At 57.3% G+C, this 57,671-nt stretch carries 46 protein-coding genes (1 of these 46 running past the window's edge); 32 read left to right on the forward strand and 14 right to left on the reverse strand.

Features of this window, described 5'->3' with window-relative positions; all coding sequences use genetic code 11:
* Nucleotides 1-571: 571 nt before the first annotated feature.
* The 14 genes from lrhA (at nucleotide 572) to nuoN (ending at nucleotide 17,081) form a co-directional block, all read left to right on the forward strand.
* Complete coding sequence (gene lrhA, locus IM271_RS05700) at nucleotides 572-1,510, forward strand: transcriptional regulator LrhA (protein ID WP_028013934.1); 939 nt, start codon at nucleotides 572-574, stop codon at nucleotides 1,508-1,510.
* Between the two features lie 630 nt (nucleotides 1,511-2,140).
* Complete coding sequence (gene nuoA / locus IM271_RS05705) at nucleotides 2,141-2,581, forward strand: NADH-quinone oxidoreductase subunit NuoA (protein ID WP_014171000.1); 441 nt, start codon at nucleotides 2,141-2,143, stop codon at nucleotides 2,579-2,581.
* A 15-nt stretch (nucleotides 2,582-2,596) separates the two neighbouring features.
* Nucleotides 2,597-3,271 carry an NADH-quinone oxidoreductase subunit NuoB gene (nuoB, locus tag IM271_RS05710; RefSeq protein WP_003861482.1) on the forward strand — a complete coding sequence of 225 codons (675 nt, stop codon included), beginning with the start codon at nucleotides 2,597-2,599 and terminating at the stop codon, nucleotides 3,269-3,271.
* 89 nt (nucleotides 3,272-3,360) lie between these two features.
* Entirely contained in the window at nucleotides 3,361-5,163 is a 1,803-nt protein-coding gene (nuoC, locus tag IM271_RS05715) for an NADH-quinone oxidoreductase subunit C/D (protein ID WP_028013933.1), read from the forward strand.
* A 2-nt stretch (nucleotides 5,164-5,165) separates the two neighbouring features.
* Nucleotides 5,166-5,666: an NADH-quinone oxidoreductase subunit NuoE gene (gene nuoE / locus IM271_RS05720; protein WP_006176513.1), complete on the forward strand. Its 501-nt coding sequence runs from the start codon at nucleotides 5,166-5,168 to the stop codon at nucleotides 5,664-5,666.
* The gene (gene nuoF, locus IM271_RS05725; RefSeq protein WP_006811381.1) at nucleotides 5,663-7,000 is read left to right on the forward strand and encodes an NADH-quinone oxidoreductase subunit NuoF; all 1,338 of its coding nucleotides are present in this window, start codon (nucleotides 5,663-5,665) and stop codon (nucleotides 6,998-7,000) included. The genes nuoE and nuoF overlap by 4 nt, the downstream gene beginning before the upstream one ends.
* Nucleotides 7,001-7,055: 55 nt before the next feature.
* Nucleotides 7,056-9,779 carry an NADH-quinone oxidoreductase subunit NuoG gene (gene nuoG / locus IM271_RS05730; protein WP_045259693.1) on the forward strand — a complete coding sequence of 908 codons (2,724 nt, stop codon included), beginning with the start codon at nucleotides 7,056-7,058 and terminating at the stop codon, nucleotides 9,777-9,779.
* Nucleotides 9,776-10,753: an NADH-quinone oxidoreductase subunit NuoH gene (gene nuoH, locus IM271_RS05735; protein ID WP_008500211.1), complete on the forward strand. Its 978-nt coding sequence runs from the start codon at nucleotides 9,776-9,778 to the stop codon at nucleotides 10,751-10,753. The genes nuoG and nuoH overlap by 4 nt, the downstream gene beginning before the upstream one ends.
* Nucleotides 10,754-10,766: 13 nt before the next feature.
* Complete coding sequence (gene nuoI, locus IM271_RS05740) at nucleotides 10,767-11,309, forward strand: NADH-quinone oxidoreductase subunit NuoI (protein WP_003861491.1); 543 nt, start codon at nucleotides 10,767-10,769, stop codon at nucleotides 11,307-11,309.
* 10 nt (nucleotides 11,310-11,319) lie between these two features.
* On the forward strand, nucleotides 11,320-11,874 hold the full coding sequence (gene nuoJ, locus IM271_RS05745; protein ID WP_008500212.1) for an NADH-quinone oxidoreductase subunit J: 555 nt from the start codon (nucleotides 11,320-11,322) through the stop codon (nucleotides 11,872-11,874).
* The gene (gene nuoK, locus IM271_RS05750) at nucleotides 11,871-12,173 is read left to right on the forward strand and encodes an NADH-quinone oxidoreductase subunit NuoK (protein WP_003861496.1); all 303 of its coding nucleotides are present in this window, start codon (nucleotides 11,871-11,873) and stop codon (nucleotides 12,171-12,173) included. The genes nuoJ and nuoK overlap by 4 nt, the downstream gene beginning before the upstream one ends.
* Nucleotides 12,170-14,011, forward strand: coding sequence for an NADH-quinone oxidoreductase subunit L (nuoL, locus tag IM271_RS05755; RefSeq protein ID WP_028013930.1), 1,842 nt, complete (start codon nucleotides 12,170-12,172; stop codon nucleotides 14,009-14,011). The genes nuoK and nuoL overlap by 4 nt, the downstream gene beginning before the upstream one ends.
* A gap of 76 nt (nucleotides 14,012-14,087) precedes the next feature.
* Entirely contained in the window at nucleotides 14,088-15,617 is a 1,530-nt protein-coding gene (gene nuoM, locus IM271_RS05760; RefSeq protein ID WP_193052301.1) for an NADH-quinone oxidoreductase subunit M, read from the forward strand.
* A 6-nt stretch (nucleotides 15,618-15,623) separates the two neighbouring features.
* Complete coding sequence (nuoN, locus tag IM271_RS05765; protein WP_028013929.1) at nucleotides 15,624-17,081, forward strand: NADH-quinone oxidoreductase subunit NuoN; 1,458 nt, start codon at nucleotides 15,624-15,626, stop codon at nucleotides 17,079-17,081.
* A 92-nt stretch (nucleotides 17,082-17,173) separates the two neighbouring features.
* Here nuoN and IM271_RS05770 read toward each other — a convergent pair whose 3' ends face one another.
* Both IM271_RS05770 and rbn read right to left on the reverse strand, forming a co-directional pair.
* Nucleotides 17,174-18,178, reverse strand: a complete 1,005-nt coding sequence (locus IM271_RS05770; protein ID WP_008500216.1) for a chemotaxis protein — start codon at nucleotides 18,176-18,178, stop codon at nucleotides 17,174-17,176.
* Nucleotides 18,179-18,242: 64 nt separating this feature from the next.
* A complete protein-coding gene (rbn, locus tag IM271_RS05775; protein WP_193052302.1) occupies nucleotides 18,243-19,160 on the reverse strand; it encodes a ribonuclease BN in 918 nt (305 codons plus the stop codon).
* 71 nt (nucleotides 19,161-19,231) lie between these two features.
* Here rbn and IM271_RS05780 point away from each other — a divergent pair, with 71 nt between their 5' ends.
* From IM271_RS05780 to menE, 8 genes are all read left to right on the forward strand, one after another.
* Nucleotides 19,232-19,693: a GNAT family N-acetyltransferase gene (locus tag IM271_RS05780; RefSeq protein ID WP_193052303.1), complete on the forward strand. Its 462-nt coding sequence runs from the start codon at nucleotides 19,232-19,234 to the stop codon at nucleotides 19,691-19,693.
* Nucleotides 19,694-19,746: 53 nt separating this feature from the next.
* A complete protein-coding gene (gene elaB / locus IM271_RS05785) occupies nucleotides 19,747-20,052 on the forward strand; it encodes a stress response protein ElaB (protein ID WP_028013924.1) in 306 nt (101 codons plus the stop codon).
* Between the two features lie 85 nt (nucleotides 20,053-20,137).
* On the forward strand, nucleotides 20,138-21,433 hold the full coding sequence (gene menF / locus IM271_RS05790; RefSeq protein ID WP_045259697.1) for an isochorismate synthase MenF: 1,296 nt from the start codon (nucleotides 20,138-20,140) through the stop codon (nucleotides 21,431-21,433).
* A gap of 88 nt (nucleotides 21,434-21,521) precedes the next feature.
* Nucleotides 21,522-23,192, forward strand: coding sequence for a 2-succinyl-5-enolpyruvyl-6-hydroxy-3-cyclohexene-1-carboxylic-acid synthase (gene menD, locus IM271_RS05795; protein WP_060571949.1), 1,671 nt, complete (start codon nucleotides 21,522-21,524; stop codon nucleotides 23,190-23,192).
* Entirely contained in the window at nucleotides 23,189-23,965 is a 777-nt protein-coding gene (menH, locus tag IM271_RS05800) for a 2-succinyl-6-hydroxy-2,4-cyclohexadiene-1-carboxylate synthase (RefSeq protein ID WP_063155055.1), read from the forward strand. The genes menD and menH overlap by 4 nt, the downstream gene beginning before the upstream one ends.
* Nucleotides 23,962-24,819 carry a 1,4-dihydroxy-2-naphthoyl-CoA synthase gene (menB, locus tag IM271_RS05805; protein WP_028013920.1) on the forward strand — a complete coding sequence of 286 codons (858 nt, stop codon included), beginning with the start codon at nucleotides 23,962-23,964 and terminating at the stop codon, nucleotides 24,817-24,819. Before menH ends, menB begins: the two co-directional genes overlap by 4 nt.
* Nucleotides 24,819-25,784, forward strand: coding sequence for an o-succinylbenzoate synthase (gene menC / locus IM271_RS05810; protein ID WP_063155054.1), 966 nt, complete (start codon nucleotides 24,819-24,821; stop codon nucleotides 25,782-25,784). The genes menB and menC overlap by 1 nt, the downstream gene beginning before the upstream one ends.
* Nucleotides 25,781-27,142, forward strand: a complete 1,362-nt coding sequence (gene menE, locus IM271_RS05815) for an o-succinylbenzoate--CoA ligase (protein WP_045259701.1) — start codon at nucleotides 25,781-25,783, stop codon at nucleotides 27,140-27,142. The genes menC and menE overlap by 4 nt, the downstream gene beginning before the upstream one ends.
* Here menE and IM271_RS05820 read toward each other — a convergent pair whose 3' ends face one another.
* The 3 genes from IM271_RS05820 to IM271_RS05830 are packed head-to-tail and all read right to left on the reverse strand — an operon-like array spanning nucleotide 27,143 to nucleotide 30,092.
* Complete coding sequence (locus IM271_RS05820; protein ID WP_041908947.1) at nucleotides 27,143-28,657, reverse strand: tripartite tricarboxylate transporter permease; 1,515 nt, start codon at nucleotides 28,655-28,657, stop codon at nucleotides 27,143-27,145.
* A gap of 11 nt (nucleotides 28,658-28,668) precedes the next feature.
* On the reverse strand, nucleotides 28,669-29,100 hold the full coding sequence (locus tag IM271_RS05825; protein ID WP_014884622.1) for a tripartite tricarboxylate transporter TctB family protein: 432 nt from the start codon (nucleotides 29,098-29,100) through the stop codon (nucleotides 28,669-28,671).
* A gap of 11 nt (nucleotides 29,101-29,111) precedes the next feature.
* The gene (locus IM271_RS05830) at nucleotides 29,112-30,092 is read right to left on the reverse strand and encodes a tripartite tricarboxylate transporter substrate binding protein (protein WP_193052304.1); all 981 of its coding nucleotides are present in this window, start codon (nucleotides 30,090-30,092) and stop codon (nucleotides 29,112-29,114) included.
* A gap of 137 nt (nucleotides 30,093-30,229) precedes the next feature.
* Here IM271_RS05830 and tctD point away from each other — a divergent pair, with 137 nt between their 5' ends.
* The 4 genes from tctD (at nucleotide 30,230) to IM271_RS05850 (ending at nucleotide 34,261) form a co-directional block, all read left to right on the forward strand.
* Complete coding sequence (tctD, locus tag IM271_RS05835; protein WP_028013915.1) at nucleotides 30,230-30,904, forward strand: transcriptional regulator TctD; 675 nt, start codon at nucleotides 30,230-30,232, stop codon at nucleotides 30,902-30,904.
* Nucleotides 30,891-32,300 (forward strand): sensor histidine kinase, encoded by a 1,410-nt coding sequence (locus IM271_RS05840; protein ID WP_193052305.1) that lies wholly within the window; start codon nucleotides 30,891-30,893, stop codon nucleotides 32,298-32,300. Before tctD ends, IM271_RS05840 begins: the two co-directional genes overlap by 14 nt.
* Nucleotides 32,301-32,428: 128 nt before the next feature.
* Nucleotides 32,429-32,968, forward strand: a complete 540-nt coding sequence (locus tag IM271_RS05845; protein WP_028013913.1) for a YfaZ family outer membrane protein — start codon at nucleotides 32,429-32,431, stop codon at nucleotides 32,966-32,968.
* Nucleotides 32,969-33,061: 93 nt separating this feature from the next.
* Nucleotides 33,062-34,261, forward strand: coding sequence for a nicotinamide mononucleotide deamidase-related protein YfaY (locus IM271_RS05850; protein ID WP_193052306.1), 1,200 nt, complete (start codon nucleotides 33,062-33,064; stop codon nucleotides 34,259-34,261).
* A gap of 33 nt (nucleotides 34,262-34,294) precedes the next feature.
* Here IM271_RS05850 and glpC read toward each other — a convergent pair whose 3' ends face one another.
* Genes glpC through glpA form a run of 3 tightly spaced genes read right to left on the reverse strand, consistent with a single transcriptional unit; the run spans nucleotide 34,295 to nucleotide 38,317 of the window.
* Complete coding sequence (gene glpC / locus IM271_RS05855; protein ID WP_193052307.1) at nucleotides 34,295-35,485, reverse strand: anaerobic glycerol-3-phosphate dehydrogenase subunit GlpC; 1,191 nt, start codon at nucleotides 35,483-35,485, stop codon at nucleotides 34,295-34,297.
* Nucleotides 35,482-36,699 (reverse strand): glycerol-3-phosphate dehydrogenase subunit GlpB, encoded by a 1,218-nt coding sequence (gene glpB, locus IM271_RS05860; protein ID WP_193052308.1) that lies wholly within the window; start codon nucleotides 36,697-36,699, stop codon nucleotides 35,482-35,484. Before glpB ends, glpC begins: the two co-directional genes overlap by 4 nt.
* Nucleotides 36,689-38,317, reverse strand: coding sequence for an anaerobic glycerol-3-phosphate dehydrogenase subunit A (gene glpA, locus IM271_RS05865; protein WP_193052309.1), 1,629 nt, complete (start codon nucleotides 38,315-38,317; stop codon nucleotides 36,689-36,691). The genes glpB and glpA overlap by 11 nt, the downstream gene beginning before the upstream one ends.
* A gap of 250 nt (nucleotides 38,318-38,567) precedes the next feature.
* On the opposite strand from glpA, the gene glpT reads away from it, so the two are divergent.
* Together glpT and glpQ are read left to right on the forward strand one after the other, a co-directional pair.
* Complete coding sequence (gene glpT / locus IM271_RS05870; protein WP_028013908.1) at nucleotides 38,568-39,920, forward strand: glycerol-3-phosphate transporter; 1,353 nt, start codon at nucleotides 38,568-38,570, stop codon at nucleotides 39,918-39,920.
* Between the two features lie 11 nt (nucleotides 39,921-39,931).
* The gene (glpQ, locus tag IM271_RS05875) at nucleotides 39,932-40,984 is read left to right on the forward strand and encodes a glycerophosphodiester phosphodiesterase (RefSeq protein WP_182033950.1); all 1,053 of its coding nucleotides are present in this window, start codon (nucleotides 39,932-39,934) and stop codon (nucleotides 40,982-40,984) included.
* A 23-nt stretch (nucleotides 40,985-41,007) separates the two neighbouring features.
* Here glpQ and yfaE read toward each other — a convergent pair whose 3' ends face one another.
* The 4 genes from yfaE to ubiG form a co-directional block, all read right to left on the reverse strand.
* Nucleotides 41,008-41,262 (reverse strand): class I ribonucleotide reductase maintenance protein YfaE, encoded by a 255-nt coding sequence (gene yfaE, locus IM271_RS05880; RefSeq protein WP_010433414.1) that lies wholly within the window; start codon nucleotides 41,260-41,262, stop codon nucleotides 41,008-41,010.
* A complete protein-coding gene (nrdB, locus tag IM271_RS05885; RefSeq protein ID WP_041908962.1) occupies nucleotides 41,262-42,392 on the reverse strand; it encodes a class Ia ribonucleoside-diphosphate reductase subunit beta in 1,131 nt (376 codons plus the stop codon). Before nrdB ends, yfaE begins: the two co-directional genes overlap by 1 nt.
* A 49-nt stretch (nucleotides 42,393-42,441) precedes the next feature.
* Nucleotides 42,442-44,727, reverse strand: coding sequence for a class 1a ribonucleoside-diphosphate reductase subunit alpha (gene nrdA, locus IM271_RS05890; protein WP_028013905.1), 2,286 nt, complete (start codon nucleotides 44,725-44,727; stop codon nucleotides 42,442-42,444).
* A gap of 347 nt (nucleotides 44,728-45,074) precedes the next feature.
* Entirely contained in the window at nucleotides 45,075-45,803 is a 729-nt protein-coding gene (gene ubiG / locus IM271_RS05895; protein WP_020690665.1) for a bifunctional 2-polyprenyl-6-hydroxyphenol methylase/3-demethylubiquinol 3-O-methyltransferase UbiG, read from the reverse strand.
* A gap of 146 nt (nucleotides 45,804-45,949) precedes the next feature.
* Here ubiG and gyrA point away from each other — a divergent pair, with 146 nt between their 5' ends.
* Nucleotides 45,950-48,586 (forward strand): DNA topoisomerase (ATP-hydrolyzing) subunit A, encoded by a 2,637-nt coding sequence (gene gyrA / locus IM271_RS05900; RefSeq protein WP_028013903.1) that lies wholly within the window; start codon nucleotides 45,950-45,952, stop codon nucleotides 48,584-48,586.
* 134 nt (nucleotides 48,587-48,720) lie between these two features.
* The gene (rcsC, locus tag IM271_RS05905) at nucleotides 48,721-51,567 is read left to right on the forward strand and encodes a two-component system sensor histidine kinase RcsC (protein ID WP_047367976.1); all 2,847 of its coding nucleotides are present in this window, start codon (nucleotides 48,721-48,723) and stop codon (nucleotides 51,565-51,567) included.
* A 112-nt stretch (nucleotides 51,568-51,679) separates the two neighbouring features.
* On the opposite strand, the gene rcsB is transcribed toward rcsC, so the two are convergent.
* Entirely contained in the window at nucleotides 51,680-52,330 is a 651-nt protein-coding gene (gene rcsB, locus IM271_RS05910; RefSeq protein ID WP_006176468.1) for a response regulator transcription factor RcsB, read from the reverse strand.
* Nucleotides 52,331-52,346: 16 nt separating this feature from the next.
* Nucleotides 52,347-55,019, reverse strand: a complete 2,673-nt coding sequence (rcsD, locus tag IM271_RS05915; protein ID WP_193052310.1) for a phosphotransferase RcsD — start codon at nucleotides 55,017-55,019, stop codon at nucleotides 52,347-52,349.
* Nucleotides 55,020-55,761: 742 nt separating this feature from the next.
* On the opposite strand from rcsD, the gene IM271_RS05920 reads away from it, so the two are divergent.
* Nucleotides 55,762-56,874 carry a porin OmpC gene (locus IM271_RS05920; RefSeq protein ID WP_028013899.1) on the forward strand — a complete coding sequence of 371 codons (1,113 nt, stop codon included), beginning with the start codon at nucleotides 55,762-55,764 and terminating at the stop codon, nucleotides 56,872-56,874.
* 115 nt (nucleotides 56,875-56,989) lie between these two features.
* Nucleotides 56,990-57,671, forward strand: the 5' portion of a protein-coding gene (apbE, locus tag IM271_RS05925; protein ID WP_045629880.1) for an FAD:protein FMN transferase ApbE. 374 nt of this gene lie beyond the right edge of the window; the window shows 682 of its 1,056 coding nt (coding positions 1-682); the start codon lies at nucleotides 56,990-56,992; its stop codon lies beyond the right edge, outside the window.

The following is a 57,671-nucleotide window of genomic DNA, read 5'->3' on the forward strand; positions in this document are numbered from 1 at the left end:
GTTAAGTGTTATTAATGAATGACCATAATCTAAATTAAAATTTATTTATTATTAACCAACAAAATGCAACTTTAGTTAATTCTAAAAAAATTAGTTTAGAAGCTTAACAAACCTCTTTAATCCTGAATATTGCAATAAGACTTATAAATAAAGTGGATTTGGGTTAAGATGTCTATACGGAAAGCAGTAGAAAGATGCAGTGGTTTTGCATTTTTGAAACTGATTTTTCGATTTAATTGATTGTTATTGTTGGAGTTATCTCTGGCTGGAATGTGTCAAACATCTCCTGCTACGTTGACAGCGCTGCGAAAAAGATGGCAGAAAAAGTGTTACGCCTTTAATGTAATTTACATAACCCTGCGAACATCTAAATATCCTGAACGTTTAAGAGAATAAAAATAACGTCATGAAACGTGCTTTCTGACTGTTGATATAAAGCAGCACAATAACTATCTGTCAGGCAGTCTGCCGGGCCGGGATGCGAGGGAAAACCTTCAGAAGGAATTGCTTAACTGTTACACACAGCTTCAACCCGGGCAGCTCCGCACGAGCAACCTGAAAGTGAATAGATATGATAAATGCAAATCGTCCGATAATGAATCTCGACCTCGATCTGCTGAGAACGTTTGTTGCGGTCGCCGATCTCAACACTTTTGCAGCAGCTGCTGCCGCCGTCTGCCGAACTCAGTCCGCCGTTAGCCAGCAAATGCAGCGGCTGGAGCAACTGGTTGGGAAAGAGCTTTTTGCCCGTCACGGGCGTAATAAGCTCTTAACGGAACACGGTATTCAGCTACTGGGTTATGCCAGGAAAATTCTTCGCTTTAATGATGAAGCATGTATGTCATTAATGTTTAGCAACCTTCAAGGGGTGTTAACCTTAGGGGCATCTGATGAGTCAGCGGATACAATATTGCCGTTTCTTCTCAACCGAATTAGCTCGGTTTATCCGAAGCTTGCGCTGGATGTGAGCGTAAAGCGTAATGCCTTTATGGTTGAGATGTTAAATGAGAACAAGGTCGACCTGGTGGTCACGACGCATCGTCCCGGACAGTTTGATTGTCTGACCTTGCGCACATCGCCAACGCACTGGTATTGCGCAGCGGAATACGTGTTGCAAAAAGGGGAACCCGTACCGCTGGTTTTACTGGACGATCCGAGTCCTTTCCGGGATATGGTGCTTACGGCGTTAAATGAAGCCAACATTCCGTGGCGTCTGGCCTATGTAGCGTCCACGCTGCCCGCGGTGCGTGCCGCCGTGAAAGCGGGTCTTGGCGTAACGGCCCGTCCGGTAGAGATGATGAGCCCCGATCTGCGCGTTCTCGGTAAATCTGATGGTCTCCCAGCGCTGCCGGATACCGAGTATCTGCTTTGCCATAACGCGTCCAGTCATAACGAGCTGGCGAAGGTGGTGTTTGAGGCAATGGAAAATTACCATAACCCATGGCAGTTCGAGCATGTTACCTCCGAAGGGGGGGATGATTCCCTGATCGTTGAAGGTGACTTTGAGTGATCAAAAGCTCAAAATTCTGGTAACAAATTGTAAGTGTAAAAAAAAGCCACTCGTGCCGTTTTCGCACGCAGTGGCTTTTTTTTGCCATTATTATCCTCTTTCGTTACAGGGTTTTCATAAATAAAACATACATATCAAGGGAATAAATGCTTCTGCTTAAATATTGTTCACTTTCCGTTCTAACTTCATCCATAACCCCTTGATGTTAAAAAAGCAGCAAATATGTTGCCGGTTTTTTGGGTGAATTAACAAAAGCGTGTCTCAGATCAAGAAAATACTCCTATTTGGGGGGAGGAATCGTTGGCAAATCCTGTCAAAATAGGAGGGTTATTTTTTTTACTTCCAAAACGGACACGATTCAACAACATGCATTTGACGAAAAGTCAGGTAACCACCAGGGTTAAAGGGCACCAAATGTTAATGAGAATCGCTCGATGTAATTTAATGTGAAGAAACCTTTGTTAAAGTTGACAATAGGTTATAGAAAGGAGTAAAAAACCCCATCATTTTGCTGTCTACGTCTCATTTCAGACAGTTAGTGTAAGGTTATTTGTTCCTCCCCATGAATCGATGTGATGCCCATCTGCCAGCAAGAGCAGTGTCGTCGGTATCACTTTTGATGAGTAAGCAATGAGTATGTCAACATCCACAGAAGTCATCGCTCATCACTGGGCATTCGCAATCTTTCTTATTGTAGCCATTGGCCTGTGCTGCCTGATGTTAGTCGGCGGCTGGTTCCTGGGCGGTCGCGCCCGTGCAAGGCACAAAAACACACCTTTCGAATCAGGTATTGATTCAGTAGGTTCCGCTCGCTTACGCCTGTCTGCCAAGTTCTATCTGGTAGCGATGTTCTTCGTCATCTTTGACGTGGAAGCGCTCTACCTGTTCGCATGGTCGACCTCCATTCGCGAAAGTGGTTGGGTGGGCTTTGTCGAGGCCGCAATTTTCATTTTAGTGCTACTGGCCGGTCTGGTTTATCTGGTGCGTATTGGCGCGCTTGACTGGACGCCTGCGCGTTCACGTCGTGAACACATCAACCCGGAAAACAGTATCTCTAATCGTCAGCAGTAACAGCGAGGCAATAAGATGGATTATACGCTCACCCGCATAGATCCTAACGGTGAGAATGACCGTTACCCCCTGCAAAAACAGGAGATCGTAACCGACCCCCTGGAGCAAGAAGTCAACAAAAGCGTGTACATGGGCAAACTCGAACATGCCATGCACGATATGGTCAACTGGGGTCGTAAGAACTCCATCTGGCCATACAACTTTGGCCTTTCTTGCTGCTACGTTGAAATGGTGACGTCATTCACTGCGGTGCATGACGTTGCGCGTTTTGGGGCCGAGGTACTGCGTGCTTCCCCGCGTCAGGCTGACCTGATGGTGGTGGCCGGTACCTGCTTTACCAAAATGGCACCTGTTATTCAGCGTCTGTATGACCAGATGCTGGAGCCAAAATGGGTTATTTCCATGGGCGCATGTGCAAACTCCGGCGGTATGTACGACATTTATTCCGTTGTACAGGGCGTTGATAAGTTCATTCCGGTGGATGTTTACATCCCGGGCTGCCCGCCGCGCCCAGAAGCCTATATGCAGGCGCTGATGCTGCTGCAGGAGTCTATCGGTAAAGAACGTCGCCCACTCTCATGGGTTGTTGGCGATCAGGGTGTCTATCGCGCGAACATGCAGTCCGAGCGCGAGCGTAAACGTGGTGAACGTATTGCCGTCACCAACCTGCGTACGCCTGACGAAATTTAATTTGCGCCTGTAGGCCTGGAGAAAACCTTCGCATATCACTACTCAAATAGCGCGAAGCCAGGCTTAACAGTCACCACGGACCATTTGCAATGGTGAACAATATGACCGACTTAACCGCGCAAGAAGCCGCCTGGCAGACCCGGGATCATCTTGATGACCCCGTTATTGGCGAACTGCGCAACCGTTTTGGGCCGGATGCCTTTACCGTTCAGGCGACCCGCACCGGGGTACCCGTTGTTTGGGTGAAGCGTGAACAATTGCTGGAAGTTGTCGATTTCCTCAAGAAATTGCCAAAACCTTACGTCATGCTGTTTGACTTACACGGCATGGACGAACGTCTGAGAACGCACCGCCAGGGTCTCCCTGCTGCGGATTTTTCCGTTTTCTACCACCTGATCTCAATAGACCGCAACACGGATATCATGCTCAAGGTGGCATTGTCTGAAAACGACATGCATCTGCCGACGATCACCAAACTTTTCCCGAACGCTAACTGGTATGAGCGTGAAACCTGGGAAATGTTCGGCATGACCTTCGACGGCCACCCGCACCTGACGCGCATCATGATGCCGCAGACCTGGACCGGCCACCCGCTGCGTAAAGACTACCCGGCACGTGCGACCGAATTCGATCCGTTTGAGCTGACCAAAGCCAAGCAGGATCTGGAGATGGAAGCGCTGACCTTCAAGCCGGAAGACTGGGGCATGAAGCGCGGTACTGAAAACGAGGACTTCATGTTCCTCAACCTCGGTCCGAACCACCCGTCTGCGCACGGTGCATTCCGTATTATTCTTCAGCTTGATGGCGAAGAGATTGTCGACTGCGTACCTGACATCGGCTACCACCACCGCGGTGCTGAGAAGATGGGCGAGCGTCAGTCCTGGCACAGCTACATTCCGTATACCGACCGTATCGAGTACCTCGGCGGCTGCGTAAACGAAATGCCATACGTGCTGGCCGTTGAGAAACTGGCAGGCATCACCGTACCGGATCGCGTTAACGTGATTCGCGTTATGCTGTCAGAACTGTTCCGCATCAACAGCCACCTGCTGTACATCTCCACGTTCATTCAGGACGTGGGCGCGATGACGCCGGTCTTCTTCGCCTTTACCGATCGTCAGAAAATCTACGATCTGGTGGAAGCGATTACCGGCTTCCGTATGCACCCGGCCTGGTTCCGTATCGGCGGTGTGGCACACGATCTGCCGCGCGGCTGGGACCGCCTGCTGCGTGAATTCCTCGACTGGATGCCGAAACGTCTGGCGTCTTACGAGAAAGCCGCGCTGCGCAACACCATCCTGAAAGGCCGTTCCCAGGGCGTTGCTGCCTACGGCGCGAAAGAAGCGCTGGAGTGGGGTACCACAGGTGCAGGTCTGCGTGCGACCGGTATTGATTTCGACGTGCGTAAAGCCCGTCCTTACTCTGGCTACGAGAACTTCGACTTTGAAGTCCCGGTTGGCGGCGGTGTTTCCGACTGCTACACCCGCGTGATGCTGAAAGTGGAAGAGCTGCGCCAGAGTCTGCGCATCCTTGAGCAGTGCCTCAACAACATGCCGGAAGGCCCGTTCAAGGCGGATCACCCGCTGACCACGCCGCCGCCGAAAGAGCGCACGCTGCAGCATATCGAAACCCTGATCACCCACTTCCTGCAGGTTTCCTGGGGTCCGGTCATGCCGGCGCAAGAATCCTTCCAGATGATTGAAGCGACCAAGGGTATTAACAGTTACTACCTGACCAGTGACGGCAGCACCATGAGCTACCGTACTCGCGTGCGTACGCCGAGCTTTGCGCACCTGCAGCAGATCCCGTCCGCCATCCGCGGCAGTCTGGTCTCTGACCTGATTGTGTATCTGGGTAGTATCGATTTTGTTATGTCAGATGTGGACCGCTAATTATGCACGAGAATCAACAACCACAAACCGAGGCTTTTGAGCTGAGTGAAGCAGAGCGTGCCGCCATTGAGCACGAGATGCACCACTACGAAGACCCGCGTGCGGCGTCCATTGAAGCGCTGAAAATCGTACAGAAACAGCGTGGTTGGGTGCCGGATGGGGCGATTTACGAGATCGCAAAAGTGCTGGGCATTCCGGCAAGTGACGTAGAGGGCGTAGCTACGTTCTACAGCCAGATCTTCCGTCAGCCGGTAGGCCGCCATGTGATCCGCTACTGTGACAGCGTCGTCTGCCACATTACCGGCTATCAGGGCATTCAGGCTGCGATTGAGAAAAAGCTCAATATCAAGCCGGGACAGACCACGTTCGATGGACGCTTTACTCTGCTGCCAACCTGCTGCCTGGGTAACTGCGACAAGGGGCCGACCATGATGATTGATGAGGACACTCACAGCCATCTGACGCCGGAAGCGATTCCTGACCTGCTGGAGCAGTACAAATGAAAACTGTAATTCGTACTGCTGAGACGCATCCGCTGACCTGGCGTCTGCGCGATGACAAACAGCCGGTATGGCTCGACGAATACCAGAGCAAAAACGGCTATGCCGGTGCGCGTAAAGCCCTCGGCGGCATGGCGCCGGACGACATCGTTAATGCGGTGAAAGATTCCGGCCTGAAAGGCCGCGGCGGTGCGGGCTTCTCCACTGGTCTGAAGTGGAGCCTGATGCCAAAAGACGAATCCATGAACATCCGTTACCTGCTGTGTAACGCCGATGAAATGGAGCCAGGCACCTATAAAGACCGCCTGCTGATGGAGCAGCTGCCGCACCTGCTGGTGGAAGGCATGCTGATCTCCGCGTTTGCGCTGAAAGCGTACCGTGGCTACATCTTCCTGCGCGGTGAGTACATCGAAGCGGCAGAAAACCTGCGTCGCGCGATTGCCGAAGCCACCGAAGCCGGCCTTCTGGGTAAAAACATCCTGGGTACCGGGTTTGACTTCGAACTGTTCGTGCACACCGGTGCCGGGCGTTACATCTGCGGTGAAGAAACTGCGCTGATTAACTCCCTGGAAGGCCGCCGTGCGAACCCGCGTTCCAAGCCACCGTTCCCGGCAAGCTCCGGCGTGTGGGGTAAACCGACCTGCGTAAACAACGTCGAAACCCTGTGTAACGTCCCGGCTATCCTCGCCAACGGCGTGGAGTGGTATCAGGGCATCTCCTCAAGCAAAGATGCCGGTACCAAACTGATGGGCTTCTCCGGTCGCGTTAAAAACCCTGGCGTCTGGGAACTGCCGTTCGGTACCACCGCACGCGAAATTCTTGAAGACTACGCCGGCGGCATGCGCGATGGCCTGAAATTTAAAGCCTGGCAGCCGGGTGGGGCAGGGACAGACTTCCTGACCGAAGCCCACCTTGACCTGCCGATGGAATTCGAAAGCATTGGTAAAGCAGGCAGCCGTCTGGGTACGGCGCTGGCGATGGCCGTCGACCACGAGATCGGCATGGTCTCGCTGGTACGTAACCTGGAAGAGTTCTTTGCCCGTGAGTCCTGCGGCTGGTGTACACCGTGCCGTGACGGTCTGCCGTGGAGCGTGAAGATCCTGCGCGCCATCGAGCGCGGCGAAGGCCAGCCGGGCGATATCGAGACGCTTGAGCAACTGTGTCGATTCTTAGGGCCAGGTAAAACCTTCTGCGCCCACGCACCGGGTGCCGTCGAGCCGCTGCAGAGCGCGATTAAATATTTCCGCGACGAATTCGAAGCAGGCATCAAGCAGCCGTTCAGCAATACCCATTCGATCAATGGTATTCAGCCGAACCTGCTGAAAGCGCGCTGGTAACGACAAGAATTTTGATTAACGCTCGGTTTCGACTGAGCCAACTGGAAGCATGCTAATGGCTACGATTCATGTAGACGGCAAAGAATACGAAGTCAACGGGGCGGACAACCTGCTGGAAGCTTGTCTGTCTCTTGGCCTCGATATTCCGTACTTTTGCTGGCATCCGGCGCTGGGCAGCGTCGGTGCTTGCCGCCAGTGTGCGGTGAAGCAATATCAAAACGCGGAAGACACGCGTGGTCGCCTGGTGATGTCCTGTATGACGCCAGCCACCGAAGGCACTTTTATTTCGATTGATGACGAAGAAGCCAAACAGTTCCGCGAAAGCGTGGTGGAGTGGTTGATGACCAACCACCCGCACGACTGTCCGGTTTGTGAAGAGGGCGGTAACTGCCACCTTCAGGATATGACCGTGATGACCGGTCACAGCTTCCGTCGCTATCGCTTTACCAAGCGTACCCACCGTAACCAGGATCTGGGGCCGTTCATCTCTCACGAAATGAACCGCTGCATCGCCTGCTACCGCTGCGTGCGTTACTACAAAGACTATGCGGATGGTCAGGATCTGGGCGTCTATGGCGCGCACGACAACGTCTACTTCGGCCGTCCGGAAGACGGCGTGCTGGAGAGCGAATTCTCCGGTAACCTGGTAGAAATCTGTCCGACCGGCGTATTCACGGATAAAACCCACTCCGAGCGTTACAACCGTAAATGGGACATGCAGTTTGCGCCAAGCATCTGCCAGCAGTGTTCCCTCGGCTGTAACACCAGCCCGGGTGAGCGCTACGGCGAACTGCGTCGTATCGAAAACCGTTACAACGGTACCGTTAACCACTACTTCCTGTGCGACCGCGGTCGTTTCGGCTATGGCTATGTGAACCTGAAAGACCGTCCGCGTCAGCCGGTTCAGCGCCGTGGCGACGACGTTATTACCCTGAACGCTGAACAGGCGATGCAGGGCGCGGCAGATATCCTGCGCCAGTCGAAGAAAGTGATCGGTATCGGCTCCCCGCGCGCCAGCATCGAAAGCAACTTCGCGCTGCGCGAGCTGGTTGGAGCGGAAAACTTCTACACCGGCATCGCTCAGGGCGAGCAGGAACGTCTGCAGCTGGTGTTGAAGGTGCTGCGTGAAGGCGGTATCCATACCCCTGCGCTGCGCGAAATTGAATCCTATGATGCGGTTCTGGTGCTGGGTGAAGACCTGACGCAGACCGGCGCCCGCGCGGCTCTGGCGGTTCGTCAGGCGGTGAAGGGTAAAGCACGTGAAATGGCAGCGGCGCAGAAAGTGGCTGACTGGCAGATTGCGGCGATCCTCAACATCGGCCAGCGCGCTAAGCACCCTCTGTTTGTAACCAACGTCGACAACACCCGTCTGGACGATATCGCCGCGTGGACCTACTGCGCGCCGGTTGAAGACCAGGCGCGTCTTGGCTTTGCCATTGCCCACGCGCTGGACAACAGCTCACCGGCCGTTGAGCTGGATCGCGACCTGCAAAACAAGGTCGACGTGATTGTTCAGGCCCTCGCAGGTGCGAAGAAACCGCTGATTATCTCCGGAACCAACGCCGGTAGCGCTGAAATCATTCAGGCCGCCGCGAACGTTGCCAAAGCCCTGAAAGGCCGCGGTGCAGACGTCGGCGTGACCATGATTGCCCGTGCGGTAAACAGCATCGGTCTGGGCATGATTGGCGGCGGCTCGCTGGAAGAAGCGTTAAGCGAACTGGAATCCGGTGCCGCTGACGCCGTTGTGGTGCTGGAAAACGATCTGCACCGCCACGCGTCTGCCGCTCGCGTTGACGCCGCGCTCTCCAAAGCGCCGCTGGTGATGGTCATTGACCATCAGCGCACCGCGATCATGGACAAAGCGCACCTGGTGCTCTCTGCTGCAAGCTTCGCAGAAAGCGACGGTACCGTTATCAACAACGAAGGCCGCGCGCAGCGTTTCTTCCAGGTTTATGACCCGGCGTACTACGACAGCAACACCGTGATGCTGGAAAGCTGGCGCTGGCTGCACTCCCTGCACAGCACCGTGCAGAGCCGTGAAGTGGACTGGACGCAGCTCGACCACGTTATCGACGCGGTGGTGGAAAAACTGCCTCAGCTGGCAGGCATTAAAGATGCCGCACCTGAAGCAAGCTTCCGCATCCGCGGCCAGAAGCTGGCGCGTGAACCGCACCGTTACAGCGGCCGTACCGCCATGCGCGCCAACATCAGCGTGCACGAACCGCGCCAGCCGCAGGATAAAGACACCATGTTCGCCTTCTCCATGGAAGGGAACAACCAGCCCTCTGCCCCGCGTTCGCAAATCCCGTTCGCATGGGCTCCGGGCTGGAACTCCCCGCAGGCGTGGAACAAGTTCCAGGCTGAAGTGGGCGGCTCCCTGCGCCACGGCGATCCGGGCGTGCGTCTGATTGAAGCTTCCGAAACCGGTCTGGACTTCTTCACCACCGTACCGGCGAGCTTCCAGGCGCAGGACGGTAGCTGGCGTATTGCCCCGTACTACCACCTGTTCGGTAGCGACGAGCTGTCCCAGCGTTCACCGGTCTTCCAGACCCGTATGCCGCAGCCTTACATCAAGCTCAACCCGGCGGATGCCGCGAAGCTTGGCGTTAACGCGGGCGCGAACATCGCCTTTAGCTATGACGGCCAGACCATCAGCCTGCCGCTGATTATTTCTGAAAATCTGACAGCAGGGCAGGTAGGTCTGCCGATGGGTATGCCTGGTATCGCGCCGGTTCTGGCGGGTGCGCGTCTTGATAATCTGCAGGAGGCAAAAGCATGAGTTGGTTAACGCCGGATCTTATCGACATCCTGCTGAGCATTCTGAAAGCGATTGTGATCCTGCTGGTGGTGGTCACCTGCGGCGCGTTCATGAGCTTTGGTGAACGTCGTCTGCTCGGTCTGTTCCAGAACCGTTACGGACCGAACCGCGTGGGCTGGGGGGGTTCACTCCAGCTGGTCGCGGACATGATCAAGATGTTCTTTAAAGAGGACTGGATCCCGCGCTTCTCGGATCGCGTGATCTTTACTCTGGCACCGATGATCGCCTTCACCTCGCTGCTGCTGGCGTTTGCTATCGTTCCGGTCAGCCCGACCTGGGTGGTCGCTGACCTGAACATCGGCATTCTGTTCTTCCTGATGATGGCTGGTCTCGCGGTTTACGCGGTCCTGTTCGCAGGCTGGTCCAGTAACAACAAATACTCGCTGCTGGGCGCGATGCGTGCTTCCGCGCAGACGCTGAGCTACGAAGTGTTCCTGGGGCTCTCCCTGATGGGCGTGGTGGCGCAGGCCGGTTCATTCAACATGACCGACATCGTCAACAATCAGGCCGACATCTGGAACGTTATCCCGCAGTTCTTTGGGTTTATTACCTTTGCTATCGCGGGCGTGGCCGTGTGTCACCGTCACCCGTTTGACCAGCCGGAAGCCGAACAGGAACTGGCCGACGGTTACCACATTGAATATTCCGGCATGAAGTTCGGTCTGTTCTTTGTGGGCGAGTACATCGGTATCGTCACCATTTCCGCGTTGATGGTAACGCTGTTCTTTGGTGGCTGGCATGGCCCGTTCTTACCGCCGTTCATCTGGTTCGCGCTGAAAACCGCGTTCTTCATGATGATGTTCATTTTGATTCGCGCAGCGTTACCGCGTCCACGTTATGACCAGGTAATGTCCTTCGGCTGGAAAGTGTGCCTGCCGCTGACGCTCGTCAACTTGTTGGTAACGGCAGCTGTCATTCTCTGGCAGCAGCCATAAGGGGCTATAGACCATGACCTTAAAAGAATTACTGGTAGGTTTCGGTACCCAGGTACGCAGTATCTGGATGATCGGCCTGCACGCGTTTGCTAAACGCGAAACCCGGATGTACCCGGAAGAGCCGGTATATCTGCCGCCGCGCTACCGTGGCCGTATCGTGCTGACGCGCGACCCTGACGGCTCCGAGCGCTGCGTTGCCTGTAACCTGTGTGCGGTAGCGTGTCCGGTCGGCTGTATCTCTCTGCAGAAAGCCGAGACGGTAGACGGCCGCTGGTACCCTGAGTTCTTCCGCATCAACTTCTCACGCTGCATTTTCTGCGGTCTGTGTGAAGAAGCGTGCCCAACCACGGCGATTCAGCTGACTCCAGACTTCGAGCTGGGTGAGTACAAGCGTCAGGACCTGGTGTACGAGAAAGAGGATCTGCTGATTTCCGGTCCGGGCAAATACCCGGAATATAACTTCTACCGGATGGCGGGTATGGCAATCGACGGCAAAGATAAGGGCGAAGCAGAGAACGAAGCTAAGCCTATCGACGTCAAGAGCCTGTTACCGTAAGGAGAGGGCAATGGAATTCGCTTTTTATATCTGTGGCCTTATCGCCATCCTGGCTACGCTGCGAGTGATTACGCACACCAATCCGGTGCATGCGCTGCTGTACTTAATCATTTCGCTGCTGGCTATTTCCGGGGTGTTCTTCGCGCTGGGCGCGCACTTCGCCGGTGCGCTGGAAATCATCGTTTACGCCGGGGCCATCATGGTGCTGTTTGTGTTCGTAGTGATGATGCTGAACCTGGGCGGCTCTGAAATTGAGCAGGAACGTCAGTGGTTGAAACCGCAGGTGTGGATTGGCCCGGCAATTTTGTCGGCCATCATGCTGGTGGTGATCGTTTACGCCATTCTGGGCGTGAACGATCAGGGCATCGACGGCACGCCAATTGGTGCGAAAGAGGTGGGTATCACGCTCTTTGGCCCATACGTTCTGGCGGTGGAACTGGCCTCTATGCTGCTGCTGGCAGGCCTGGTTGTGGCTTTCCACGTTGGCCGCGAAGAGCGTGCTGGCGAGGTGCTGAGCAACCGCACTGACGACCGCGCGAAAAGAAAAACGGAGGAGCGCGCATGATCCCCTTAACACATGGACTGATCCTCGCTGCGATTTTATTCGTTCTGGGTCTGACCGGTCTGGTTATCCGCCGCAATCTGCTGTTTATGCTGATCGGCCTGGAAATCATGATTAACGCCTCCGCGCTGGCCTTCGTGGTCGCCGGAAGCTACTGGGGCCAGACCGATGGTCAGGTGATGTACATTCTCGCCATCAGCCTCGCGGCTGCTGAAGCGAGTATTGGCCTGGCGCTGTTGCTGCAGCTCCATCGTCGCCGCCAGAATCTGAACATCGATTCAGTAAGTGAGTTGCGTGGATGAACATGCTTGCCTTAACCATTATTTTTCCGCTGATTGGCTTCGTGCTGCTGGCGTTTTCTCGCGGCCGCTGGTCTGAGAATCTGTCCGCGACCGTTGGCATGGGCTCTGTCGGCCTGGCTGCGCTGGTCACAGCGTATGCGGGTATCGACTTCTTTAACAACGGACGCCAGCCTTTCAGCGTGCCGCTGTGGACCTGGATGTCGGTCGGTGATTTCAACATCGGTTTCAACCTGGTGCTGGATGGTCTCTCCCTGACCATGCTCTCCGTGGTCACCGGCGTCGGCTTCCTGATCCACATGTTTGCCTCCTGGTATATGCGCGGTGAAGAGGGTTACTCCCGCTTCTTCGCCTACACCAACCTGTTTATTGCCAGCATGGTCGTTCTGGTGCTGGCCGATAACCTGCTGCTGATGTATCTGGGCTGGGAAGGCGTGGGCCTGTGCTCTTACCTGCTGATCGGTTTCTACTATACCGATCCGAAGAATGGCGCAGCGGCCATGAAAGCGTTCGTCGTAACCCGCGTGGGTGACGTCTTCCTCGCGTTCGCGCTGTTCATTCTCTACAACGAACTGGGCACGCTGAACTTCCGCGAGATGGTGGAACTGGCGCCAGCACACTTCGAGGCAGGCAATAACATGCTGTGGTGGGCAACGCTGATGCTGCTGGGTGGTGCCGTGGGTAAATCCGCGCAGCTGCCGCTGCAGACATGGCTGGCCGACGCGATGGCGGGTCCAACCCCTGTCTCCGCGCTGATCCACGCCGCGACCATGGTAACCGCCGGTGTTTACCTGATTGCGCGTACTCATGGCCTGTTCCTGATGACCCCGGAAATTCTGCATCTGGTGGGTATCGTCGGTGCGGTCACGCTGGTGCTGGCAGGCTTTGCCGCGCTGGTTCAGACCGACATCAAGCGCGTTCTCGCGTACTCCACCATGAGCCAGATTGGTTACATGTTCCTCGCGCTGGGCGTTCAGGCGTGGGACGCGGCCATTTTCCACCTGATGACGCACGCGTTCTTCAAAGCGCTGCTGTTCCTCTCATCCGGTTCGGTGATTCTGGCCTGCCATCACGAGCAGAACATCTTCAAGATGGGCGGACTGCGTAAGTCCATCCCGCTGGTCTATGTCTGCTTCCTGGTGGGCGGCGCGGCGCTGGCGGCACTGCCGCTGATCACCGCGGGCTTCTTCAGTAAGGACGAAATCCTTGCGGGTGCCATGGCGAATGGTCATATCAATCTGATGGTTGCGGGTCTGGTCGGTGCGTTCATGACTTCCCTGTATACCTTCCGTATGATTTTCATCGTATTCCACGGTAAAGAACAAATTCACGCTCACGCAGGGAAGGGGATTACCCACCACCTGCCGCTGATTGTGCTGCTGGTACTCTCCACCTTCGTTGGCGCGATGATTGTGCCACCGCTGCAGGGCGTACTGCCAGACACAACCGAGCTTGAGCACGGTCGCGTTCTGACGCTTGAAATCACCTCCGGTGTGGTCGCTATCGCGGGTATCCTGATTGCGGCATGGCTGTGGCTGGGCAAACGTACGCTGGTCACTGCCGTGGCCAACAGTGCGCCGGGCCGCCTGCTGGGCACCTGGTGGTACAACGCGTGGGGCTTCGACTGGCTGTACGACATGATCTTCGTTAAGCCGTTCCTGGGCGTTGCGTGGCTGCTGAAGCGCGACCCGCTGAACAGCCTGATGAACATCCCGGCGATCCTCTCCCGCTTTGCAGGTAAAGGCCTGCTGTACAGCGAGAACGGTTACCTGCGCTGGTATGTGGCGTCCATGAGCATCGGTGCGGTTGTGGTGCTGGCGCTGCTGATGGTATTGCGTTGATCGTTAAGTGAATTTTATTCGAATTCGTTGAAAATCAGGCCCCTGCTGGGGGCCTTAAAAAGGAATGTAAATCGCCATGTTACTACCCTGGCTAATATTAATTCCCTTCATCGGCGGCTTCCTGTGCTGGCAGACCGAACGCTTTGGCGTGAAGATGCCGCGCTGGATCGCGCTGATCACGATGGGATTGACGCTCGCGCTTGGCCTGCAACTGTGGTTGCAGGGCGGTTACTCACTGACCCAGTCTGCGGGCATTCCGCAGTGGCAGTCTGAGTTCATCCTGCCGTGGATCCCGCGTTTCGGCATTACGATCCACCTGGCGATTGACGGTCTGTCGCTGCTGATGGTGGTGCTGACCGGTCTGCTCGGCGTTCTGGCGGTACTCTGCTCCTGGCGAGAAATCGAAAAATACCAGGGCTTCTTCCACCTGAACCTGATGTGGATCCTGGGCGGCGTGATCGGCGTGTTCCTTGCCATCGACATGTTCCTGTTCTTCTTCTTCTGGGAGATGATGCTGGTGCCGATGTACTTCCTGATCGCGCTGTGGGGCCACAAGGCGTCCGACGGTAAAACGCGTATCACGGCGGCAACCAAGTTCTTCATCTATACCCAGGCGAGCGGTCTGGTAATGCTGATTGCCATTCTGGCGCTGGTGTTCGTTCATCACAACGCAACCGGCACCTGGACCTTCAACTATGAAGACCTGCTGAAGACCCCGATGTCACACGGCGTTGAATACCTGCTGATGCTGGGCTTCTTCATTGCCTTCGCGGTGAAAATGCCGGTGGTTCCTCTGCACGGCTGGCTGCCAGACGCGCACTCTCAGGCACCAACGGCGGGTTCCGTTGACCTGGCGGGCATCCTGCTGAAAACGGCGGCCTACGGTCTGCTGCGTTTCGCACTGCCGCTGTTCCCGAATGCCTCCGCGGAGTTCGCACCGATTGCCATGTGGCTGGGTGTGATCGGTATCTTCTACGGTGCCTGGATGGCCTTCACGCAATACGACATCAAGCGTCTGATTGCTTATACCTCCGTTTCCCACATGGGCTTCGTGCTGATTGCTATCTACACCGGCAGCCAGCTGGCGTACCAGGGCGCGGTGATCCAGATGATTGCGCACGGTCTGTCCGCAGCCGGTCTCTTCATCCTGTGCGGCCAGCTGTACGAACGTCTGCATACCCGCGACATGCGTATGATGGGTGGTCTGTGGAGCAAAATTAAATGGCTGCCAGCGCTGTCCATGTTCTTCGCGGTGGCTACCCTGGGGATGCCGGGTACCGGTAACTTCGTCGGCGAATTCATGATTCTGTTCGGCAGCTTCAAAGTGGTACCGGTGATTACCGTGATCTCCACCTTTGGTCTGGTGCTCGCTTCCGTGTACTCGCTGGCGATGCTGCACCGCGCTTACTTCGGTAAAGCGAAGAGCGAAATTGCTGCACAAGAACTGCCGGGGATGTCGCTGCGTGAGCTGTTCATCATCCTGCTGCTGGTCGTACTGCTGGTGCTGTTGGGCTTCTTCCCGCAGCCGATTCTGGATACCTCGCACAGCGCGATGGGCAATATCCAGCAGTGGTTTGTTAATTCTGTTTCTACTACAAGGCCGTAATTCGCCATGACAATAACTCCACAACAACTGATCGCGCTGCTACCGCTGCTGATCGTCGGATTGACGGTGGTGGTTGTGATGCTCTCCATTGCGTGGCGACGCAATCACTTCCTGAATGCCACGCTGTCGGTCATCGGCCTGAATGCCGCGTTAGTCTCACTCTGGTTTGTTGGCCAGGGCGGGGCGATGGACGTCACCCCGCTGATGCGCGTTGACGGTTACGCCATGCTGTATACCGGGCTGGTGCTGCTGGCGAGCCTGGCAACCTGTACCTTTGCTTACCCGTGGCTCGAAGGCTACAACGACAACAAAGAAGAGTTTTACCTGCTGGTACTGATTGCCGCGCTGGGCGGCATTCTGCTGGCGAATGCCAACCATCTGGCCGCGCTGTTCCTCGGTATTGAGCTGATCTCTCTGCCGCTGTTCGGCCTGATTGGTTACGCCTTCCGTCAGAAGCGCTCTCTGGAAGCGAGCATCAAGTACACCATTTTGTCTGCTGCCGCGTCGTCCTTCCTGCTGTTTGGTATTGCGCTGCTGTACGCACAGTCCGGTAACCTCTCCTTCATGGCGCTCGGCAAGAGCCTCGGCGACGGCATGCTCCATGAGCCGCTGCTGCTGGCGGGTCTGGGCATGATGATCGTTGGCCTCGGCTTCAAGCTCTCTCTGGTTCCGTTCCACCTGTGGACACCAGACGTATACCAGGGGGCGCCTGCTCCGGTGTCGACCTTCCTGGCGACGGCGAGCAAAATCGCTATCTTCGGTGTGGTCATGCGTCTGTTCCTGTACGCGCCGGTGGGTGATAGTGAAGCCGTTCGCGTGGTGCTGGGCATCATCGCGTTCGTCTCCATCATCTTCGGTAACCTGATGGCGCTGAGTCAGACCAACATCAAGCGTCTGCTGGGCTACTCGTCCATCTCTCATCTGGGCTACCTGCTGGTGGCGCTGATTGCGCTGCAGAGCGGTGAGATGTCGATGGAAGCCGTAGGCGTGTATCTGGCCGGTTACCTGTTCAGCAGCCTCGGCGCCTTCGGCGTGGTGAGCCTGATGTCCAGCCCGTACCGTGGTCCGGATGCCGATTCACTGTTCTCCTACCGTGGTCTGTTCTGGCACCGTCCAATTCTGTCCGCCGTAATGACCGTGATGATGCTCTCTCTGGCGGGTATCCCGATGACGCTGGGCTTTATCGGTAAGTTCTACGTGCTGGCCGTCGGTGTGCAGGCGCACCTGTGGTGGCTGACTGCCGGTGTCGTTATCGGCTCCGCGATTGGCCTGTACTACTACCTGCGTGTGGCCGTGAGCCTGTACCTGAGCGCGCCTCAGCAGCTCAACCGCGATGCTCCAGGCAACTGGCAGTACAGCGCCGGTGGTATCGTGGTGCTTATCTCCGCGCTGCTGGTGCTGATCTTCGGTATCTATCCGCAGCCGCTGATTGATATCGTGCAGCGAGCGATGCCATTAATGTAAAAAACAAAAAACCCGCCTCGGCGGGTTTTTTATGGTTTGCGCCCTCTCCCTGTGGAAGAGGGATGGGGTGAGGGCACCAGCCCGCACAGGACCTAAGCCAGCTGCTTCCGGCTAATCAACGGCCCGTCAATCTTCTTCATTGAGCGGTCCAGCACTTCCTCAATCACCGACGACAGCTCGTTCAGCTCAAACTTCGCCACGTATCCGTCCGCCTTCACCTTGCGAATATGATCTTCGTTAGCGTTGCCGGAAAGGGAGGAGTGGATCACCACCGGAATATCCTTCAGAACCGGGTCGGTTTTGATTTTGCGCGTCAGCGTAAATCCGTCCATCTCCGGCATTTCGAGGTCGGTCAGCACCAGAGCGATCTTATCGGTGATCGGCACGCCCTCAGCCTGCGCCTGTGCGGCCAGCACGCCAATTTTTTCCCACGCGTCTTTACCGGTGATGTGCAGCTGCGCCGGGATCTCCATCGCCTGCAGACCTTTCTCCAGCATCGAACGCGCCACTTTGGAATCTTCCGCCACAATCGCGACTGCGCCTGGCTTGATGTTGAACTTGGTGGTTTTCAGATTGGTGGCGTGCAGATCGTGGTTGGCCGGGGTGATGTCATACAGGATCTGCTCAACGTCCAGCACCATCGCCAGATCGTTGGTATCCGTTTTCTCATCCAGGCAGGCAATGCTGGTGATATAGCGGCCGCTGACGGCGGTTTCCGCCGCGTGCACCTGCTTCCAGTCCAGACGCATGATGTTCTCAACCGACTCCACGGCAAAGGCCTGCACGCTGCGGGCATATTCGGTGATAAGCAGGATGTTAAGCCCGGTGGTAGGCTTACAGCCCGCCACGGCGGCCAGATCGATCACCGGGATCACCTGATCGCGAATATTCACCATCCCCATCAGCGGTGATTTCATCCCGGCGGGTTTTGTGAATTCCGGCATCGGCACAATTTCACGCAGCTTAAAGACGTTAATGCCAAACAGCTCGGATTTATTTTCGTTCAGAGAGGTGCCAAGACGGAACAGCAACAGTTCAAAACGGTTCGACAGGGTCAGATTCGCCCTGTCATCAATATCTTTCTGGAAATTATCCATTCTACCCTCGAGAGAAATGCTGACCTTTTAATCGTTATCGGCATTCTGAGAGAAAAATGAAGGGCTAAACGCTGACCTTAGCGAAATCTTCGGCCAGCTCGCATTCCGGGAACAGCGCGCGGCACTCTGCGAGCAGGCCTGCACAGCCCCGCGCGTCGTAGCGCGAGCTGACGTGGGTAACGATGAGCCTCCCGACGCCCGCGTCACGGGCAAGCTGTGCCGCCTGACGCGTGGAGCTATGCCCCCGGCTGTTGGCTTTCTCTTCCATCGCTGTTTCCAGCGTGGCTTCATGCACCATCACGTCCACGCCCTGGGCAAGCTGAAGGGCGGCAGGGCACGGGGCCGTGTCGCCAAAGATAGCCAGCTTCTTGCCCGGCTCGGGCGCGGCGAGATAATCCTGGCCGTCGATCGTGCGCCCGTCCTCCAGCGTAACGCTCTCGCCCTGTTTGAGTCGCTGGAACAGCGGTCCGGGCTTTACGCCAGCGGCCATCAGCGCGGCGGCGTCCAGCGCGCCGGGTTTGTCATGCGCTTCAATGCGATAGCCATAGCACTCAACGGGATGATTCAGCGGCTGCGCGCTCACCTTATAATCACCGTCATCGAAAACCAGGCCTTCGCTAATCTCAACGATCTCCAGCGGATAATCCGTCCACGATCCGCTCAGGCGCAGCGTGGTTTCAACAAATTCACGCACACCCGCAGGCCCGTAAATCGTCAGCGGATTGGCGTTGCCGGCCATGGAGCGGCTGCACAGCAGGCCCGGCAGGCCAAACAGATGGTCGCCGTGCAGGTGAGTAATAAAAATTTTATCCAGCTTGCCGGGGTGATACGCGGTGTGCAGCAGCTGATGCTGCGTCCCTTCACCGCAGTCAAACAGCCACAGCCCGCCGCGGGTGGGGTGCTTAAGATCCAGCAGAATTGCCGTCACGTTTCGTGAGCGGGTTGGCACGCCAGCGGACGTACCCAGAAAAATCAGTTCCATAACGCAATCAGCCCTTTGCCGAACGGGGAGGGGTTTAGTATAACGTGGTGAACCCCAGGAAGGAGAAAGAGATGATCCAGTGGCAAGATTTACATCATAGTGAGCTCACCGTTCATTCGCTCTACGCGCTGCTTAAACTGCGCTGCGAAGTGTTTGTGGTTGAACAGACGTGCCCGTATCAGGACATCGACGGCGATGACCTCGTTGGCGAAAACCGCCATATCCTCGGCTGGAAGGATAACGAGCTGGTGGCGTATGCGAGGATTCTGAAAAGCGAGGACGATGTCGAGCCCGTGGTGATAGGCCGCGTCATTATCAGCGGTAACGAGCGGGGTGAGAAACTGGGCTATCAGCTGATGGAAAAAACGCTGGAGTCATGCCAGAAACAGTGGCCGGACAAGGCGTTATACCTGGGCGCGCAGGCGCACCTGCAATCCTTCTACGGTCATTTCGGTTTTATGTCGGTCACCGAGGTGTACGACGAAGACGGTATTCCGCACATCGGCATGGCGCGGGAAGCGAAACAGGCGTAATGGCGCGTCGTTGTCTATAGTTAGCGGACTGGTGTACTAACATGGAGAAAAATATGTCATTTCAATCCTGGGATACCCGCATCGACGACGACCTGACCTTACTGAGTGAAACGCTGGAAGAGGTGTTACGTTCCTCGGGCGACCCTGCCGATCAGAAATATATCGAGCTGAAAGCCCGTGCCGAGCAGGCGCTCCACGACGTTAAAAACCGCGTCAGCCATGCGTCTGATACTTACTACTACCGCGCCAAAAAAGCGGTTTATCGTGCCGATGATTACGTCCATGAAAAACCGTGGCAGGGCATTGGGGTGGGCGCAGCCGTAGGGCTGGTGCTGGGTCTGCTGCTGGCCCGTCGTTAAGCCGTTTAACCACTCCCTATACGTGGGTACTGATATTTCTTATGGTACCCCGTATAATATGAGGTTTTAACAGGGAGAGGTTCGCGTGAATTCGATTTTCCTCGCGCTGGAACAATTGCGTAGCCATCTTTCGCAAGCGTTACCTGCCACATCCGGCCTGCGTCATTTCGACGTCTCTTTCCCGTTAAACGATGCCTTCGATCCCCTCGCCTGGCTGGGCGAGCAGCAGTGCTATCCCCAGTTTTACTGGCAACAGCGTAACGGCGATGAAGAGCTGGCCGCGCTGGGAGCGGTGGTCCAATTCTCCTCTCTGGCGTTAGCCTCGCAGTTTTTAAGTGCGCAACATGCCCCTGAAGATACCCGAATCTGCGGCCTGAACGCGTTTAACCCGGAGCAGGGCAGCCTCTTTTTACCGCGTCTGCTGTGGCGACGTACCGCTGGCAACGCCACGTTGCGTCTGCAGCTGTGGAGCGACAGCTCGCTTGAGGACGATGCCGACACCGCGCGGGCGTTCTTACAGCAACTGCTCCCCGCCAGACCGATCCGTCCGCTCTCCGTGCAGGTTGAGCGCGAAACCCATCACCCGGAAAAACCGCAATGGCTTAGCCTTATCGGCAAAGCGACAGAGACGATTGCACGCGGTGATTTCGAAAAGGTCGTTCTCGCCCGAGCAACCGACCTGCAGTGTAAACAGCGCGTTAACCCCGTCGCGCTGATGGCCGCCAGCCGCGCCCTGAATTTAAACTGCTATCATTTCTGCATGATATTCGACGCCAGCAACGCGTTTCTCGGCTCCACGCCCGAGCGTCTCTGGCGGCGGCGCGGCAAGCTGCTGCGCACCGAAGCGCTGGCGGGCACCGTCGCCAGCCATACTGACGATAAACAGGCGCAGCGTCTGGGCGAGTGGCTGCTGAATGACGATAAAAACCAGCGCGAAAATATGCTGGTGGTGGAAGATATCTGCCAGCGTCTTCAACACCATACGCAGACGCTGGAGGTGTTGCCTGCTCAGGTCGTCCGCCTGCGCAAAGTGCAGCACTTACGCCGCTGTATCTGGACCGAGCTCAAGCAGGCCGACGATGAGCTGTGCCTGCACGTGCTACAGCCGACGGCGGCGGTTGCCGGGCTTCCGCGACAGCCAGCGCGCGAGTTTATTCAGCACGTTGAACCCTTTAACCGCGAGTGGTACGCCGGTTCGGCCGGGTATTTATCCCCCGAACAAAGCGAATTCTGCGTGGCGCTGCGCTCGGCGCGCGTACAGGAAGACGCTCTGCGGCTTTACGCCGGAGCGGGCATTGTCAGCGGCTCTGACCCGGAGCAGGAGTGGCAGGAGATCGAAAACAAAGCCGCCGGATTGCGCTCTCTGCTCCTAAGGGATTAATACTGATTCGCGCAATCCCGATTCATATCAAAATTCCAATTTTTTCTATTATTTATACTGTGTCGCATTCTTGATACCGGACAATCTCATGTCAGTAAGTTCTTTTAACCGACGCTGGGCGGCGGTGATCCTTGAAGCCCTGACGCGCCATGGCGTCAGGCACGTGTGTATTGCACCGGGTTCTCGCTCAACGCCGCTGACGCTGGCGGCGGCTGAAAACCGGGCGTTTGTTCACCACACCCACTTTGACGAGCGAGGTCTGGGGCATCTCGCGCTCGGGCTGGCGAAGGTCAGCAAAGAACCCGTGGCGGTGATTGTCACTTCCGGTACCGCCGTGGCGAACCTCTATCCGGCCCTGATTGAAGCCGGGTTAACCGGTGAAAAACTGATCCTGCTGACGGCCGACCGTCCGCCTGAGCTAATCGACTGCGGCGCCAATCAGGCTATTCGCCAGCCCGGACTTTTTTCTACGCACCCTTCGCAGACGGTTTCGTTACCGCGTCCCACCCAGGATATTCCTGCAAGCTGGCTGGTCTCCACCGTCGATCACGCCATGGCGACATTGCGCAGCGGGGCGCTGCATATCAACTGCCCGTTTGCCGAGCCGCTGTACGGCGAGCTGGACGATACCGGCCTTGACTGGCAGCGGTCGCTCGGCGAATGGTGGCAGAGCGAAAAGCCGTGGCTGCGCGAGCAGACGCATCTTGAGAGCGCGAAACAGCGCGACTGGTTCTTCTGGCGGCAGAAGCGAGGTGTGGTCATCGCCGGGCGCATGAGCGCCGCCGAAGGCAGGCTGGTCGCTGAATGGGCGCAAACCCTCGGCTGGCCGCTGATTGGCGACGTGCTTTCCCAGACCGGCCAGCCGCTGCCGTGCGCCGATCTCTGGCTGGGTAACGCGAAAGCGGTTACTGAGCTTTCGCAGGCGCAGATTGTGGTCCAGATCGGCGCAAGCCTGACCGGAAAACGTCTGCTGCAGTGGCAGGCGACCTGCACGCCGGAAGAGTACTGGGTGGTGGACGCGCTGGAAGGGCGGCTCGACCCGGCGCACCATCGCGGCCGTCGTCTGGTGAGCAAAATTGATAGCTGGCTGGAACTGCACCCGGCGGAAAAACGTCAGCCCTGGGCGGTGGCGATCCCTGAGCTGTCGCGTCAGGCGTGGGAAATCACCAAAGCGCGCTGTGAGACATTCAGCGAGGCCGGGCTGGCGCACCGTATTCGCCAATACCTGCCAGAACAGGGGCAGCTGTTTGTCGGCAACAGCCTGGTCGTGCGGCTGATCGATGCCTTTTCGCAGCTGCCGGCGGGCTACCCGGTGTACAGCAACCGCGGTGCCAGCGGCATCGACGGGCTGATCTCGACGGCGGCGGGGGTGCAACGCGCCAGCGCGAAATCAACGCTGGCGATCGTGGGCGATCTCTCCGCGCTCTACGATCTCAACGCGCTGGCGCTACTGCGTCAGGCGTCCGCGCCGTTTGTGCTGATTGTGGTCAACAACAACGGCGGGCAGATTTTCTCCCTGTTGCCAACGCCCCAGAGCGAGCGCGAGCGCTTCTACCTGATGCCGCAGAACGTGCAGTTTGAACACGCCGCGGCGATGTTCAGCCTGAAATACCATCGCCCGGAAAGCTGGGAACAGCTGGAAGCGGCGTTAAGCACCGCCTGGAAGCAGCCGGGCGCAACGCTGATTGAGCTGGTGGTGAACGAGGCCGACGGCGCGCAGACCCTGCAAAGCCTACTGGCTCAGGTGAGCCAGCTGTGATCCTCTCGGGCGTGCAGCAGGCCGGAAAACCAGGCTATCCCTGGCTGGTCTTTTTGCACGGTTTTTCCGGCGACTGCCGCGAGTGGCAGGCTGTCGGGAAGCAACTCGGCGAGTATTCCCGGCTCTATCTTGACCTGCCGGGCCACGGTGCGTCCGGGAATATTGCCGTGACGGGGTTCGACGAGATGAGCACGTTGCTTACCCGAACCCTGCTTAGTTACAACATACTGAACTTTTGGCTGGTGGGGTACTCCCTCGGCGGCCGCATTGCGATGTTTCATGCCTGCCAGCAGCCAAAGGGGCTGCTGGGGGTGATCGTTGAAGGTGGACATCCGGGCCTGCAGGATGAGGATGAGCGTCACGCGCGGTGGATATCCGACCGCCGCTGGACGACGCGTTTTCGCACCGAACCGCTGGAAAAGGTCTTTACCGACTGGTATCAACAGCCGGTATTCGCTTCCCTCACTGACCACCAGCGCAAGGCGCTTATCGCCCTGCGCAGCCAGAACAACGGCGCGACGCTGGCGAAGATGCTCGAAGCAACGTCGCTGGCCGTGCAGCCCGATTTGCGTGCCGCGATTAGCGTGTGCAATTTCCCTTTTGACTATCTCTACGGTGAACGTGACCAGAAGTTCGCGGCCCTGGCCGCTGAACTGGACGCCGTTCGCCATGCGATTCCAAACGCCGGACACAACGCCCACCGGGAAAACCCCGACGCGGTTGCCGCGAGTCTGGCCCAGATACTGCGTCTTCGAATAAAGGACACTCTATGATCTATCCTGATGAACACATGCTTTATGCGCCGGTTGAATGGCAGGACTGCTCCGAAGGCTACACCGACATTCGTTACCACAAATCCGCCGACGGCATTGCCAAAATCACCATCAACCGTCCGCAGGTGCGTAACGCCTTCCGTCCGCTGACCGTCAAAGAGATGATTCAGGCCCTGGCGGATGCGCGCTACGACGACAGTATCGGCGTGATCGTGCTGACCGGTGAAGGCGAGAAGGCCTTCTGCTCCGGTGGCGATCAGAAGGTGCGCGGCGACTACGGCGGATACCAGGACGATGCGGGTACGCACCACCTCAACGTCCTCGATTTCCAGCGCCAGATCCGCACCTGCCCGAAACCGGTTGTCGCGATGGTGGCGGGCTACTCCATCGGCGGCGGCCACGTGCTGCACATGATGTGCGACCTGACCATCGCAGCTGAAAACGCCATCTTCGGCCAGACCGGCCCGAAAGTGGGCTCCTTCGACGGCGGCTGGGGTGCCTCTTACATGGCGCGCATCGTCGGGCAGAAAAAAGCCCGCGAAATCTGGTTCCTGTGCCGCCAGTACAACGCACAGGAAGCGCTGGATATGGGCCTGGTGAATACCGTGGTGCCGCTTGCCGATCTCGAAAAAGAGACCGTGCGCTGGTGCCGAGAGATGCTGCAAAACAGCCCGATGGCGCTGCGTTGCCTGAAAGCGGCACTTAATGCCGACTGTGACGGTCAGGCGGGTCTGCAGGAGTTGGCGGGTAACGCCACCATGCTGTTCTACATGACCGAAGAGGGTCAGGAAGGACGCAACGCGTTTAACGAAAAACGCCAGCCGGACTTCAGCAAATACAAACGGAACCCGTAATGCGTCGCGCGCAGGTTTACCGCTGGCAGATACCGATGGACGCGGGCGTGGTGCTGCGTGAACGGCGTTTAAAAACCCGTGACGGCTTCTTCGTGCATTTGCAGCAGGGCGAGCGGGAAGGCTGGGGCGAGATTTCGCCTCTGCCGGGCTTTAGCCTGGAGTCGCTGGATGAGGCGCAGTCTGCATTGCTGACGTGGGTAAAGGCGTGGCGTGAGGGCGCAAACCCGGCATTACCGGACGCGCCTTCCGCCGCCTTTGGCATCAGCTGCGCGCTGGCGGAGCTGGACGGTAGACTGCCGGAAGAGGCTAACTATCGCGCGGCACCGCTCTGCACGGGCGACCCGGACGAGCTGTTCGCGCTGCTCGCCGCCATGCCGGGCGAGAAAGTGGCGAAAATCAAAGTCGGTCTCTACGAAGCGGTGCGTGACGGCATGGTCGCCAACCTGCTGCTGGAAGCAATCCCCGATCTGCACCTGCGTCTGGATGCCAACCGCGCGTGGACGCCGCTTAAGGCGCAGCAGTTCGCCAGGTACGTCAACCCGGCGTACCGCAGCCGCATTGCCTTCCTCGAAGAACCGTGCAAAACCCGCGATGATTCGCGCGCCTTTGCCCGCGAAACGGGGATCGCCATCGCCTGGGATGAAAGCCTGCGCGAGGACGATTTTGAATTTGTCGCCGAGCCCGGCGTCAGCGCGGTGGTGATTAAGCCGACGCTAACCGGCAGCCTGGCGAAGGTGCGCGAGCAGGTCTCGGCGGCGCACGCGCTGGGGCTGACGGCGGTGATCAGCTCGTCGATAGAGTCCAGCCTGGGGCTGACCCAACTGGCGCGCATTGCCGCCTGGTTAACGCCGGACACGGTTCCCGGCCTCGACACGCTGAACCTGATGCAGGCTCAGCTTCTCCGCAAGTGGCCTGCCAGCACGCTGCCGTGCCTCGACGCAGAGGCGCTGGAGCCGTTGCTATGAGTTTTACCGACTGGCCCTGGCGTCACTGGCGCGCGCTTTTTGCCGATAAACAGGCCCTGAGGCTGAATGATGACGTGCTCACCTGGCAGCAGTTGTGCGCGCGTGTCGACCGCCTTGCGGCAGGATTTCACCAGCAGGGCGTGGCGGAGGGCGACGGCGTACTGCTGCTGGCCTATAACCACCCGCAAACGCTGCTGGCATGGCTGGCGCTGCTTCAGTGCGGGGCACGTATTCTTCCCGTAAATCCGCAGCTGCCGCGCCCGCTGCTCGACGTGCTGATCCCGCAGATGACGCTGCGCTTTGCGCTGGTGCTGGACGGCAGCTACGACGGCCTTCATGGCCTGAGCATGTGCGAGCCAGCGGATGCGTACTGCGCTGCGTGGCAGCCGGCGCGGCTGGCCACCATGACGCTCACCTCCGGCTCCACCGGGCTGCCGAAGGCGGCGGTGCATACCTGCGCCGCCCATCTTGCCAGCGCCCGCGGCGTGCTGTCGCTGATGCCCTACGGGGATAACGACGACTGGCTGCTTTCGCTGCCGCTGTTTCACGTTTCCGGCCAGGGGATTTTATGGCGCTGGCTGCATGCCGGTGCGCGCTTAACCGTGCGCGAGAAGCAGCCGCTGGAGCAGGCGCTACGCGGCTGCACCCACGCCTCGCTGGTGCCGACCCAGCTCTGGCGTCTCCTCAATAGCGAAAGCCACATCGCACTGAAAGCGGTGCTGCTCGGCGGGGCGGCCATTCCCGTGACGCTGACGCAAAAGGCCCGGGAACAGGGCGTTCGAACGTACTGCGGCTATGGCCTCACCGAGTTTGCCTCTACCGTCTGCGCAAAAGAGGCTGACGGCGATCCGGACGTGGGCCGTGCGCTGCCGGGCAGAGAGGTGCAGGTTGTTAACGGTGAAGTCTGGATCAAAGCGCAGAGCATGGCTTCCGGCTACTGGCGGGACGGCGCGCTGATACCGCTGACCAACGCGCAGGGCTGGTTTGCCACTCGCGATCGCGGGGAATGGCATGGCGACCGTCTGACGATTTTAGGCCGCATGGACAATCTCTTTTTCAGCGGTGGAGAGGGGATCCAGCCGGAATCGCTGGAGCGCGTTATCGCCGCGCATCCGCAGATTAACCAGGTGTTTATCGTCCCGCTGGATGACGCCGAGTTTGGACAGCGTCCGGTGGCGGTGGTGGAGTGCGAGCCGGGAACGGATATCACCCGTTTCCCGACCTGGGTACAGGGCAGGCTGGCGCGCTTTGAGCAGCCCGTTCACTGGCTGGTGCTGCCGGCTGAGCTAAAAAATGGCGGGATTAAGATCTCCCGCCAGGCGTTAAAGCAGTGGGTCAATGCCCAGCTGTCCGTATAGTTAGCCGATATCCGGCTCCGGTTTGCGCTGGCGACGACGCAGCAGGCGCAACACCGGCGGCACCACAATCACCATGACCGCGAGCGCTAACAGAACCTTCGCGACGCTGCTGTCCCACAGTATCGACACATTACCGTTGCTGATGGACAGGGCGCGGCGCAGGTTCTGCTCCAGCATCTCACCCAGCACAAAGCCCAAAATCAGCGGAGACATTGGGAAGTGCATTTTTCGCAGGATGTAGCCGAACACGCCGAGGACCACCATCAGCACCAGGTCAAACGTGGTGCTGTGCACCGCGTAAACCCCCACCGCAGAGACGGCGGCAATGGCGGGCACCAGGAACCACAGCGGAATCGTCAGCATGCGGGTGAACAGCCCAATCAGCGGGATATTCATCACCAGCAGCATGACGTTGGCGATCAGCAGCGCGGCAATCAGCCCCCAGACAATATCAGGCTGCTCGGTAAACATCGCCGGGCCGGGCGTAATGTTATAGAGCGTCAGCGCGCCCATCATCACCGCCGTGGTGCCGGATCCCGGCACGCCCAGGGTCAGCATCGGGATAAACGAGCCGCAGGCCGAGGCGTTATTGGCCGCCTCAGGCGCGGCGACGCCGCGAATATCGCCTTTACCAAAGCTGTCGCTATTGCCGCTGAGCTTCTTCTCGGTCATGTAGGTGATGGCGCTGGCGATAGTGGCCCCGGCGCCCGGCAGAATGCCGACGAAGAAGCCAATCACCGACGAGCGCAGCGTGGCACCAATGCACTGTGCGCCCTCTTTAGCGCTAAAGAGCATTCGGCCGGTTTTGCGCACCAGCGTCTGCCCGCTGCTGGTATGCTCCAGCATCAGTAAGATCTCAGAGACAGAGAACAGACCGATCACGACGACAATGAACTGCACGCCATCGGACAGGTGAACGCTGTCGAAGGTAAAGCGATAGACCCCGGTGTTGGCATCCACGCCGACGGTGGCTAACCCTAAGCCAATCAGCGCGGATAAAAACGACTTCAGCGGATTTTGCGCCATCATGCTGCCGAGGCAGGCAATGGCGAACACCATCAGGGCAAAATATTCTGCTGGACCAAACGCCAGCGACCACTGGGCCAGCGCAGGAGCGAACAGAATGATGCCGCCAATGGCAATCAGTGAGCCAAAGAATGAACTGACCGCAGAGATGGAGAGCGCCACGCCGCCGCGTCCCTGCCGCGCCATTGGGTAGCCGTCCAGCGCGGTCATGATCGCCGCCGCATCCCCCGGCACGTTAAGCAGGATCGACGAAATGCGTCCGCCATATTCACAGCCGATATAGACCGTTGCCAGCAGGATCAGCGCCGATTCCGCAGGCAGATGCAGGGCAAACGCCAGCGGGAGTAAAATCGCCACGCCGTTGATCGGCCCAAGGCCCGGCAGCAGGCCGACAATCGTGCCCACGAAACAGCCGATCAGGGCGATCACCAGGTTTTCCGGGGTCATCGCCACGGCGAACCCCTGCGAGAGGTAAATCCAGGTATCCATAGCGTGCTCCGTTAATTAAGCCAGGCGCCGAGCGGTAACGTCACGTCCAGCAGGCGGTCAAAGGCGTACCACAGTAAAATCCCCATCACCACGCCAGAGATCCCCGCCGCGGGGAGGGTGGCGTTAAACAGCATGCCGATGACCATCGTCAGAATGGCGGTCGCCACCGGGAAGCCGAGCCACTCAAAGCCCCAGGCATACATCAGCAGGACAATCACCATCACCAGCAGACGCTGCAGAATGCGACGCGGCGGCCACTCGACGGTATCCGGGTGGCGAAGCAGCAGCGCCACCGAGCAGAGCAGCATCAGGCCGACGATGCCCATCGGGAAGGGACGGGGTCCCACGGGTTCATAGCTGTATTCGCTGTGGATCTGCCAGGCGACAAACATCCCGCCAACGCAGAGCAGCAGCCATATCCCGGCAAAAATACGATCGCTCATAGCGCCTCCGGTTATTTCGCCAGGCCAAAGGCTTTCGCCTGTTCGCGGTAGTCATTCACCTGTTTTTTGACGTACTCATCCAGTGGCTTACCGGTCAGGTTAAACTCAAACAGTCCGCGCAGATCGCGCTGTTTCTTAAATTCTTCCGTCTGCTGGAGCTTGTTGAACACGTCGACCCACCACTGGTACTCGGCGTCGGTCACTTTTGGCCCGACGAAGAAGCCGCGGATGATCGGCCAGACCAGGTTATAACCCTGCTCTTTGGCGGTCGGGACGTTCGCCAGCTGGCCCGGCAGACGGTTTTCCGAGAAGACCGCCAGCACGCGGATTTTATCCCCGCTCAGGTACGGCACCATCTCGCTGAGATCGCCGGAAACGGCCTGAACGTGGTTGCCCATCAGCGCCGTGACCGGTTCGCCGCCGCCCTCGAAGGCCACGTAGCGCATCTTGTGCGGGTCAACCTTCGCCTGCTGGGCGAGAAGGGCCGCTTTCATCCAGTCCTGGCTGCCGATAGACGCCCCTGCGCCAATCACCACGCTGTTCGGATCTTTTTCCATAGCGGTCAGCAGATCTTTCAGGGATTTCCACGGGGAATCGGCACGCACGGCAATCATTCCGTAGTCGGTGCCGACGGTCGCCAGCCAGCGCACGTCGTCCACACCGTAGCGGCCAAACTTGCCCTGCGACAGGTTCAGCAGCGAGCCGCCGGAGAAGGCCACCACCGTTCCCGCTTCCGCCGGACGTTGCGCGACAATCGCGTTATAGGCCACCGCGCCCACGCCGCCTGGCATGTAGGTGACGCGCATCGGTTTCTCAATGGCCTTCGTCTCCAGCAGGCTGACCTGAATAAGCTTGCAGGTGAGATCGAAACCGCCGCCCGGTTTGGCCGGGGCGATACATTCGGTACGGGACGGAGCGTCCTGGGCCTGAACGACAGAGGTACTTAACAGCAATACGTTTGCAGCAAGGGTAGAAAGTAATTGTTTTTTCATCGTTTATCCTCACGCCGGGGGTACGGGTCTTTTTTTCTGATTATGTGAACCACCTTGTAGCGGTTCTGTTGCGTGATTGTTAAAACAATAACCTTTCATTTCCCTTTCAACGGGACACCAACTTTACAGGATGTGACATGCGTCTCTTACTCGCAGAAGATAATCGTGAGCTGGCTCACTGGCTGGAGAAAGCGCTGGTGCAGGAAGGCTTTGCCGTGGACTGCGTCTCCGACGGACGTGCCGCCGACCATCTGCTGCAGGGTGAAAACTACGCGGTCGCTATTCTGGACATCGGCATGCCCGGTTTTGACGGCCTGGAAGTGGTCCACCGCCTCAGAAAAAGAGGGCAGACGCTGCCGGTGCTGTTTCTTACCGCCCGCAGCAACGTGGCGGATCGGGTGAAGGGACTGAACGCCGGGGCAGATGACTATCTGCCAAAACCGTTTGAGCTGGAGGAGCTTGACGCGCGTTTGCGCGCCCTGTTGCGCCGAAGCGAGGGTCGAACGCAGGAGCGCCAGCGCCTTGGGGAGCTGGAGTATGACGACGAGGGCTTTTTCCTGCTGCGCGATGAACCGCTTTCCCTGACGCCGCGGGAGCTCTCCCTGCTGAAAGTGCTGATGCACCGCCGGACCCGTCCGGTTTCACGACAGCAGCTTTTCGACCAGGTGTTCAGCCTGAACGACGACGTCAGCCCTGAAAGCATCGATCTCTATATTCACCGGCTGCGTAAGAAGCTGACCGGCAGCGGCGTGCGGATAACCACCCTTCGGGGGCTTGGGTACGTGCTGGAGTGCGGCGATGAGGTGGGTTAAGCCGCAGTCGCTCTATCTGCAGCTGCTGCTTTTCCTGGGCCTGCCGCTGCTGCTGCTGTGGGGATTGTCGGCCTTTAACAGCTACGTTAGCGCGCTGCAGGCGGCCACGCAGGCCTACGATCGCACGCTGTTATCCTCTGCCCGCACCATCTCCGAGCGGCTGGAGGTGCGCAACAGCAGGCTGGCGGTGGACGTGCCCTGGGTGGTGCTCGACAGCTTTGAGCTCAACATGAACGACCGGCTCTACTATAAGGTGGTCGACCCCGACGGACGGGTGATCTCCGGCTATGACGATCTGCCGAAGATGCCGCCTGCGACGTCGCGCACCACGCTCTATCCGGCGCTGGCCTGGTTTTACCACACCGAATATCGCGGCCAGGCGATTCGGGTGGCGCGCCTGCTGCAGCCCGTAAATGAAGATAATGTTTTTGGCATGGCGGAGATTTACGTCGCCGAGACGCTCCAGTCCCGCCGCTATCTCGCCAGCCAGTTGCTCTTTTCATCCTGGGTTTCACAGGGGCTGCTGGTGCTGCTGACGCTGGTGCTGACCGCATGGCTGCTGCGCCGCGTGCTGCGCCCAATGCGCCAGCTTTCGTCACTGATGGTGCGGCGCGAGCCGGGCCTGCTCGCACCGCTGCCGGAGCTGCTGCCCTGGTCCGAGACCCGGCTGCTGATAGTCGCCTTTAACCGCTATATCGACCGGCTGCGCGGCGTGCTTTCGCGTCAGGAACGCTTTAACGCGGATGCGTCGCACCAGCTCAAAACGCCGCTGGCGGTGCTTAAAACCCAGGTCTCCGTCGCCCTCGCGCGTCAGGATCCCGCCCTGTGGCAGGAGAGTCTGCGGGCAATGAATGTCACCCTGGACGACACTATCGTGCTCACCGAGCGGCTGCTGCAGCTTTCAGCGGTGAAGGGAAAAGAGCAGGGGGATCGTCATTTTACGCCTGTGGATCTGGTTCAGGTGGTGCAGAACTGCTGCTTTTCCCGGCTGGCGCAGGCGCGGAGCAAGGCGATTGATTTAGGATATGACGGTGTACAGCAGCCGGTCACGATCGAAGGCGATGACGTTCTGCTGGGCGAGCTGTGCGCCAACCTGCTGGAGAACGCGATTAAATATACGCCTGCAGGCGGGACCGTGACCGTATACCTGCGCGTGGATAGCGGCGCCGTTGAGCTGAGCGTTGAGGACAGCGGCCCCGGCATTGAAGAGGATCAGATCTATCAGGCGATGCAGCCTTTCCACCGTCTGGACAACGTCGGGAACGCCGCCGGTTCCGGGATTGGGCTGGCGCTGGCGGGGGATATCGCCCGGCTGCACCGCAGCCATTTGCAGCTGACTCGCAGCGAAACGCTGGGTGGCCTTTGCGTCAAAATGCGCTTTCTGCTGCTTACGTAAAAAAGCCGGGGGTTTCAAATCGTTACAATCTTCCTGTCCGCCGCACGCAGAGTGCTTGATCCCCCGCAGACTCAGGTTAAAATCTCGCGGTTTTGGGGACTTCTCTATAATTATGCAGGATCGCGACAATGAAAAAAGTGGCATTACTGGGCCTCGGCCTGATGGTTGTATCTGCGGCGGCTAACGCCATTAGCATTAATGGTTCGGCGGGTCAGGACTATACCCACCTCGGTTTTGGCATGGGTACTGACACCTCCGGTCTGGCAATGACCGGCGGCTGGACGCACAACGATGACGATGGCGACGCGGCAAGCCTCGGCCTCGGTCTGAATATTCCTCTTGGCCCATTCCTGGCCACCGTTGGCGGTAAAGGTATCTACACCAACCCAAATGACGGTGATGAAGGGTATGCGGCGGCTGTGGGCGGCGGCCTGCAGTGGAAAATTGGCGACAGCTTCGGCCTGTTTGGCGAGTACTACTACTCTCCGGATTCCCTCTCCAGCGGCATCGACAGCTATGAAGAAGCCAACGCCGGTGCGCGCTGGACCATCATGCGTCCGATTACCATCGAAGCGGGCTACCGTTATCTGAATCTGGCCGGTAAAGACGGCAACCGCGATAACGCGCTGGCTGACGGCCCGTACGTGGGCGTGAGCGCAGGCTTCTAATCGTTCCGGCGCGGCGTTCCGTCGCGCCAGTTTCTCTCATCTCCACCCCGCGTTTGCGCTATAGTGTTTTGACCAAATAAGCGGGAGAACACAATGATTAACGTGGAGATGTTATCCACCGGCGACGAAGTGCTGCACGGACAGATTATTGATACCAATGCTGCCTGGCTTGCCGATCTTTTCTTTGAGCAAGGATTACCGTTAACGCGCCGCAATACGGTAGGAGACAACCTTGAGTCCCTGGTCAGCATTTTGCGCGAGCGTAGCGAACAGTGCGACGTGCTGATCGTGAATGGCGGGCTCGGCCCCACCGGTGACGATCTCAGCGCGCTGGCCGCCGCGACCGCAAAGGGCGAAGGGCTGGTGCTGCACGAGGCGTGGCTTTCGCAGATGGAACGCTTCTTCTCCGAACGTGGACGCGTTATGGCTCCCAGCAACCGCAAGCAGGCTGAAATTCCCGCCAGCGCCGAGCTGGTTGATAACCCGGTCGGTACCGCCTGCGGGTTTGCCATGCAGCTGAACCGCTGCCTGATGTTCTTCACGCCGGGCGTGCCTTCCGAATTTAAGGTGATGGTTGAGCAGCAGATCCTGCCGCGCCTTCGCCAGCGTTTTACCCTGCCTGATCCTCCGCTGTGCCTGCGCCTGACCACCTTTGGCCGCTCGGAAAGCGATCTGGCCCAGAGCCTTGACCACCTTCCGCTGCCGCCGGGCGTCTCCATGGGCTATCGCTCCTCTATGCCGATCATCGAACTCAAATTAACAGGACCGGCCACGCAGAAAGAGGCGATGCTGGCCCTGTGGCCTGAGGTGCAGCGCGTGGCGGGCGAAAGCCTGATTTTTGAAGGGACGGAAGGGTTGCCTGAGCAGATTGCAAAACATCTGCAGACTCGCCAGCTCAGCGTGACCTTAAGCGAGCAGTTCACCGGTGGCCTGCTGGCGCTGCAATTGTCGCGCGTCAACGCGCCGCTGCTCGCCAGCGAAGTGGTGCCGTTTCAGCAGGAGACCCTGGCGCAAACCGCCCGCTGGGCTTCCGAAAGAAGGGTGAAGCATTTTGCCGGTCTGGCGCTGTTTGTCGGCGGGCTGGATGAGGACTACCTCAACTTCGCGCTGGCGACGCCGGAAGGCACCTGGGCGCTGCGGGTAAAAATGAGCATCACCCGCCACAGCCTGGCGGTGCGTCAGGAGGTGTGCGCCATGATGGCGCTGAATATGCTGCGCCGCTGGCTCAACGGCAAAGAGGTCGCCAGCGAGCACGGCTGGATTAACGTTGTCGAGTCGCTGTTCGTTGAGTAATGCCTGTGCCGGGGCCTCTCGCCCCGGCAACGTTCAGCCCAGCGCTTTCGCCAGCAGGGTAATCGGATGTTCGCAGCGCTTGCTGGTGGACATCTCAATCTGCCATTTACAGGTTTCGCAGTCCGTCACCACGATATCCGCGCCGCTCTCTTCAATCTGGCGGAACAGCGGGGCACCAATTGCCTGCGAGGTTTCGTAGTTTTCACGCTTAAAGCCGTAGGTGCCTGCGATGCCGCAGCAGCGCGAATCCAGCACCGTCAGCTCCAGCCCCGGAATTAACCGCAGCAGCTCCAGCGTATAGAGCGACCAGCCCATTTTCTCCATATGACACGGGGTGTGATAGACCACCTTCAGCGGCAATGTTCCCAGCGGCAACGTCTTTCCGCTGTCCAGCTTGCGCCAGAGGAAGCGCGTCGCCAGCTCGATGTGCTCGCGCAGTCCGGCGTTTTCCACGTCCAGCAGGTGCGGATACTCATCGCGCAGGGTGAAGGTGCAGGTGGACGACGTCGCCAGCACCGGCATGCCTTTATCGACAATCGCTTCGCGCAGGGAGGTGACGTTGCTTTTGGCCTGCCTGCGCGCTTTATCGGTAAACCCGTTGGCAATCAGCGGCACGCCGCAGCACTTCTCTTTTCTAAGCAGCTGTACGCCGGTTCCCATAGCGTTCAGCACCTTCAGCAGGTCTTTTCCCAGCTGCGGATGGTTGTAGTTCACATAGCAGCCGTGGAAAAAGGCTACCCGATCGTCGTACTGCGCCTGCTGCTCCGCGACGGTTTTATACCAGCGACGGAAGGTGCCGTGAGAATATTTTGGCAGGCTGCGGTGATGGTCTATTTTAAGCGTGGCATCCAGCAGCTGACGCACCGGCTTGAGTGAGGTTGCGGCATTCACCAGCGGGGCAAACGGCGTGGAGACGCTGCCCATCAGATCGGTATGGCTCAGGATCGCATCGCGCAGTGTCGGCTTTTGCGTGCTGTAGCGCGCCCGGGCGCGCTGGATGATGTCGCCGATTTTCACGTCCGACGGGCAGGCGACCTCGCAGCGCTTGCAGTTGATGCAGTATTTCAGCGCCTCGTCGTACAGCCTGCCGTCCTTCAGGCGCAGGCGCTCGCCGTCCGGCCCGGCCTGCTTTGGCCCAGGGTAGCGCGGGTTTACGCCGCTGACCGGGCAGACGGTGGTACAGACCGTGCATTTAATGCAGCTTTCGAAACGGGTATCGTTCATTGTTCAGCCTCCACGCGCTGGATAATCTGCTCGGCTACATACAGCGCCGTGACGGCGCAAACCCCGCCGCCGCATCCCTGGGGGATCGGATCGTATCCGCCCAGCAGCGAGCCGATGGCAAAAAGATTACCGACGGGCATACCGGAAAGCTGTGGATGTAGCCGGTTATCGACAATTACGCCAAACTGCTGCCAGGGCTGCGGCGTGAAGAAATCACACTGATACCAGTCCGCGCGGGAAGCGGTTTGCCGCACATCCAGCCCCATAATCGCTTCCCGGATGCCCTCCCGGCTGCTCAGCAGCCCGTTGCTGAAGAAGCTCCCGCTCGCCAGCACCGTATAGCGGGCGCGAAGCGGAATATCCTCGTGGTTGCGCGTCCAGATTTCGCTCACCGCGCCGTCGGTCAGGGTGATTTTTTTCACCTCGTCACCCGCCATCCACACGCCGCCCTGCGCAACAAACTGGCGCTGAAGCTGGGTGTGCAGACGAATGCCGGTTACGGAAGGGGGAAGCGTCGGCAGTAAACCGAGCGTGCAGGGCAGACGATCCGAGAGCCAGCGCCAGAGCCGGTTGTCGTTTAAACCAAAGCAGGCGGGTATTAACAGAGCATCGCAGGTTTCACCGAGCGGCCTGAGCGCGTCATACAGCAGCGGCCATTTGTCCTCGTTATCCAGAAAACGGGCGATATTCACCGCGCGAAACTCGCTCGGGTTATCGCGCAGGATATCCAGCTCGGGCAGCTCTATTTCTGCCGTGTCGGCGTTGATGCCCTGGCGACAGAGCGAGGCCGCCGCGAGATGGGGTTGAAAATCCAGAAAGCCGCTAATACCCACCACCCGCACTCGTCCCGCGCTGACGGGGGCCACGGGGACTTCCTCCGGGCTGAGCCACGCGGAGCGCAGGGTGCCGAGCGGTGTGATGCGCTGGTGATTTTGCCTGGCGCTTCCCTTCAGACGCGCGCCGCAGCCCGCCAGCAGCGCTTCGGCTTCCAGCGCAAAGCGGTCAATATGCTGCGCGCCAACCAGGTGATAGGGGTGCTCCGGCGGCAGCCTGTCGCGGTACGCTTCGTCCACCAGATCCAGCGATCCCGACGAGAAGTGCAGGGCGCTCTGGCCGCGGGTGATAATGGCGCAGCGCAGCCCCTGCTTCGTGAGTTTGATGCCGCAGAGCAAGCCTGCCAGCCCGCCGCCGACGATTACGGTATCAAATTTCATCGTGTTGCTCCTTCTCCAGGCCGCAAAGCCCCTGATAGACCCAGCGGGTAAATTCGCTTTCGCGCAGGGCATCGCCCCAGGCGACAGGCTGAATGCCTTTCCAGCGCTCGTTCAAAAACGTGCTGAGCTGATCGAGCGACTGGGTGGCGGTGGTGGTATGAAAACGCTGCAGCAGCCCGGCGGCACGGCAGGCGCACAGCTCGCCCTGACAGGTCCCCATTCCGACGCGGGTGCGGCGGCGGAGATCCAACAGGCTGTTGACCGTCAGGTTCTCTACCGCGTACTGCACTTCGCCTGCGGTAACGGCTTCGCACTCGCACACCAGGCTGCGGCTCAGTCGTCCTTCACCGAGCCACTGCGGCGTTCTGTCGCCGTGGCGGTAGATGGCCGAACCGCGCAGCGGCGCGGGCAGGGAGATGATTTTTTGCAGCGTTTTTTCGGTAGACTGGCGCGATCCCGGCAACGGCTGTTCTGCGGTAACGCACGGTTCGGTATTTCCGAGCTTGCGGCAGACGGCATCGGTCGCCCACTCGGCCATCAGCCGGTAGGTCATCAGCTTGCCGCCGGTAATGGTGATAAACCCGTCCATGCCGTCGCGCTCGGCGTGATCGAGCAGCACGATGCCCCGGCTGACGTTACGTCCGCTCGGATCGTTATCGCTGGCGACAAGGGGACGCACGCCCGCGTAGGCGCGCAGAATACGCGTCTGCGCCATCACCGGCGCCAGCTTTTCCCCTTCGCGTAGCAGAATATCTACTTCTTCGGCTGTGACCCGGTTGACGTCAATGTCACTGTAGTCAACGTGCGTTGACGTCGTACCGATGAGCGAAATGGTGTCGCCCGGCACCAGAATGTCGGCGTCAGACGGTTTGCGGCAGCGGTTGATGACGTGGTTATTGATGCGGTGGTCAAGGATCAGCAGCGAACCTTTGGCCGGGAACATGCGGATGGATAAATCGGCGTATTCCGCGATGCGCTGGCCCCAGATCCCCGCCGCGTTGACCACCACGGCGGCGTGCAGCTCGCTGTGCTCGTTATACTGCGTATCAAACACCCGCACGCCGCAGATGCGATGACCCTCGCGGATAAGCCCGGTCACTTCATGTCCGGTCAGAATGCGCGCGCCATGCTCGCGGGCGTCCAGCATGTTGGCGGCGGTCAGGCGGAACGGATCGACGGTGCCGTCAGGCACCTTCACCGCGCCGATCAGCGTCGGGTTCACCGACGGCTCCAGCCGCCGGGCCAGCGCCGGATCCATAGCCTCAGCCTGAATGCCCGCTGCAGTACAGGCGGTTATAAAGGTTGACTGAAAGGCAAGGTCATCTTCGGGAAGGGTAATAAAGAGGCCGTCGGTTGGCTCTATGCAGTGTCGGGCGATACGCTTGAGGATCTGGTTTTCAGCGATACATTCGCGCGCGGATTCACCGTCGGTGACCGCATACCGCGCGCCGCTGTGCAGCAGGCCGTGGTTACGCCCCGTCGCGCCGGTGGCGATATCGTGGCGCTCCAGAAGCGTGACGCTTAAGCCGCGAAGGGCACAGTCGCGTGCGATGCCGGCGCCGGTTGCGCCACCGCCAATGATAATCACATCGCTGTAGCATGGATCGTGAATTGTCATTGCCTTTCCTCTATGTTCGTTTTTTAGCATTTAGCCACATAGATCGTGTGGTTTGTTTGATTTCGAACATAAACGCGCGAAATTCGAAACTGAAACGTGATTTCATGCGCTTTTTTGCGCATCCTGTCATATTTCTGTAACAATCTGTGCGTTGATTCACAGTAACAAACCGCATGTTTTTTTAACATCCCCGCCTCTGTAACCGGGCGCGAGATGCCTGGTCATTTTTTGAAAGGCCACGGAGGCTGTTATGCTCAGTATCTTCAAACCTGCGCCGCATCGGGCGCGACTGCCAGAGGCAGAGATCGATCCTCTCTACCGCCGTCTGCGTTGGCAAATCTTCCTCGGGATCTTCTTCGGGTATGCGGCGTACTATCTTGTACGTAAAAACTTTGCGCTCGCCATGCCGTATCTGGTGGAGCAGGGCTTCTCTCGCGGCGACCTGGGCTTCGCGCTGTCGGGGATCTCCATCGCCTACGGTTTTTCTAAATTCATCATGGGTTCCGTGTCGGACCGCTCGAATCCGCGCGTGTTCCTGCCCGCCGGTCTGATCCTCGCGGCAGCGGTCATGCTGTTCATGGGCTTTGTGCCGTGGGCGACGTCCAGCATTGCCATCATGTTCGTGCTGCTGTTCCTCTGCGGCTGGTTCCAGGGGATGGGGTGGCCGCCGTGCGGACGTACCATGGTGCACTGGTGGTCGCAGAAGGAGCGTGGCGGCATTGTGTCAGTGTGGAACTGCGCGCATAACGTCGGGGGCGGGCTTCCACCTCTGCTGTTCCTGCTGGGGATGGCCTGGTTCAACGACTGGCACGCGGCGCTCTACATGCCTGCCTTTGGTGCTATTCTGGTGGCGATTATTGCCTTCGCCCTGATGCGCGACACGCCGCAGTCCTGCGGGCTGCCGCCAATCGAAGAGTACAAAAACGACTATCCGGATGACTACAGCGAGAAGCACGAAGAAGAGCTGACCGCGAAACAGATCTTCATGAAGTACGTGCTGCCGAACAAGCTGCTGTGGTACATCGCGGTGGCGAACGTGTTCGTATACCTGCTGCGCTACGGCATCCTCGACTGGTCCCCGACCTACCTGAAAGAGGTGAAGCATTTCGCGCTGGATAAATCCTCCTGGGCGTACTTCCTGTATGAATACGCCGGGATCCCGGGCACGCTGATTTGCGGCTGGATGTCGGACAAAGTGTTTAAAGGCAACCGCGGCGCAACGGGCGTGTTCTTTATGACCCTGGTGACCATCGCGACTGTCGTTTACTGGCTTAACCCGCCGGGTAACCCATCAGTAGACATGGCCTGTATGATCGTTATCGGCTTCCTGATTTACGGCCCGGTGATGCTGATCGGTCTGCACGCGCTTGAGCTGGCGCCGAAAAAAGCGGCGGGCACGGCGGCAGGCTTTACCGGTCTGTTTGGCTACCTCGGCGGTTCCGTCGCGGCGAGCGCTATCGTGGGCTACACCGTTGACTTCTTCGGCTGGGACGGCGGCTTTATGGTGATGATCGGCGGCAGCGTGCTGGCGGTTCTGCTGCTGGTTGTTGTGATGATCGGCGAGAAACGTCACCACGCGGAAGTGCTGGCGCGTCGTCAATAAGGAGCATTGCGATGAAATTAACTCCATTAACCACCGGCCTGCTGCTGGCAGGCCTGATGACAGGCTCTGCCCTGGCGGCGGATAAAATCGTTATTGCCCACCGCGGCGCGAGCGGCTATCTGCCGGAGCATACGCTGCCGGCGAAGGCGATGGCCTATGCGCAGGGGGCGGATTACCTGGAGCAGGATCTGGTGATGACGAAGGACGACCAGCTGGTCGTCCTGCATGACCACTATCTTGACCGCGTCACGGACGTGGCGGAGCGTTTCCCGGACCGCGCGCGCAAAGACGGTCGTTACTACGCCATCGACTTTACCCTGGATGAAATTCGCTCTCTGAAGTTTACCGAAGGCTTTGAGATTGAAAACGGCAAGAAGGTGCAGGTCTACCCGGGACGCTTCCCGATGGGCAAATCTGACTTCCGCATTCATACCTTCCAGGAAGAGATTGAGTTTGTTCAGGGGCTGAACCACTCGACCGGTAAAAACATCGGTATCTACCCGGAAATCAAAGCGCCGTGGTTCCACCATCAGGAAGGGAAGGACATTGCCGCGAAGACGCTGGAGGTGCTGAAACAGTACGGCTATACCAGCAAGAAGGACAAAGTTTACCTGCAGTGTTTTGACGCCGCCGAGCTGAAGCGCATCAAAACCGAGCTGGAGCCGAAGATGGGGATGGATCTCAATCTGGTGCAGCTGATTGCCTACACCGACTGGAATGAAACCCAGGAGAAACAGCCGGACGGGAAGTGGGTGAACTACAGCTACGACTGGATGTTCAAGCCGGGCGCGATGAAGCAGATTGCGCGGTACGCTGACGGCATCGGGCCGGATTATCACATGCTGGTGGCGGAAGGCTCAACGCCTGGCCACGTGAAGCTGACGGCGATGGTGAAAGAGGCGCACGCCAGCAAGATGCAGGTGCATCCGTACACGGTGCGTGCCGACCAGCTGCCGCCATATGCCACCGATGTGAATCAGCTTTACGAGGTGTTGTATAAGCAGGCGGACGTGGACGGGCTGTTTACGGATTTCCCGGATAAAGCGGTGACGTTCTTAAAATAGAAAAAGGGCCGTAAGGCCCTTTTTTACATCTCGATCTCAATATCGCCTTTTGCCCGGCAGCAGCAGGGCAAAATTTCCCCTTCACTGATAAAGGCCAGCGGTTCGGTCAGCCAGTCCACCTGGCCTGCGACCAGACGGCAGCGGCAGGAGCCGCAATAGCCTTCACGACACTGGTACTCTACCTCCACCTGATGCGCCTCAAGCGCCACCAGCAGGGAAGGGTGCTCTTCCTGGCACAGCACTTCGGTGCCAGAAAGGCTCAGCGTTACGCGCGTCATCAGAGCTGGAAGTCGCTCAGGTCGTCGGTGTTGACTTCAGAATCAATCTGACCGACCAGATAAGAGCTCACTTCCACTTCCTGCGGCGCAACCTGCACGTTATCGGATACCAGCCAGGTGTTGATCCACGGAATCGGGTTAGAGCGCGTCTGGAACGGCAGGTCCAGACCAACCGCCTGCATGCGGATGTTGGTGATGTACTCCACGTACTGGCACAGAATATCTTTGTTCAGGCCAATCATGGAGCCGTCACGGAACAGGTAGTCTGCCCACTCTTTCTCCTGCTGAGCCGCCAGCACGAACAGGTCGTAGCACTCCTGCTTGCACTCTTCGGCGATTTCCGCCATCTCCGGGTCGTCCGTACCGCTGCGCAGCAGGTTCAGCATGTGCTGGGTGCCGGTCAGGTGCAGGGCTTCGTCACGAGCGATCAGACGGATGATTTTGGCGTTGCCTTCCATCAGCTTGCGCTCGGCAAAGGCGAAGGAGCAGGCGAAGCTCACGTAGAAGCGGATCGCTTCCAGGGCGTTAACGCTCATCAGGCAGAGGTACAGCTGCTTTTTCAGCGCGCGCAGGTTCACGGTAACGGTTTTGCCGTTCACGCTGTGGGTGCCTTCGCCCAGCAGATGCCAGTAGCTGGTCATCTCGATCAGCTCGTCGTAGTAGTGCGCAATGCCTTCCGCGCGCTTCTGGATCTGCTCGTTAGTGACGATATCGTCAAACACCACCGCCGGATCGTTCACGATGTTGCGGATGATGTGGGTGTAAGAGCGGGAGTGGATCGTCTCAGAGAACGCCCAGGTTTCCACCCAGGTTTCCAGCTCAGGAATCGAGATCAGCGGCAACAGCGCCACGTTCGGGCTACGGCCCTGAATGGAGTCCAGCAGCGTCTGGTACTTCAGATTGCTGATGAAAATATGCTTTTCGTGATCCGGCAGCGACTGGTAATCAATACGGTCGCGGGAAACGTCAACTTCTTCCGGACGCCAGAAGAAGGAGAGTTGCTTTTCAATCAGCTTTTCGAAGATGTCATATTTTTGCTGATCGTAGCGTGCCACGTTGACCGGCTGGCCGAAGAACATTGGCTCTTTGAGCTGGTCGTTTTTCGTCTGTGAAAAGGTGGTATATGCCATGAGTGTGTCCTGTCTTACGAAATAAAGGCGGGGATATCCCCGCCCTTCATTAGATCTTACATGCGCCGCTTTCGCAGCCATCGTCCTGAATTGACGGTACCAGGTCGTCCTGCGCGTCTTCTGCACCGTCACGGGTGTTGTGATAGTACAGCGTTTTCACGCCAAATTTGTAGGCGGTCAGCAGGTCTTTCAACAGCTGCTGCATTGGTACCTTGCCGGACGGGAAGCGCGTCGGGTCGTAGTTAGTATTGGCAGAGATCGACTGGTCGATAAACTTCTGCATGATACCCACCAGCTGCAGGTAGCCGTCGTTGTTTGGCATCTCCCACAGCAGTTCGTAGTTGTTGCCCAGCGTTTCGTAATCCGGCACCACCTGACGCAGCACGCCGTCTTTCGACGCTTTAATGCTGACGTGGCCGCGCGGTGGCTCAATACCGTTGGTGGCGTTGGAGATCTGCGAAGAGGTCTCGGACGGCATCAGGGCAGAGAGCGTGGAGTTACGCAGGCCGTGCGTTTTGATGGACTCGCGCAGGCCTTCCCAGTCCAGGTGCAGCGGCTCGCTGACGATCGCATCCAGGTCTTTCTTATAGGTGTCGATCGGCAGAATGCCTTTTGCATAGGTGGTTTCGTTGAACCACGGGCACGCGCCTTGCTCTTTCGCCAGCTCGTTAGAGGCTTTCATCAGGTAGTACTGAATCGCTTCGAACGTCTGGTGCGTCAGGTTGTTAGCGCTGCCGTCGGAGTAACGCTTGCCGTTTTTCGCCAGCCAGTAGGCGAAGTTGATCACGCCGATACCCAGGGTACGACGGCCCATTGCGCCGCGTTTAGCGGCCGGGATTGGGTAATCCTGGTAGTCCAGCAGGGCATCCAGCGCACGTACCGCCAGCACGGCCAGCTCTTCCAGCTCGTCCAGGCTCTTAATCGCACCCAGGTTGAACGCGGAGAGCGTACACAGGGCGATTTCGCCGTTTTCGTCGTTCACGTCTTCCAGCGGTTTGGTTGGCAGGGCGATCTCCAGGCACAGGTTAGACTGGCGCACTGGCGCAACCGCCGGATCAAACGGGCTGTGGGTGTTGCAGTGGTCAACGTTCTGGATGTAGATACGGCCGGTAGAGGCGCGCTCCTGCATCATCAGGGAGAACAGGTCTACCGCCTTCAGGCGCTGTTTACGGATGCTGTCGTCTTTTTCATATTTGGTGTACAGACGCTCGAACTCGTCCTGATCGGCGAAGAACGCGTCGTACAGGCCCGGGACGTCGGACGGGCTGAACAGGGTGATGTCTTCCCCTTTCAGCAGACGGGTGTACATCAGCTTGTTGATCTGCACGCCGTAGTCCATGTGACGCACGCGGTTGCCTTCCACGCCGCGGTTGTTTTTCAGTACCAGCAGGCTTTCCACTTCCAGATGCCACATTGGGTAGAACAGGGTCGCTGCGCCGCCGCGCACGCCGCCCTGAGAGCAGGATTTTACCGCCGTCTGGAAGTGCTTATAGAACGGGATACAGCCGGTGTGGAACGCTTCACCGCCGCGAATCGGGCTGCCCAGCGCGCGGATGCGACCGGCGTTGATGCCGATACCGGCACGCTGCGAGACGTATTTCACGATGGCGCTGGAGGTGGCGTTGATGGAATCCAGGCTGTCACCACACTCGATCAGTACGCAGGAGCTGAACTGACGGGTAGGAGTGCGCACGCCAGACATGATCGGCGTTGGCAGAGAAATTTTGAACGTCGATACCGCATCGTAGAAACGCTTCACGTAGTCCAGACGGGTGTCGCGCGGGTAGTTTGAGAACAGGCAGGCAGCCACCAGAATATAGAGGAACTGGGCGCTTTCGTAGATCTCACCAGTCACACGGTTCTGAACCAGGTATTTGCCTTCGAGCTGCTTCACCGCCGCGTAGGAGAAGTTCATGTCGCGCCAGTGATCGATAAACCCGTTCATCTGCTCGAACTCTTCTTCCGTATAGTCTTCCAGCAGATGCGTGTCGTATTTGCCCAGCTCAACCATTTTCACCACGTGATCGTAAAGCTTCGGCGGCTCGAACTGGCCGTAGGCTTTCTTACGCAGGTGGAAAATCGCCAGACGCGCAGCGAGGTACTGATAATCCGGTGCGTCGCGGGAGATCAGATCTGCCGCTGCTTTGATAATGGTTTCGTGGATATCAGACGTTTTGATGCCGTCGTAGAACTGAATGTGAGAACGCAGTTCAACCTGGGATATAGATACGTTATTCAGTCCTTCTGCTGCCCAGTCGAGAACTCGATGGATTTTGTCCAGATTGATACGCTCGGTAGTACCGTCGCGCTTTGTCACCAGCAGACTCTGATTCATGTGGGTTTTACCTGTCCGTGAAATAAAAAATATCCCCCGCTTATCCACAGATCCGTCTTGTGACTAACTCTGTGGATAAATACTACATATAGGGGGTTTGCGATAAGAAAAACGCTATATGGTGAGTATTCTAGTATCGAATCTTTTCAGCACAAGGGTTGATTTTGAGGTTAAATTGAGGTTGTGAAAGGGTAAAAAAGCGTAAGTCCTCGTACCGTAAGGCCTGGAAGAGATGTCAATAATTTAGAAAAAAAATTCAAAATTTGATCGAGTGCTGATTTCTTCAACGGGAGGTCAGAATTGCGCAACATGATGTCGCGCAATCATTATAAGAATAACGGATGACGTTAGTCGTTTTTGGCGGTTGTATGCAACATATAGTTAACATCAACGCCCGGGGCAAGTTTGAATTTATCCGTTAGCGGGTTGTAGTGCAGACCCGTGATGTGCTGCTCCTTAAGCCACGTCTGGTCAACCCAGCCCAGCAGTTCGGCAGGCTTGATAAACTTCTTCACGTCGTGCGTCCCTTTCGGCACCATGCGCAGCACATATTCTGCGCCGACCACGGCCATCAGCCAGGCTTTTCCGTTGCGGTTGATTGTCGAGAAGAAGACCTGGCCGCCCGGCTTCACCAGTTTTGCACAGGCGTTTACCACCGACTGCGGATCCGGAACGTGCTCCAGCATCTCCATGCAGGTCACCACATCATACTGGTGGGCATGTTTTGCCGCGTGCTCTTCCACGGTTTCCTGCACATATTCCACCTGTATACCGGACTCCAGCGCATGAAGACGGGCAACCTGTAGAGGCTCGAAGCCCATGTCCAGGCCGGTGACGGTGGCCCCTTCGCGCGCCATGCTCTCCGCCAGGATGCCGCCGCCGCAGCCGACGTCGAGCACTTTCTTACCGAACAGACCGCCGGAACGCTCCGCGATATAGCCCAGACGCAGCGGGTTAATACGATGCAGCGGTTTGAACTCACCTTCGAGATCCCACCAGCGGGACGCCACCGCTTCAAATTTGGCAATCTCTTCGTGGTCAACGTTGTGAGCCACCGGGGATTTTTCGGCATTCATGGGCGCTTTTACTCCTTATTTAGCAAGACAAATGAGTATATCAGGCAATCCCTGTGAATAAAGCGTATAGGTTTACCTGTATCACCGCGGCTGTGTTATAATTTGCGACCTTTGAATCCGGGATACAGTAGAGGGATAGCGGTTAGATGAGCGACCTTGCGAGAGAAATTACACCGGTTAACATCGAGGAAGAGCTGAAAAGCTCCTATCTGGACTATGCGATGTCGGTCATTGTTGGCCGTGCGCTGCCGGACGTCCGCGATGGCCTGAAGCCGGTACACCGTCGCGTACTATACGCCATGAACGTATTGGGCAATGACTGGAATAAAGCCTACAAAAAATCTGCCCGTGTCGTTGGTGACGTAATCGGTAAATACCATCCCCATGGTGATTCCGCGGTGTACGACACCATTGTCCGTATGGCGCAGCCGTTCTCGCTGCGTTACATGCTGGTAGATGGTCAGGGTAACTTTGGTTCTATCGACGGCGACTCCGCCGCGGCAATGCGTTATACGGAAATCCGTCTGGCGAAGATTGCCCATGAGCTGATGGCCGACCTGGAAAAAGAGACGGTTGATTTCGTTGATAACTACGACGGCACGGAAAAAATTCCTGACGTTATGCCAACGAAGATCCCTAACCTGCTGGTGAACGGCTCGTCCGGTATCGCCGTGGGTATGGCGACCAACATTCCGCCGCACAACATCACGGAAGTGATCAACGGCTGCCTGGCCTATATCGACGATGAAGACATCAGCATTGAAGGGCTGATGGAACACATCCCGGGCCCGGACTTCCCGACGGCGGCGATCATCAACGGTCGTCGCGGCATTGAAGAAGCGTACCGCACCGGTCGTGGCAAGATTTACATCCGTGCCCGCGCCGAAGTGGAAGCGGACGCCAAAACCGGCCGTGAAACTATCATTGTTCACGAGATCCCGTATCAGGTGAACAAAGCGCGTCTGATTGAAAAAATCGCCGAGCTGGTAAAAGAGAAACGCGTTGAAGGCATCAGCGCGCTGCGTGACGAGTCTGACAAAGACGGTATGCGCATCGTGATTGAAATCAAGCGCGACGCGGTGGGTGAGGTTGTGCTGAACAACCTGTACTCCCAGACTCAGCTTCAGGTCTCCTTCGGTATCAACATGGTTGCGCTGCACCATGGTCAGCCGAAGATCATGAACCTGAAAGAGATCCTGAGCGCGTTCGTGCGTCACCGCCGCGAAGTGGTGACCCGTCGTACCATCTTCGAACTGCGCAAAGCGCGCGATCGCGCTCATATCCTTGAAGCACTGGCCGTTGCGCTGGCGAACATCGACCCGATCATCGAGCTGATCCGCCGTGCGCCGACGCCGGCAGAAGCGAAAGCGTCGCTGGTTGCGCGTCCGTGGGATCTGGGCAACGTGGCGGCGATGCTGGAACGTGCGGGCGACGACGCCGCGCGTCCTGAGTGGCTCGAGCCTGAATTCGGCGTGCGTGACGGTCAGTACTACCTGACTGAACAGCAGGCCCAGGCGATTCTGGATCTGCGCCTGCAGAAGCTGACCGGCCTTGAGCATGAAAAACTGCTCGACGAGTATAAAGAGCTGCTGGAGCAAATTGCTGAGCTGCTGCACATCCTGGGTAGCGCCGAGCGCCTGATGGAAGTGATCCGCGAAGAGCTTGAGCTGGTCCGCGATCAGTTCGGCGACGAGCGCCGCACCGAAATCACCGCCAACAGCTCTGATATCAACATTGAAGATCTGATCAACCGCGAAGACGTGGTAGTGACCCTGTCTCACCAGGGCTACGTGAAGTATCAGCCTCTGACCGACTACGAAGCACAGCGTCGTGGCGGCAAAGGTAAATCTGCGGCACGTATTAAAGAAGAAGACTTCATTGACCGTCTGCTGGTGGCCAACACCCACGACACGATCCTCTGCTTCTCCAGCCGTGGCCGTCTGTACTGGATGAAGGTCTATCAGCTGCCGGAAGCGAGCCGCGGTGCGCGCGGTCGTCCAATCGTCAACCTGCTGCCGCTGGAAGCGAACGAACGTATCACCGCCATCCTGCCGGTACGCGAGTACGAAGAGGGCGTGAACGTCTTTATGGCGACCGCCAGCGGTACCGTGAAGAAAACCGCGCTGACCGAGTTCAGCCGTCCGCGTTCTGCCGGTATTATTGCGGTAAACCTGAACGAAGGCGACGAGCTGATCGGTGTGGATCTGACCTCCGGTTCTGATGAAGTGATGCTGTTCTCTGCGGCCGGTAAAGTGGTGCGCTTCAAAGAGAACGCCGTGCGCGCAATGGGTCGTACGGCGACCGGCGTGCGCGGTATTAAGCTGGCGGGTGAAGACTCCGTTGTTTCCCTGATCGTTCCACGTGGCGAAGGCGCAATCCTGACCGTCACCCAGAACGGCTACGGTAAACGTACGGCGGAAAGCGAATACCCGACCAAGTCACGCGGCACGCAGGGCGTTATCTCCATCAAGGTTACCGAGCGCAACGGTTCTGTTGTGGGCGCGGTGCAGGTGGACGATGCCGACCAGATTATGATGATCACCGATGCCGGTACGCTGGTGCGTACGCGTGTATCCGAGATCAGCGTGGTGGGCCGTAACACCCAGGGCGTTATCCTCATCCGTACGGCGGAAGATGAAAACGTGGTCGGTCTGCAACGCGTTGCTGAGCCGGTGGACGACGAAGAGCTCGATTCCATCGACGGCAGCGTCGCGGAAGGTGATGATGAAATCGCACCGGAAGCAGAGAGCGACGACGACGCAGCGGATGACGCTGACGAGTAATCTCTTCTGACGCATAAAGGGCCGGATTCCGGCCCTTTTCTTTTGCAGATGCAGATACGTGAACGTTGCGACAAGCCGCGTTTACCGCTACCTTAACCACATTCTTTTGACCCCGACGGCGGAGCCTCGCCCCTTTGAAATACCTCGTCTCCTTTCGTACCACGCTGAAAGTTTCTCGCTATCTGTTCCGGGCGCTGGCGCTCCTGCTTTGGCTGCTGGTGGCCTTGCTGTCGGTGTTTTACATCGTCAATGCGCTGAACCAGAAAGAAGCGGAGATCCGCCAGGAGTTTAATTTAAGCTCCGATCAGGCCCAGCGCTACATTCAGCGAACGTCTGACGTGATGAAGGAGCTGAAGTATATTGCCGAAAATCGGCTGACGGCAGAAAACGGTATCCTTGCCCTGCGCGGGCGCAATGACAAAACCGAAGTGCCGGACTTCCAGCCGCTGTTCCCGGACTCTGATTGCTCCACCATGAGCAGCACCTGGCGCGGGTCGCTGGAATCTCTCGCCTGGTTTATGCGCTACTGGCGCGACAACTTCTCCGCCGCCTACGACCTTAACCGCGTATTCCTGATTGGCAGTGAAAACCTCTGCATGGCTGACTTTGGCCTGCGCGATGTGCCCGTCGAGCGCGATGATGCGCTGAAAAGCCTGCACGAGCGTATTGTGAAATATCGCAATGCGCCGCAGGACGAGCGCGGGAACAACATTTTTTGGATTAGCCAGGGGCCGCGCATGGGCGTGGGCTATTTCTACGCGCTGACGCCGGTCTACCTGGGCAATCGTCTGCAGGCGCTGTTGGGGATTGAGCAGACCATCCGCATGGAAAACTTCTTCACGCCGGGCAGCCTGCCGATGGGCGTGACCATTCTGGATGAAAACGGGCATCAGCTGATCTCACTCGCCGGGCCGGATAAAAGTTTGAACGTCGATCCGCACTGGATGCAGGAACGCTCATGGTTTGGCTACACCTCCGGCTTCCGCGAGCTGGTGCTGAAAAAAAGCCTGCCGCCATCGTCGCTGAGCATTGTTTACTCGCTGCCGGTGGATATGGTCCTTGAGCGGATACGCATTCTTATTATGAATGCGATCCTGCTGAACCTGCTGGTGGGCGGGGCGCTGTTTACGCTGGCGCGCATGTATGAGCGGAGAATCTTTATTCCCGCCGAAAGTGACGCCCAGCGTCTGGAGGAGCACGAGCAGTTCAACCGCAAGATTGTCGCCTCGGCTCCGGTGGGGATCTGCATTCTTCGTACCCAGGACGGGACCAACATCCTGAGTAACGAGCTGGCGCACAACTACCTGAACATGCTGACGCACGAGGACCGGCAAAGGCTGACGCAAATCATCTGCGGCCAGCAGGTGAACTTTGTCGACGTGCTCACCAGCACCCACACTAACCTGCAGATCAGCTTTGTTCATTCCCGCTATCGCAATGAAAACGTAGCGATTTGCGTGCTGGTGGATGTCTCCGCGCGCGTGAAGATGGAAGAGTCGCTGCAGGAGATGGCGCAGGCCGCGGAGCAGGCCAGCCAGTCGAAATCCATGTTCCTGGCTACCGTCAGTCACGAGCTACGTACGCCGCTGTACGGGATTATCGGTAACCTCGATCTGCTGCAGACGAAGGAATTGCCGAAAGGCGTCGACCGGCTGGTAACGGCGATGAACAACTCCTCCAGCCTGCTGCTGAAGATCATCAGCGATATTCTCGACTTCTCTAAAATTGAGTCTGAGCAGCTGAAAATTGAGCCGCGCGAGTTTTCGCCGCGTGAGGTCATGAACCACATCAGCGCCAACTATCTGCCGCTGGTGGTGCGTAAACAGCTGGGGCTCTACTGCTTCATTGAACCGGACGTGCCGCTGACGCTGCACGGCGACCCGATGCGCCTGCAGCAGGTCATCTCTAACCTGCTCAGCAATGCCATCAAATTCACCGATATCGGCTGCATTGTGCTACACGTCTGCCGGGCGGGAGATTACCTCAGCATCCGCGTGCGCGACACGGGGGTGGGCATACCGGCCAAGGAGGTGGTACGTCTGTTCGATCCGTTCTTCCAGGTCGGCACCGGCGTGCAGCGTAACTTCCAGGGCACCGGTCTGGGGCTGGCGATTTGCGAGAAGCTCGTCAGCATGATGGACGGTGACATTTCCGTGGATACTGAGCCCGGCATGGGCAGCCAGTTCACCATCCGCATTCCGCTCTATTCCGCGCAGTATCCGGCAAAAGCCACGGTTGACGGGCTGAACGATAAGCGCTGCTGGCTGGCGGTCAATAATGCCTCGCTGAATGACTATCTGACGGCGCTGCTCGCCCATAGCGGCGTGAGGGTCTGCCGCTATGAAGGCCAGACGCCGGACGTGGACGATGTGCTCATCGCCGACGAGATGCCGGAACAGCCGTGGCAGGGGAGAGGAACGGTGCTCTTCTGCCGTCGCCACATTGGCATACCGGTTGAACGTGCGCCGGGGGAATGGGTGCACAGCGTCGCAACGCCGCATGAGCTGTTGAGCCTGCTGGCCCGTATCTATAAAGTCGAGCTGGAAGAGAACGACGGTGCAGTCGCGCTGCCGTCACCGGAAGGTCTGGCGTCAGTGAATGACGATATGATGATTCTGGTGGTGGATGACCATCCGATTAACCGCCGCCTGCTGGCTGACCAGCTCGGATCGCTGGGCTATCAGTGCAAAACCGCCAATGACGGCGTGGATGCGCTGAATGTGCTGAGTAAAAATCATATTGATATCGTGCTGAGCGACGTCAACATGCCTAACATGGACGGCTACCGGCTGACGCAGCGCATCCGACAGCTTGGCCTGACGCTGCCGGTCGTGGGCGTAACGGCGAACGCGCTGGCGGAAGAGAAACAGCGCTGTCTGGAGTCGGGCATGGACAGCTGCCTGTCGAAACCGGTGACGCTGGACGTGCTCAAACAAACGCTGTCTGTTTATGCGGATCGCGTGAGAAAAACCAGAATATAAAAAAGGCCCGTAAGGGCCTTTTTTATTTGCCCGGCGGCGCTGCGCTTGCGCGGGCCTACGGGTTCTGTAGGCCGGGTAAGCGTGAGCGCCATCCGGCATTTACAGTGGGGGATCAATCCTTATCCGATGCGCTCAGCGTAACGGAGGAGAGATAGTTCAGCAGGGCAATATCGTTGTCCACGCCCAGCTTCATCATTGCTGATTTTTTCTGGCTGCTGATGGTTTTAATGCTGCGGTTCAGCTTCTTGGCAATCTCGGTCACCAGGAAACCTTCGGCGAACAGGCGCAGAACTTCGCTCTCTTTCGGCGACAGGCGTTTGTCACCGTAGCCACCCGCGCTGATTTTTTCCAGCAGACGAGAGACGCTCTCAGGCGTGAACTTCTTGCCTTTCTGCAGCGCAGCCAACGCTTTTGGCAGATCGGTCGGGGCGCCTTGCTTCAGCACAATCCCTTCGATATCCAGATCCAGCACGGCGCTCAGGATCGCCGGGTTGTTGTTCATGGTCAGAACAATAATCGAGATGTCCGGGAAGTGACGTTTAATATATTTGATGAGCGTTATCCCATCACCGTATTTGTCTCCAGGCATAGAGAGATCGGTAATGAGCACGTGCGCATCAAGCTTTGGGAGGTTATTGATCAGTGCTGTAGAGTCTTCAAATTCACCGACTACATTCACCCACTCGATCTGTTCAAGTGATTTGCGAATACCGAACAGTACAATCGGATGGTCATCGGCAATAATTACGTTCATATTGTTCATGTATAAGGCTACCTTGCTACAGCAAGCTTTTGACGTAGGCGTCAATGTCGCTGATGTATTTTTCAATGCCAGAGGCATCTTTCTCACGAATTAGATGTTCCAGCGTTTCACATAACTGCTTGCCGGGAACCAGATTAAGCATGGCAAACACCCCTTTAAGCCGGTGTGCTGTCTGTGCCAGCGCTGCAAAATCATTCGCAGCGGACTCAGTATACAACCGCTTCACATCATCTGGTACTGTATCAACAAAGAGGGAATAGTATCCGCTGGCGTGAAGCTCGGCATTTTCATTACCGCCTAACGGGGATTCCGTTATCTCTTCCTGCGCCAGCTGCTCTTCTATTAGTTGTAGTACAGCTTCCTGCATCGCATTGCTTATATTAAAGTTGACGCGCAGCTGGCCAGGGCCGATTTTCCGCACGCGTGACTCATCATCGCTTAAAAGCAAGCCCGAGGCAGTAAGATTAGACGGATTATCAGTTAAAAACAGATCAAATTCTTGACTTGCCAGCCTTTCATCCGGCGTGATGCAGGCCGCGCCCCAGTTTTCGAGCTGACGAACCACAATATTGCGGATCTCGTTTGAGGTTACATCCACCATCACCACGACGTCATCCAGCAGGCGTTCTTCATCTTCTTCCTGCGGATTGGCGGCCATTTTCACGTGCAGAGAGTAACGGGTGCCGAGCGATTCACGGGCCTTGATATTCAGATGGCCGCCGAGCTTACGCGCCAGCTGATCGCACAGCCAGAAGGTCAGGGCGTTAGCCTTGCCGTAATGATCGCTTTGCGTGTCATTCAGGAACGGGAAGTGCAGATTATCAATTTCACTCGCCGTCACGCCTTCCCCGGTGTCCAGAATGCGGAACGTCAGGCGATCTTCCGCCGACTCGTCGGTGCTCACTTCCAGGGTGATCTTGCCGATTTGCGTGGTGGTCACGGCGTACTGAATAATCATCAGCAGAATACGACGCAGCGCCTCGCGGTCGCCGTGACGTTCGTCATTGGCGGGTAAATGGTTGTTGATCAGCAGCTGCAGCCCTTTACGCTTAATTACGGGCAGGACTTCGGGAACCACTTCATCGATCAGATCCTGAATGGAGAAGAGAGAAGGGGTGCCTTTCCAGAAATCATTCTCCAGCATATTTGCCAGCTGGATCTCATCCACCATGCGGACCAGCGAGTCGGCCTGGCAGGCGAGCTGGTGGCTTTCAGACGTGTTTAACGCTGCCGCCTGGGTCGCCAGCGTTTTTAACGGCTCCTTGAAGGCATCGCCAATATTCTGCATGAATGCCGCGCGCCCCTGTTGGTTCTTCTCATACAGCCTTTGCGCCTGCTTGAGCTTTTTATTCACCAGCACTTCGCGATCCTGATCGCGAATGATGAAGATTTGCGTACGCGGTGCCACCTGGCTGCGGAACTGACGGATCTCGTACAGTTCATTGTTAATGGTGGCCTGAATAACCCCCTGGTGCTGATCCGCCATAGTGGTGATGTTCTGCAGGTTAAGGTGCGGCAGCAGATGGTCAGCAATTTTATTGCTCATCACCGTGCGATTCGATTCCTGATCGTGAACTAACACCCCTAGCGGCAGCACGGAGACAATCTCTTCATTGAGCGCGCGCAATACGCGCAGCTCGTTGGTGTTGCCTGCGGAGACCGCAGACGAGTCGCTCTGGCGTCCCGGCTGGAAGCGGAAGGTGCTGTAGCCAAACAGGGCCAGCGCCAGCAGACCAATATTCAGCAGCAGCGGCAGCAGAATATTTTGCAGGGTATCAAGCAGCAGCGTGCCGAACGGTACCTGCCACACCAGACGCATGCCGGTTGAGTTCAGCGACGAGGCAATTTCAATTTTCGAGCCGTTAAAGGAGATGGTGACGCTCTCTGCGGCCTCTTTGTCGGACGCCGCACGCATGTTCTGGGTGCTGCTGTCCGGCTCCAGACGGAAGCTGTCGAGCGGCATATCCGGCGGGATCAAATCATTAATGGGTAAATCGAAGGCCACGACCGTCGCCAGATGACCCGGCTGGTTAAAGGTGGTACGCAGGGTAAAATAGTGACCATTCTGCCAGGCCAGCCGGCGCAGCGATGAGAAGCTCTCACGTTCATCAAGGGCGTTGGCCTGCTGCAGCATTTCTGCCCGGCGGGAGTCGACAATGCTGCCGACCGTCGTCTCTTTAAATCCGGAAGAGAGATCTTTCAACGGCAGCGTCGAGATCAGGATCATGCTGTTGTCCTGACCGTTCAGATAGTACATCGACCACGGCACCGTTTCGGCGCCCCAGAGGGTATCCAGGTAGGTCGAAATACGCTGCGTCATCTCAAGGGTCGCGCTGTCGTGAGAGCCAAAGATAAGTGCTTCAGTCTTACGCTGCGGTTTTTCGAGATAGTAGACATCCTGCTTCAGCCGCGTCTCCTGAAGTCCATCTCCGGATGAGCTGGCAGGCGCTGCCGCAATGTTGTCGTAAATCTGCCAGGTGGCGTAGCGCCAGGTATCAATGCGCTTGTGTACGGCGTGGGTAATATCCACCACCTGATAGCTCTTATCCTTCAGCCAGGCGTTAACCGCGCTCTGCACCATCACGCCCATTGTGACTAACAGCACCACGATCAAAAGAAGAAAGAAACGGGTGATGCTCCCGGGCAGAAGGGAGAATTTGCTTTGGGCGGTAGTTTCAGTCTGACTCATTGATATCTTTAACCCGTGATGGTCGTGCTCTGTGGCGATAGGGCAGTATAAAGGGTAATAACTGAAATTCCAGCGCCACTGTCCTTGAACAAGCGACTTTTTCGATGACCCATGCGAGAGAAAAAGTACGCCTTAAATGTGTACAAGTACATAATGCATGTACAAATAAAAAATGCATTTCGTCAGAAAATAGCACGAATTAACAAGAAATTGAGTTTTGAGAGAATTTTCCCGTTATGCACAGGGGCGAGCGTGAATTTAGTTAATAGTCGTTACAATTACGCGGCGGTAGCACAAAAAAGGAAAAGTTACGTAAAGAAGGGTAAAAAAAACCGAATGCGATGCATCCGGTTGAATTAGGGATAAACAGACATTCAAAGCTGAATGACGGTAATAAATAAAGTTAATGATGATAGCGAGAGTTATTTTAGAGACTGGAGTCGATCTTGTTTTGTCATTCAGTGCGGTAACGTTTTTTATTTTAACTCTTTGATATGTATTGGGTTATTTTTCGTTTTGATTATAAGTGCTAAATTTCTAAGCTTTTTGTGCTTTGTAAAAGTTCCTTTTCATTTACATTTTGAAACATGTTGATGGATAAATGAAACATCTTCAAAGTTTTCGTATCATATTCGCATTGGATTATTCTGTAATTTTGCGGAGAATGAATTTGCCGACTGGTTAATGAGGGTTAACCAGTAAGCAGTGGCAATTATAAGGCATATAACAGAGGGTTAATAAAATGAAAGTTAAAGTACTGTCCCTCCTGGTACCAGCACTGCTGGTAGCAGGCGCAGCAAATGCGGCCGAAATTTATAATAAAGATGGCAACAAATTAGATCTGTACGGCAAAGTTGATGGTCTGCACTATTTCTCTGACGACAAGAGTGCTGACGGCGACCAGACCTACATGCGTCTTGGCTTCAAAGGCGAAACTCAGGTTAACGATCAGCTGACCGGTTACGGCCAGTGGGAATACCAGATCCAGGGCAACACGACTGAAAGCGACAACCAGTCCTGGACGCGTGTGGCGTTTGCTGGTCTGAAATTCGCTGAAGCGGGCTCTTTCGATTACGGTCGTAACTACGGCGTGATCTACGACGTAACTTCCTGGACTGACGTTCTGCCAGAATTTGGCGGCGATACCTACGGCTCAGACAACTTCCTGCAGTCTCGTGCTAACGGCGTGGCGACCTATCGTAACCAGGACTTCTTTGGTTTGGTGGATGGCCTGAACTTTGCGCTGCAGTATCAGGGTAAAAACGGTAGCGTAAGCGGCGAAAACGTCGGTGGACGCAGCCTGCTGAAACAGAACGGCGACGGCTACGGTGCATCCGTAACCTATAACCTGGGCGAAGGCTTCAGCGTGGGTGGTGCGATGTCCTCCTCCAAACGTACCGCTGACCAGAACGCACCGGGCGTTTACGGTAACGGCGATCACGCAGAAGTCTATTCTGGCGGCCTGAAATACGATGCCAACAACATCTACCTGGCTGCGCAGTACTCTCAGACCTACAACGCAACCCGCTTCGGTACCTCTAACGGCAGCAGCCCGACTACCGCTTACGGTTTTGCTAACAAAGCGCAGAACTTCGAAGTGGTTGCTCAGTACCAGTTCGATTTCGGCCTGCGTCCATCCGTGGCTTACCTGCAGTCCAAAGGTAAAGACATCGAAGGTTACGGCGATCAGGATCTGCTGAAATATGTTGATGTGGGTGCGACTTACTACTTCAACAAAAACATGTCCACCTACGTGGATTACAAAATCAACCTGGTTGATGAAAATGAGTTCACCCGTCAGGCCGGTATCGGCACTGATGATATCGTCGCGCTGGGTCTGGTTTACCAGTTCTAATCGCGTCATCGTGTGACTAAGGGGCCCTGAAGGCCCCTTTTTTGTGCTTTTTTTTGGCCTCACAATGCAACCGTTTTGGTGTACTCTTGCCGCCCTGGCATGAGGATAATAATGAATGGACATGACTTTTTTACGCGCCAGCTTTCTGGCTATGCTTTTTTTCCTGACCGCGTGTGACGATTCCGCGCCCGTGGCGAAAACCGATGCACCCGCCGCGACGGTGCTCGAAGGCAAAACGATGGGCACCTTCTGGCGCGTCAGCGTGATGGGCCTGGATAAAACGCGCGCTGATGAACTTCGCGGTAAAATCCAGTCTCAGCTGGACGCCGACGACCAGCTGCTCTCAACCTATAAAAATGACTCGGCGCTGATGCGCTTTAATCTTTCCACCAGTACCTCCCTGTGGCCGGTGAGCGAAGCGATGGCTGATATCGTCACCGAATCAATGCGCGTGGGATATAAAACCAACGGCGCGATGGATGTCACCGTCGGGCCTCTGGTCAATCTCTGGGGATTTGGCCCGAACAAACAGCCGGATACCACACCCGATCAGGCGGCCATTGATGATGCCCGCGCCCGGACAGGGCTAAAGCATCTGACGGTGATCAACCAGTACGGCCAGCAGTATCTGCAGAAAGATATCCCCGATCTGTTTGTCGATCTGTCGACGGTAGGTGAAGGTTACGCGGCGGATCACCTTGCCGCGCTGATGACGCAGGAAGGGATATCGCGCTACCTGGTCTCCGTGGGGGGCGCGTTAGTCAGCCGGGGCATGAACGCCAGCGGTAAACCGTGGC

It is taken from the genome of Enterobacter cloacae complex sp. I3 (assembly GCF_014896175.1).
Classification (GTDB): domain Bacteria; phylum Pseudomonadota; class Gammaproteobacteria; order Enterobacterales; family Enterobacteriaceae; genus Enterobacter; species Enterobacter bugandensis.

What these genes read in the sequence shown, in the direction of transcription:
- lrhA (WP_028013934.1), top strand. Translation starts at nt 572, where the DNA reads ATGATAAATGCAAATCGTCCGATAATGAATCTCGACCTCGATCTGCTG.
- nuoA (WP_014171000.1), top strand. Translation starts at nt 2,141, where the DNA reads ATGAGTATGTCAACATCCACAGAAGTCATCGCTCATCACTGGGCATTC.
- nuoB (WP_003861482.1), top strand. Translation starts at nt 2,597, where the DNA reads ATGGATTATACGCTCACCCGCATAGATCCTAACGGTGAGAATGACCGT.
- nuoC (WP_028013933.1), top strand. Translation starts at nt 3,361, where the DNA reads ATGGTGAACAATATGACCGACTTAACCGCGCAAGAAGCCGCCTGGCAG.
- nuoE (WP_006176513.1), top strand. Translation starts at nt 5,166, where the DNA reads ATGCACGAGAATCAACAACCACAAACCGAGGCTTTTGAGCTGAGTGAA.
- nuoF (WP_006811381.1), top strand. Translation starts at nt 5,663, where the DNA reads ATGAAAACTGTAATTCGTACTGCTGAGACGCATCCGCTGACCTGGCGT.
- nuoG (WP_045259693.1), top strand. Translation starts at nt 7,056, where the DNA reads ATGGCTACGATTCATGTAGACGGCAAAGAATACGAAGTCAACGGGGCG.
- nuoH (WP_008500211.1), top strand. Translation starts at nt 9,776, where the DNA reads ATGAGTTGGTTAACGCCGGATCTTATCGACATCCTGCTGAGCATTCTG.
- nuoI (WP_003861491.1), top strand. Translation starts at nt 10,767, where the DNA reads ATGACCTTAAAAGAATTACTGGTAGGTTTCGGTACCCAGGTACGCAGT.
- nuoJ (WP_008500212.1), top strand. Translation starts at nt 11,320, where the DNA reads ATGGAATTCGCTTTTTATATCTGTGGCCTTATCGCCATCCTGGCTACG.
- nuoK (WP_003861496.1), top strand. Translation starts at nt 11,871, where the DNA reads ATGATCCCCTTAACACATGGACTGATCCTCGCTGCGATTTTATTCGTT.
- nuoL (WP_028013930.1), top strand. Translation starts at nt 12,170, where the DNA reads ATGAACATGCTTGCCTTAACCATTATTTTTCCGCTGATTGGCTTCGTG.
- nuoM (WP_193052301.1), top strand. Translation starts at nt 14,088, where the DNA reads ATGTTACTACCCTGGCTAATATTAATTCCCTTCATCGGCGGCTTCCTG.
- nuoN (WP_028013929.1), top strand. Translation starts at nt 15,624, where the DNA reads ATGACAATAACTCCACAACAACTGATCGCGCTGCTACCGCTGCTGATC.
- IM271_RS05770 (WP_008500216.1), bottom strand. Translation starts at nt 18,178, where the DNA reads ATGGATAATTTCCAGAAAGATATTGATGACAGGGCGAATCTGACCCTG.
- rbn (WP_193052302.1), bottom strand. Translation starts at nt 19,160, where the DNA reads ATGGAACTGATTTTTCTGGGTACGTCCGCTGGCGTGCCAACCCGCTCA.
- IM271_RS05780 (WP_193052303.1), top strand. Translation starts at nt 19,232, where the DNA reads ATGATCCAGTGGCAAGATTTACATCATAGTGAGCTCACCGTTCATTCG.
- elaB (WP_028013924.1), top strand. Translation starts at nt 19,747, where the DNA reads ATGTCATTTCAATCCTGGGATACCCGCATCGACGACGACCTGACCTTA.
- menD (WP_060571949.1), top strand. Translation starts at nt 21,522, where the DNA reads ATGTCAGTAAGTTCTTTTAACCGACGCTGGGCGGCGGTGATCCTTGAA.
- menB (WP_028013920.1), top strand. Translation starts at nt 23,962, where the DNA reads ATGATCTATCCTGATGAACACATGCTTTATGCGCCGGTTGAATGGCAG.
- menC (WP_063155054.1), top strand. Translation starts at nt 24,819, where the DNA reads ATGCGTCGCGCGCAGGTTTACCGCTGGCAGATACCGATGGACGCGGGC.
- menE (WP_045259701.1), top strand. Translation starts at nt 25,781, where the DNA reads ATGAGTTTTACCGACTGGCCCTGGCGTCACTGGCGCGCGCTTTTTGCC.
- IM271_RS05820 (WP_041908947.1), bottom strand. Translation starts at nt 28,657, where the DNA reads ATGGATACCTGGATTTACCTCTCGCAGGGGTTCGCCGTGGCGATGACC.
- IM271_RS05825 (WP_014884622.1), bottom strand. Translation starts at nt 29,100, where the DNA reads ATGAGCGATCGTATTTTTGCCGGGATATGGCTGCTGCTCTGCGTTGGC.
- IM271_RS05830 (WP_193052304.1), bottom strand. Translation starts at nt 30,092, where the DNA reads ATGAAAAAACAATTACTTTCTACCCTTGCTGCAAACGTATTGCTGTTA.
- tctD (WP_028013915.1), top strand. Translation starts at nt 30,230, where the DNA reads ATGCGTCTCTTACTCGCAGAAGATAATCGTGAGCTGGCTCACTGGCTG.
- IM271_RS05840 (WP_193052305.1), top strand. Translation starts at nt 30,891, where the DNA reads ATGAGGTGGGTTAAGCCGCAGTCGCTCTATCTGCAGCTGCTGCTTTTC.
- IM271_RS05845 (WP_028013913.1), top strand. Translation starts at nt 32,429, where the DNA reads ATGAAAAAAGTGGCATTACTGGGCCTCGGCCTGATGGTTGTATCTGCG.
- IM271_RS05850 (WP_193052306.1), top strand. Translation starts at nt 33,062, where the DNA reads ATGATTAACGTGGAGATGTTATCCACCGGCGACGAAGTGCTGCACGGA.
- glpC (WP_193052307.1), bottom strand. Translation starts at nt 35,485, where the DNA reads ATGAACGATACCCGTTTCGAAAGCTGCATTAAATGCACGGTCTGTACC.
- glpB (WP_193052308.1), bottom strand. Translation starts at nt 36,699, where the DNA reads ATGAAATTTGATACCGTAATCGTCGGCGGCGGGCTGGCAGGCTTGCTC.
- glpA (WP_193052309.1), bottom strand. Translation starts at nt 38,317, where the DNA reads ATGACAATTCACGATCCATGCTACAGCGATGTGATTATCATTGGCGGT.
- glpT (WP_028013908.1), top strand. Translation starts at nt 38,568, where the DNA reads ATGCTCAGTATCTTCAAACCTGCGCCGCATCGGGCGCGACTGCCAGAG.
- glpQ (WP_182033950.1), top strand. Translation starts at nt 39,932, where the DNA reads ATGAAATTAACTCCATTAACCACCGGCCTGCTGCTGGCAGGCCTGATG.
- yfaE (WP_010433414.1), bottom strand. Translation starts at nt 41,262, where the DNA reads ATGACGCGCGTAACGCTGAGCCTTTCTGGCACCGAAGTGCTGTGCCAG.
- nrdB (WP_041908962.1), bottom strand. Translation starts at nt 42,392, where the DNA reads ATGGCATATACCACCTTTTCACAGACGAAAAACGACCAGCTCAAAGAG.
- nrdA (WP_028013905.1), bottom strand. Translation starts at nt 44,727, where the DNA reads ATGAATCAGAGTCTGCTGGTGACAAAGCGCGACGGTACTACCGAGCGT.
- ubiG (WP_020690665.1), bottom strand. Translation starts at nt 45,803, where the DNA reads ATGAATGCCGAAAAATCCCCGGTGGCTCACAACGTTGACCACGAAGAG.
- gyrA (WP_028013903.1), top strand. Translation starts at nt 45,950, where the DNA reads ATGAGCGACCTTGCGAGAGAAATTACACCGGTTAACATCGAGGAAGAG.
- rcsB (WP_006176468.1), bottom strand. Translation starts at nt 52,330, where the DNA reads ATGAACAATATGAACGTAATTATTGCCGATGACCATCCGATTGTACTG.
- rcsD (WP_193052310.1), bottom strand. Translation starts at nt 55,019, where the DNA reads ATGAGTCAGACTGAAACTACCGCCCAAAGCAAATTCTCCCTTCTGCCC.
- IM271_RS05920 (WP_028013899.1), top strand. Translation starts at nt 55,762, where the DNA reads ATGAAAGTTAAAGTACTGTCCCTCCTGGTACCAGCACTGCTGGTAGCA.